Genomic DNA, 45,171 nt, shown 5'->3' with positions numbered 1-45,171 from the left:
GCCTGCCTCTTCACTTTCGGCATCCTGGTGGTGGGGGGGGGGGGCGGGGTACCCTCTCCTCGGCCCGGGGGTGGGCGCGCGCTTCCCTCGTGGAGTTCCACGAGGGAAGCGACGCCTCACCGAGGCACCCTTCGACAAGCTCAGGACACCGCCTCGGTTGATGGTCAGTACTTGCGGTCGGGCAGCGCCTCAGCGGCCTGCTCCGGGGTGAAGGTGGTCTCCTCGGTGACGATGCGATCGGGGACCTCCTCGCCGGCGACGACCTTCTCGGCGACGTCCATCAGCTGCGGCCCGAGCAACGGGCTGCACTCGACGATGAAGTTGATCTCGCCGGCGGCCAGCGCGGTCATGCCGTCCTTGACCGCGTCGACGGTGATGATCTTGATGTCGGTGCCGGGCTTCTTGCCGGCTGCCTTGATCGCCTCGATCGCACCCAGGCCCATGTCGTCGTTGTGGGCGTAGACGACGTCGATCTTCGGGTTAGACTGCAAGAAGGCCTCCATGACCTGCTTGCCGCCGTCACGGGTGAAGTCACCGGTCTGGGACTCGGTGATCTTGATCTTGGAGTCCGCGGAGATCTTGTCCTCGAACCCCTTCTTGCGGTCGATCGCCGGAGCCGATCCGGTGGTGCCCTGAAGCTCGACGACGTTGACCGCGCCGTCCTTGTCGACGTCGGACGCGTCTGCGTTGTCGACCAGCCACTGGCCAGCCTTCTCACCCTCCTCGACGAAGTCGGAGCCGATGAAGGTGACGTAGAGCGAGGTGTCTTCGGTGTCCACGGCCCGGTCGGTCAGCACGACGGGGATCTTGGCGCGCTTGGCCTCCTGGAGCACCGCGTCCCAGCCGGTCTCGACGACCGGGCTGAACGCGATGACGTCCACCTTCTGCTGGATGTAGGACCGGATCGACTTGATCTGGTTCTCCTGCTTCTGCTGAGCGTCGGAGAACTTCAGGTCGATGCCGGCCTCCTCGGCCGAGTCCTGGATCGATGTGGTGTTCGCGGTGCGCCAGCCACTCTCGGCGCCGACTTGGGCGAACCCCATGGTGATCGAGCCGTCGTCGGCGGCTTCGCTGCCGCCGCACGCGCTGAGCGACATCCCGCCCAAGGCGAGCGCACACAGCCCGATGAGGGTCTTCTTCACTGTCGTCCTCCAGTGTTTTTACTGCGGCGGCCAGTGTGACCGTCGTCACGATGCGACCCAGTGTGAGCGTTAACATCCGCGCGGTCAAGCGGAATGGGAAGATCGGTTCGAATCGGCAGCAGGTCGTCCGGAACTCCCCATACTGTGTGGACCATGACGCTCACCCTGACCCCGGAACAGGCGCGCCGGATCGCCGTCCGCGCCCAACTCCTCGATGCGCGTCGGCCGGTCTCGCTGGTGGAGACGGTGGACCAGCTGACCCTCCTGCAGATCGACCCGACCAGGGCGATCGCGCCGAGCGCGGATCTGGTGGCGTGGTCGCGGTTGGGGGATGCGTACGACCATTCGGATCTGACCTTCGCCCTCGAGCAGGAGCGCTCGCTGGTGGAGTTCTCCAGCTTCATCTTCCCCATGGACGAGATCGAGACGGTTCTCGCCCTGTCTCCGGGGCGGATCCACCCGACGGCGGTCGAGTGGGTGGACGCCAACAAGAGATTCCGTACGCAGGTCCTGGATCGCCTTCGAGCCGACGGCCCCCTCGTGGCCGGCGAGATCGAGGACACCGCCGAGGTGCCCTGGGCCTCGACCGGCTGGACCAACGACAAGAACGTCCTGCGGATGATCGAGCTGCTCAACCGGATGGGCGAGGTCGCCATCGCCGGCCGCCGCGGCAAGCTGCGCACCTGGGACCTCGCCGAGCGCGTCTACCCGTCCGACCTGCGACTTCCGCCGACCGAGGACGCCCTCAGGGTGGAGACGGTGCGCCGGCTGGCATCGCTCGGGATCGCCCGCCCCGGGCGGAAGGACTCCTCCGGCGGCGAGGTGCTCGGCGCCGGGGACGCGGGCGTCCCGTGCGCCGTGGCCGGCGTCGACGGCGAGTGGCGGGTCGACCCCGAGGCGCTGGCCGCCCTCGAGGACGGGTTCGCGCCACGGGCTGCCCTGCTCTCCCCCTTCGACCGCCTCGTCTACGACCGCGACCGGGCGCTGGACCTGTTCGGGTTCGAGTACGTCCTGGAGATGTACAAGCCGGCCGCCAAGCGCCGCTGGGGCTACTTCGCCCTCCCGATCCTGTACGGCGAGCGGCTCGTCGGGAAGCTCGACGCGAAGGTGGACCACAAGAAGGCGCTGATGAACGTCTTCGCCGTCCATGAGGACTTCGGGTGGACCGCCGAGATCGGTGACGCGGTAGAGGCCGAGATCGAGGCGCTGGCCGAGTGGCTGGGCGTCGGGATCGTCCGCCCTTGACGATGAACCCGAAAACAGGGCAAACCGACGCGAATTGCCCTTCTCCACCTCCTTCGGCGCGCCTACTGTGAGCGAACGGGGTCGGAAATCGATCAAAGGAGACGATCCGAATGGCAACGCTCAACCCCTACATCAGCTTCAAGTCCGAGGCCGCTGAGGCGCTCGAGTTCTACCGGTCGGTGCTCGGCGGCACCGTCGAGACGATGACCTTCGACTCCATGGGCGACGCGATGGGTCCGATGCCGCCGGAGGCGAAGGGCCTGGTCATGCACGGCTCGCTGACCCTCGACGACGGCCTCGTCCTGATGGCCGCCGACACGCCTTCGGGGATGGGCATGGAGTACGTCGCCCCGACCGCCGGCGTCACCGTCGCGATGACCAGCGCCGACCCCGCCGACCACCCGCGCTTCGCCGACTACTACGCCAAGCTCTCCGAGGGCGGTACGCCCGGGATGCCGTTCGCGCAGGCTCCCTGGGGCGATTACTTCGGCCAGTTCGACGACAAGTTCGGCGTGAGCTGGATGTTCGACGTCGCCGGCCCCGAGTCCGCACAGGCCTAGACGAAGGTCCGAGCAAAGATCCGTCTTTCGTAGGAGGCGCCGGGCTGCGAGTCGTTTTACCGTCGATACATGCTGATCGCGGAAGACCTGCTGCTGCTCGTGCTCGACGACGAGAAGGGCACGCTCGCCTCGTCCTGGGTCCAGCAGGCGCTGGGCGGAGCGATCCTGACCGAGCTCGTCATGGCGGGCTCGGTCCAGGTCGTCCCGAAGTCCGGGCTCACCCCGGCCAAGGCCGTGGCGGTGCCGGGCCGGCGGCCGGACGAGCCGATCCTGGCCGCTGCGTACGACGTCTTGGCGGCCAAGCCGCTGGCGGCCAAGAACGCCGTCACCAACCTCGGCAAGGGCCTGCACGAGGCCCTCGCCGCGCGGCTGAGCGACCGCAACATCCTCAGGCGCCGCGACGAGAAGATCCTCGGCCTCTTCCCGCGCACCACCTGGCCGGCCGCGGACTCGACCCACGAGAACGCCGTACGCGGCCACCTGGTCGCCGTGCTCATCCAGGGCGCCGTACCGGACGCACGGACCGGCCCGCTCATCGCCCTCCTCTCCTCCATCGACCTCGCCCACAAGGTGGTCGACACGAGGGCCGTCGGCGCCGGAGCGGTCAAGAAGCGGGCGAAGGAGATCGCCCGGGGTGACTGGGCGGCCAAGGGCGTCAAGGACGCGATGGACGAGGTCACTGCGGTCATGACCGCGGTGATGGTCGCCACCACCGTCACCACGACGACCACCTGACAAAACCCGAGGATCGCAGCCGCGGAGGGGCTGCGATCCTCGGGTTCGTGCGAGGCGGTCAGGCGAAGAACGCCCGCAGGTCGGCGGCGACGTCCTCGGGACGCTCCATGGCCGCGTAGTGGCCGCCCTCGGAGAACTCCGACCAGTGCTGGATGTTGGCGTTGTCCCGCTCGGCCAGCGACCTGATGGTCTGGAAGTCGTCCTTGAAGACTGCGACACCGATCCGGCCCTGGGAGACCTCCGGCTCGCGCTCGGCGTGCCCCTCCTCGTAGTGGTAGCGCGCCACCGAGGCGTAGGAGTTGGTGAGCCAGTAGTAGGTCGCCTGCTCGATGACCTGCTCAGGGGTGACCAGGGAGGTGCCGTTGCCGAAGGACTCGAAGAGCTCGCTGTAGGCCAGCGTCCCGACCGGCGAGTCGGCCAGCGCCGCGCCGATGGTCTGCGGCCGGGAGCCGTTCATGGCGTTGTAGCCGCCGACCGACTGGAACCACTGCATGTGCTCGAGCGCGGCGTACTCCTTCGGTCCGAAGCCCTCGAACTCGCTCGGGTCTCCCGACGGGAACGAGAAGAGCTGCAGCACGTGCGCGCCGAGGAAGCCCTCCGGGTTCAGCAGAGCCAGCTCGCGACCGACCATCGCACCGCCGTCGCTGCCGTGCACCCCGTAGGAGTCGTAGCCGAGCCGGCGCATGAGCACGTCGTACGCCTCGGCCGCCCGCTTCATCGTCCAACCGGTGTCGACCACCGGCGTCGAGAGCCCGAAGCCCGGCAGCTCCGGGATCACCAGGTGGAACTCGTCCGTCAGGAACTCGACCATCGGCAGGAACTCCAGGAACGAGCCCGGGTAGGTGTGGGCGAGCAGGAGCGCCTTGGCGTCCGGGTTCGAGGACGGTACGTGGACGAAGTGGATGACCTGGCCGTCGATCTCGGTCAGGTGGTTGGGCACGGCGTTGATGCGCGCCTCGACCGCACGCCAGTCGAAGCCCTTCCAGCGCTCGACCATGTCGGCGAGGTAGGCCGTCGGGGTGCCGTAGTCCCAGGAGTCACCGGGGACGCTGGGCGCGAACCGGGTGCGCTCCAGACGGGAGCGGAGGTCGTCGAGATCCGCCTGCGGGAACTCGACGGTGACGGTGCTGATCTCGGTGTTGACCTGCGTGTTCATGACTTCTCCTTGGTTGTTTCCGACCTTGTGAGACCTACGTTATGAAGGGTTCCGGCAAGCCTGATTCCGGAATTCCACTGGCCCGTGAATCTTTTTTCCCGCACTCTGAGCCTGTGCTGGAAACCTCTGCGCGACTGCTCGCGCTCCTCGGTCTGCTGCAGTCCTCGGCCGGCTGGACCGGCGCCGACCTGGCCACCCGGCTCGACGTCTCCGAGCGCACCGTGCGCAACGACATGACCAAGCTGCGCGAGCTCGGCTATCCGGTGGAGTCGGTCCGCGGCCCGGGTGGGCGCTACCGGCTCGGTGACGGCGGGAAGCTTCCGCCGCTGCTGCTGGATGACGAGGAGGCGCTCGCGGTCGCCGTCGGGCTGCGTGCCGCGACAGGCATCACCGGTGTCGCGGAAACCAGTGCCAGGGCGCTGGGCAAGCTCGAGCAGGTGCTGCCCGACCACCTGCGTCGCAAGCTCGCCGCGGTGGTCGATGCGATGGACGCCGGCCCGGTCAACACCGACAGCAACGTCCCCGACCCGGACGTCGACGCCGGCACCCTGCAGGCGCTGGCCACCGCCATCCGGGACCATGTCGGCGTACGCGCCGACTACCGCGACGAACCCATCGAGGTCGAGCCCTACCGGCTGATCGCCTGGCAGCGCCGCTGGTACCTCGTCGCCCGCGACCCCCGCGCCGAAACCTGGCTGCCGCTGCGCGTCGACTGGCTGCGTCTCAAGATCCCCGGCGGGCGCCCCTTCCGTCCGAGCGACCCCTCCTTCGACCTCACCGAGTTCGTCGTACGCGAGGTCGCCCGCACCGGCTGGGCCGTCCACGCCCGCCTGATCATCGCCGCCTCCGCCGCAGAGGTCCTCTCCCGGATCAACCCCGCCGTCGGCACCGTCGAGCCGATCTCCCCCGACCGCAGCGTCCTGGTCACCGGCGGAGACAGCCTCGAGGTCGTGGCCGTCTGGATCGGCATGCTCGGCCTCGACTTCACCGTCGAGTCACCCCCAGAGCTCCGCGACCACCTCAAGATCCTCGCGACCCGGTACGCCGCCGCCGTCGACCTCCCGAACCTGACCAGGTAGGTGCATCCGGCGCGGCTCAGCCGCGGACAGCCTCGACGAACGCGCGCACGAGGGGATGGACCGGGGCTCCAGCAAGGGCGCCGATGTGGGGCTGGAACATGCTGGTGACGTAGAACGGATGGTTCGGGAACTCCAGGACCTCCGCGCCGGCGTCGTCCGCGGTCGCGCCGACGACGACACCGATCTTCTCCAGCGTCGCTACCGCCTCTGCTGTGGGCGCGTAGTTGCAGAAGTGCATGCCGACGAACGGCTCCGGCTGCCAGCCCGCGAAGCGGGTGCCGGGGACCGGGGTCACCAGCCGCTCCTCGCCGTAGAGCGAACAGGCCAACGCGGCAACCGCGTTGTCATCCCCCGCGCCGTCGGACTCGGCATGGGTCGCCGCGGAACCGAGCACGTTGCGGGTCCACTCCAGCACCGCGTACTGCATGCCTCCGCACGACCCGAGGAACGGGATCCCCCGCTCGCGGACGACCGTGAGCGCAGCGATAACCGCGGCGTCATCGGCATAGGGCGAGCCAGGAACCAGCCAGACCCCGTCGTAGCTCGAGATCTCGAACCCCGAGTCGGTCGGCACCCACTCCGTCTCGACCCCGAGCTCGGCCAGCCGCGGCCGAAGCGCGTTGAGCTCCTGATGGCTGCGGTGTCCCCGGTCGTCGCCGAGCAGTGCGATCATGCGCCGAATCGTCCCAGCCATGCCGGGCTCGATCCAACCGATTACGGCAGCCGCTACTCCGGCTTGATGCCCAGGCGGTCGAGCTCCTCGTCGATGATCGCGGTGTCCAGCTTCTGGAAGACCGGGGTGGGCTTGGCGACCGGAGTGCCGACGACGATCTCGTGGCGCTCCCAGGTGGGCGCGCCGGAGTAGTCGCCGGTGATGATCGGGTAGGGCTTGCCGTCGTCGAGGTCCTCGACCTCCTCGATGCGGGGCATCGGGGCGACCTCGCCCTTGCCGCCCAGCGCCTTGTCGATCTCGTTGGCGGAGAACGGCAGGAACGGGGACAGGATCAGGTTGAGGTCGGCGACGCACTGCGCCATCACGTGCAGCACGGTGCCGAGGCGCTCGCGGTCCTCGGGAGCCTTGGCCAGCTTCCACGGCTCGAGGTCGGTGACGTACTTGTTGACCTCGCCGACCGCGCGCATCGCCTCACCGATCGCCTGCTTCTGCCGGTGACGACCGATCAGGTCGCCGACGGTGCCGAACGCGGCGCCGACGGTGTCGAGGATCGCCTGGTCCGCCTCGGTCAGCGCCCCGGCGGGGGGCAGCTCGCCGAAGTTCTTCGCGATCAGGGTGGCGGTGCGGTTGACCAGGTTGCCCCAGCCGGCGACGAGCTCGTCGTTCGTACGCCGCACGAACTCCGCCCAGGTGAAGTCGGAGTCGTTCGACTCGGGGCCGGCGGCGGCCACGAAGTAGCGGAACGCGTCGGGCTGGTAGCGCGAGAGGAGGTCGCGTACGTAGATCACGATCTTCTTCGAGGAGGAGAACTTCTTGCCCTCCATCGTCAGATACTCGCTGGAGACGACCTCGGTCGGCAGGTTCAGCACGTCGAAGGAACCGGGCTGACCACCCTTCGACCCCTGACCGTTGTAGGCGATCAGCTCGGCCGGCCAGATCTGGGAGTGGAAGACGATGTTGTCCTTGCCCATGAAGTAGTACGACAGCGCCTCCGGGGCGTTCCACCAGTCGCGCCACGCCTCGGGGTCACCCGAGCGTCGGGCCCACTCGATCGAGGCGGACAGGTAGCCGATGACCGCGTCGAACCAGACGTACATCCGCTTGGTCGGGTTCTCGCGCCAGCCGTCGAGCGGGACCTTGATGCCCCAGTCGATGTCGCGCGTCATCGCGCGCGGGCGGATCTCCTTGAGGATGTTCTGGCTGAACCGGATGACGTTGGGACGCCACAGGCCGGTCTGCTCGCGGTCGTCGAGGAACGCGTGCAGCGCATCGGCCAGGGCGGGCAGGTCGAGGAAGAAGTGCTGGGTCTCGACGAACTCCGGGGTCTCGCCGTTGATCTTGGAGACCGGGTTGATCAGCTGGTCCGGGTCGAGCTGGTTGCCACAGTTGTCGCACTGGTCACCGCGTGCCCCGTCGGCCCCACAGATCGGGCAGGTGCCCTCGATATAGCGGTCCGGCAGCGTCCTGCCGGTCGACGGCGAGATCGCGCCCTTGGAGGTCTGCTCGACGAAGTAGCCGTTGTTCCACACCCCGAGGAACAGCTCCTGCACCACCGAGTGGTGGTTGGCCGAGGTGGTGCGGGTGTAGAGGTCGTACGTCAGGCCGAGCGAGACCAGATCCTCGACGATGATCCGGTGGTTCTTGTCGACGAGCTCCTGGGGAGTCACGCCGGCCTCGTCGGCGGCGATCAGGATCGGGGTTCCGTGCTCGTCGGAGCCGGAGACCATGAGCACGTCGTGGCCCGCCATCCGCATGTACCGACTGAAGACGTCGGAGGGCACGCCGAAACCGGCCACGTGGCCGATGTGGCGCGGGCCGTTTGCGTACGGCCAGGCGACTGCGGACAGAACGTTGCTCATGGCCCCATCCTAGGGAGAGGGCGCCATCAGTTTTCTATCGACATGGCTATCGATGCGGGCAACCCGGATCACGGGTTGAACATCTGGTCCCGCTGGTAGGCGTACTTCCGGATCCACGGCAGCCACTTGGCGAGCTGGGCGCCCGGGCAGGAGGTCTCGTTGGTGTGGAAGTGGCCGTCGATGACCCAGACCCGCACCCGCCGGCCGGCCGGGAACCGGTCGCTGCCCTTCGAGATCGTCTCGAGAGTGCCGCGCTCGTCGCGGCCGGCCATGTCGAGCTTCCAGGCCGCCATCCGCTCGGTCTTGATGAGGGCGTCGTCGGAAGGACGTACGTTCTCGAAGTTGCCGATCAGGGCGATGCCCATCGACTGGTGGTTGAAGCCACGCGTGTGCGCGCCCTTGACGAGCCGGTCGATGCCGCCGGAGCGGCCCTCCCAAGCACGGCCGTACTTGTCGATGAGGAAGTTGTAGGCGATGTCGAACCACCCCAGTGACCTGGTGTGATAGCTGTAGATGCCGCGGATGATCCCCGGCACGTCGCCCTTGGAGTAGTTGTTGCTCGTCGCGGTGTGGTGGATGTGGACCTGCTTGAGCGAGCTGTTGTACTCCGGCCGGCCGTTGCGCCAGGAGTTGTTGGCACCCCACTGCGACCGGGTGAAGATCACCGGTTTCGGCGCCCACTTCGGTCGCGACCGCGCGACCCGGCCGTTGGCGCTGCCGTTCGAAGCGCTGCCGTAGCCCAGGTCGTCGGCCTCCCGCTTCGGCGCCTTGACGTCCTCCTGCGGCCCGGTGTTGATCAGGGTCAGCTTCAGGTCCTTGGGCTGCGCACCCTCGACCCGCACCTGTACGCCGCTGGCCCGGCCGGTCCACACCGGCTGGGTGCCTCGGCGCTCGACCTTGCCGCGCGCGGCGACGTCCCCTTCGCCGCCGTCAGGCAGGTCCTCCTGCAGCGGCAGCTCCTGCCACTCTCGCCACTGGTCCGACTTGCTCACCCGCACCTCGACCTGGGGAATCTGCGCTCCGGTCCAGGAAACCCCGACCATCGAGAAGGTCGTCGTACGCAGCTTCTCCGTCGAGGCCGCGGCGGCGGACCGCTCGTTCAGCCGCGGCGGCAGCTTCACGTCACGGGTGGCGATGCCGTCCTCGAGACGGGGCAGCTTGATCAGCTGACCCTCCTCGGCGGCAGCCGGATCGATCGCCGAACCGATGGCAGGCACGAGCATCGACGCGCCGACAACGACAGCGGTCAGGGTCACGGTGATGACGCGGGGGAAGCGGGCCATACCCTTGATTTTGAAGAGTCGAGCGCCCGACATGCCGCAAACGCATGTGTTCGGTGTGTCGTTTGGGACTTCTGTGACTAAAGCGACGGTGCCGGCGCGAACGGCACCGGCCTCCCGGCGTACGCAGCCAGGTGCTCGTAAGCACCCGATCCCTCGGGCGCCGAGAGCGCGTTGGCGAAGGCCCGCCCCTTGCGCTCCGGCCCAAGGATGCGGTCCATCGCGACGACCGCCCGCTGGGCGACCGCCTCGTCGAGGCCGTCGGTCGGGCGGCCGAGCGCCGCGCACACGTCCCAGGTGTGGACCGCGATCTCGGCGGACTGCCAATCGGGGTCGATCATCACCATGTCGTCGGGGCCGACCTCGCGCCACAGGTTGATCAGCGCGTTGCCCCTGGTGCGGAGCTCCTCGCCCAGGTTGACCGCGTAGTCCTCGCGCCCGTCCCATCCCGGCGGCGAGCCCTGGAGCATCGTCACGAAGACTCGGGGCTGGGCGATCATGTGGTTGGCCAGCTTGCGCAGGTCCCACTCGGGACACGGCGTCGGCCGGGTCAGGTCGTCCGCCGTGACGGTGTCGAGAAGCTCTGCTGCCTGCGTCAGTGCCCGCTGCAGCGCGAACACTCCCATCTGGTCAACCACACGACCATGGTCTCAGGCGAGCCTGCGTCCCGCGAAAGCAGCCAGCCGCTCGTACGCCCCGGCGCCCTCGGGCGCCGCCACCTCGGCGTCGAACGCACCCGTGCGCATCTCCGGCTTCAGGGTCGCCTTCATGAAGGCCAGCCCGACCTCGGCCAGCTCCGGGTCGAGCTCGGAGGTCGGGACGTCGAGCGCCTGCGCGAGATCCCACGAGTGGGTCGCGTACTCGGCGACGAGCAGGCCGACCGGCACCACCGCGCCGCCCTCCCAGCCGTCGGTGCCGGCGCCCTGGTCCCACGCGTGCAGCACGTCGTCGGCACCGACCTTGAACGCCGGTCCCCAACTCTCGCTGACGTGCGGCGCCGGCGCACCCCAGTCGGGCTCCCCACCACGAAGCATCGTGACGAAGTTGGTGCCGTCCGCGATCACGTGGTCGGCCAGCGTGCCGACGTCCCACTGCCGGCACGGCGTCGGCCGCGAGACGGTCTCGGCGTGCACCCGGTCGAGCAAGTCGCCGGTCTGGTCCAGCGCCCGCGAGAGAATTCCTGCCTCGTCTGTTGTAGTCACCCAGCCAACGTACGACTGGTTGACCTCGGCGTCACCGCCAAATTCAGCTGAAGTCGAGGTCGTGGACCCGCGCGCGCTTGAGCTCGTAGACGTAGGGGTAGGCGGTGATCAGCTGGAACCCGTCCCAGAGCTTGCCGGCCTCCTCGCCGTTGGGCGCCTTGGAGATGACCGGCCCGAAGAAGGCCGAGCCGTTCATCGCGATCGTCGGGGTGCCGACGTCGTTGCCGACCTGGTCCATGCCCTCGTGGTGGGACTTGGCGATGTCCTCGTCGAACGAGGAGTCATCCATCGCGTCGGCGAGCTCGACGGGCAGGTCGACCGAGGCCAGCGCGTCCTCGATGACCTCGCGGGTGAAGTCCTTCTTCTCCACGTGGCGCCGGGTGCCGAGCGCGGTGTAGATCTCGGCGAGCTTCTCCTGGCCGTACTCGTTCTGCACCGCCATGCAGACCCGCACCGGGCCCCATGCGGTCTTCAGCATCTCCCGGTAGTCGTCCGGGATGTCCTTGTCCTGGTTCAGGTACGCCAGGCTCATGATGTGCCAGGTCACCTCGACGTCACGCACCTTCTCGACCTCGAGGATCCAGCGCGAGGTGATCCAGGCGAACGGACAGGCGGGGTCGAACCAGAAGTCGGCAGAGGTCTTCTCGAGGGTCTTCTCGGACGGCGCAGCGGGGGTGGTCTGTGTCATATGACACTGAACCACCCCCGCTGCGGATCTGTTCCGGCCGTCAGTTGACGGTGGTGAAGTCACCCCCGCTGGCCCAGTAGGCGACCTCGTCGCCGCTGTAGGCAGCAGTCACTGCGTACTCGCCCGCGGGGAGCTTGACGAAGGTGACTCCGGCCGAGCTACCACTGAGCGTCTTGGTGACCGTACGTCCGCCGTTGGTCGTGATCTTGACCGTCCCGGTAGGCAGGTAGCCCGGCGCGGTGACCTGGACGGCCACCTTCGCCTCCCGGGAGCCGCCGGTCGCGGTGACCTTGACGCTCGGCTTGACGCGGACCCGGCCACTGGGGCCGTACGTCTTGGTCAGCGTCCCGCTGCTGGAGCGGGCGACCACGGTGACGCTGAGGCGGCGACCGACGTCGGCCTCGGTCGGACGGTACTTCTCGGTCGTGGCGCCGGAGATCGGCGTGCCTTCACGCGTCCACTGGTAGGAGAGGTCGACCGCCTCGCTGAAGCCGCCCGGGTCGACCTGCATCAGGCCACCGAGACGAGTGCCGCCCTTCACGAAGCCGGCCTCGGTCTGCGCCAGCTCGCCGCCGCTGGGCGGCTCCGCCGGCTGCTGCGGCGCCTTGCCACCGCCGACGAGCGTGCCGGCGAAGGCGTACGAATTCTTCGAACGGTAGCCCTCCTGGACACCGACGACCACCGCGCCGATCCTCTTCCCGGAGGCCGCTGCGGGCACCTTCAGGAAGCGGGACTTGGTGCGCGTGATCAGCTGCTTGTCGGCGTACCACCTGACCTCGCCGATCTTGGCCGACGGCTCGTAGTCCGCCCCACCGACGGAGACCGTCGAGCCGACCTTCTGGGTGCCGGTGATCTTCGGCTGCGCCAGGACCTTGAACGTGCCCTGCTTGATCGGGGGCAGGATCTGGCTCATCGTCTTGGCCTCGCTGTAGTCCCGGCGGGTGCCGGTGAGCACCGCCGCGATCTGCTTGCCGGCGAGGTGGCCGGGGATGCGGAAGGTCTTGTTGGTCGCACCCGGGATCGGCTTCTTGTCGACGATCCACTGGTAGCGGATCTTGTTGGGGTTCGGGCTCCACGAGCCGGTGTTGACAGTGACCGCCTTGCCGACCTGTGCGGTGCCCTCGACCGTGGGCCGCTTGGTGACCGAGAGGCGCTGGTCGTTGAAGTGGATGAACCCGGTCGGGTAGTTCACCGAGTCCCTCCCGATCCGGCGCCAGCTGATGTCGCTGCCGTAGTTGGACTCCGAGATCGTGATCGTGTCCGCGCCGACCTTCTCGACGATCGCGACGTGCCCGAAGCGGCTCGCGCTCGGGTGCGAGGAGTGCCACCAGGCGACCGAGCCGACGGTCGGCGTCCTGTTCGTCAGCCTGCTCAGCGCAACGCCCCAGTTGGTGGCGTTGCCCTCGCCCGACCAGGGACGAGCGTTCGGCAGGCCGGTCTGGATCAGCTTGTACGCGACGTAGTTGGTGCAGTTGCGACCGGCGTACATCCGCCAGTACATGCTCCCCCACGCACTCTCGTAGCCGCCGGTGGAGTAGCCCTTGCTGCGGCAGTCCGAGAAGCCGGAGCAGAGCGTGATGGAGCCCGCGTGCGCCGGTGATGCCAACTTGGGGATGACTTGCACACCGAGGCCGACGAGCAGCAGAACCGCACCGGTGACCAAAGCCCGGCGCAGCGCCCCGCCAGGCTTCCCCACCTGGCGCGACTCCTGTGAATACTGATGTTCCTGTGACTTGAGGGGCACATGAGCACCCTAGAGAAAGTTGTCAACCATTGATACCGGTGTGTCGGAATTACAACACTGTATTTTTACTTTTCACGCTCGGCGACTCCCAAGAACCGGCAACAAGCGCTATATAAATGTCTCGAATTCCGGGCACAGTGAGAGGATCCAGCCATGCCTGGAACCAATCTGACGCGCGCCGAAGCCACCGCTAGGGCCGCACTACTCGACGTCCTGTCGTACGACATCGATCTCGACCTCACCACGGGTGCTGAGACCTTCGGTTCGACGACGACGATCACCTTCACCTCCACCGAGGCCGGCGCCTCGACCTTCGCCGATCTGGTCGGCGCGACGGTCCACGAGATCACGCTCAACGGCGTGGCGCTCGACCCCGCGGTGGCTTACCAGGACTCTCGGATTCAGCTCGACGGCCTCGCCGCCGAGAACGTGCTCGTCGTCAAGGCCGACTGCGTCTACTCCCACACCGGCGAGGGGCTGCACCGCTTCGTCGACCCCGCCGACGACCGCGTCTACCTCTACTCCCAGTTCGAGGTCCCCGACGCGCGCCGCGTCTACACCACCTTCGAGCAGCCCGACCTCAAGTCCGTCTTCACCTTCCACGTGACCGCTCCCGAGGGCTGGAAGGTCGTCTCCAACGCGGTCACGCCCGAGCCGAAGCCGCTCGGCGACGGTCGTGCGACCTGGGACTTCGAGCCCACCAAGAAGATGTCGACCTACATCACCGCGCTGATCGCCGGTGAGTACCACGAGGTCCAGGACGTCTACGAGGGCAAGTTCGGCACCATCCCGCTGGGTCACTACTGCCGCCAGTCGCTGGTCCCCCACCTCGACCGCGACGAGGTCGTGAAGATCACCAAGCAGGGCTTCGAGTTCTTCGAGGACGCATTCGACTTCCCCTACCCCTTCGGGAAGTACGACCAGCTCTACGTGCCCGAGTACAACATGGGCGCGATGGAGAACGCCGGCGCCGTGACGCTGCGCGACGAGTACCTGCCGCGCTCCAAGCAGCCGCGCTCCTTCTACGACTTCCGCGCCTCGGTGATCCTGCACGAGATGGCGCACATGTGGTTCGGCGACCTGGTCACCATGAAGTGGTGGGACGACCTCTGGCTCAACGAGTCCTTCGCCGAGTGGGCCTGCTACCACGCCCAGGCCAACGCGACCGAGTTCACCGACGCCTGGACCGGCTTCACCAACGCGCGCAAGCAGACCGGCTACCGCCAGGACCAGCTGCCCACGACGCACCCGATCGCCGCGGACAACTACGACCTGCAGGCCGTCGAGGTCAACTTCGACATGATTACCTACGCCAAGGGCGCCTCCGTCCTGAAGCAGCTCGTGGCGTGGGTCGGGCTCGAGCCGTTCCTGGAGGGGCTGAAGGCCTACTTCAAGGAGTTCGCCTACGGAAACTCCGAGTTCAAGGACCTGCTGCGCCACCTCGAGGCCGCCTCCGGGCGTGAGCTCCAGGGCTGGGCCCAGGAGTGGCTGCAGACCGCCGGCGTCAACACCCTCGCGCCCGAGTTCACCCTCACCGAGGAGGGTTCCTACGCCTCCTTCGCCGTGCGCCAGTCGGCTGCCGCCGACTACCCGACGCTCCGTCGCCACCGCATCGGCCTCGGCCTCTACGACCTGGTCGACGGCTCGCTCGTGCGCCGCGACGCGTTCGAGATCGACGTCACCGGTGAGCTGACCTCCGTTCCCCAGCTCGAAGGCGTCAAGCAGCCCGACCTGCTGCTGCTGAACGAGGGCGACCTGACGTACGCCAAGATCCGGCTCGACGAGCGCTCGCTGGCCACCGCGCTGTCGTCGCTGTCCGTGCTGGGCGACTCGCTCTCGCGCGCGCTGATCTGGGGTGCGGCCTGGGACATGACCCGCGACGCGGAGATGCGGGCGAGCGACTTCGTCGAGCTCGTACTCGCCAACATCGGCCAGGAGACCGACGCCTGGGGCGTCACCCGGATCCCGGTCTTCGCCGCCCAGGCGGTGGGCTCGTTCTCGGCTCCGGCCAACCGCGACGCCCTCAAGGCGCGCTGGGAGACCGGTCTCCGGGAGCTGCTGGTGGCCGCCGCGCCGAGCAGCGACCACCAGCTGACCTTCGCCCGGACGTACGCCGCGGCAGCCCGCTCCGAGGCTGCGATCGCCGACCTCAAGGGTCTGCTCTCCGGCGACCTGGTCTTCGAAGGTCTCGACATCGACCAGGACCTGCGCTGGGCGCTCGTCACCGGCCTGGCCGCCTCGGGCACCTTCGGCGAGGCCGAGATCGCCGCCGAGCTCGAGCGCGACAACACCATCTCCGGCCAGGAGAAGGCAGCCGCCGCCCGCGCCGCGCAGCCGACGGCCGAGGCCAAGGAAGCCGCCTGGGAGTCCGTCGTCGTCCGCACCGACGTGGCCAACGAGACCGCCCGCTCGATCGTGCTCTCGTTCCAGCGTGGCGGGCAGGACGAGGTGCTGGCGCCCTTCGTCGACCGCTACTTCGAGGCCGCCGACACCCTCTGGGACCACCTCGGCACCCACCGCGCCTCGACGGTGCTGGAGTTCATCTTCCCCAAGCCGGCCGCCTCCCCCGAGCTCCTGGAGAAGGCCGACAAGTGGCTCGAGACCTCCCCCGCCGAGCCCGCCGCCAAGCGGTACGTCCGCGAGGGACGTGACGAGGTCGCCCGCGCCCTCGCCGCCCAGGAGCGCGACGCGCAGTAGCACCACACGCGAAGGGCCCCGGAAGCACCTGCTTCCGGGGCCCTTCGCATCTGCTCGAAAACCAAGAATGGAAGGGAGATCTCCCCTTCCACTAACAACTTTATAGCGCATATAGGGGCTTGCCGCAAGACCCCCGGATTGGGGCAGAATCTCGTCCTCGAACAGGTAAAACACCTGATCAGACAGGGGATTCAACGTTGCAAGCATTCGATCTCGCGGGCCGTCACGACGCCAAGGCGGACCCGGCATTGATCGCCGAGGACGAGCAGCACTTCGCTGCCATCGCGGAGAGTCTCGAGGAGCAGATCTCCGAGCTGAACGAACGGCTGGATGACGTACGCCGCCGCCCGGGCGGGCACGGGCAGGAGGCGATGGATCGCGATCTGGAGGTGCACCGGATCGGTGGGCAGCTGCGGATGCTGCGCAGGTTCAGTCTGGACCTGTGCCTGGGGCGGATCGTCACGGAGTCGGGCAGCACCATCTACATCGGGCGGCTCGGGCTGACCGCCAGCGACGGCCGGCGGCTGCTGGTCGACTGGCGCTCGCCGGCAGCGGAGCCGTTCTTCGCGGCCACGCACGCCGACCCGCGCGGGCTGCTGAGCCGGCGCCGCTACCGCTGGACCAACGGGCGGATCACCGACTACTGGGACGAGGTCTTCACCGCCGAAGGGCTCGAGGGGCACGCCGCCCTCGATGACCAGTCGGCCTTCATCGCCACACTCGGCAGCAGCCGCTCGCCGCGGATGCGCGACGTGCTCGGCACCATCCAGGCCGACCAGGACGCCATCGTCCGAGCGTCCTCGCGGGGCGCCTCGGTCGTCGACGGCGGTCCGGGGACTGGCAAGACCGTGGTGGCGCTGCACCGCACGGCGTACCTCCTCTACTCCGACCCGCGCCTGGGCGAGGGCAAGGGCGGGGTGCTGTTCGTGGGGCCGCACGAGCCCTACCTTTCCTATGTCGCGGACGTGCTGCCGAGCCTGGGCGAGGAGGGCGTACGCACCACCACGCTGCGCCGGATGGTGCCCGAGGGTGCCTCGCTGGTCCCGGAGCAGGACAAGGAGGTCGCCCGACTCAAGGCCGACGCCCGGATGGTCGCGGCGATCGAGCCTGCGGTGGCGCTCTACGAGAAGCCTCCGTCGAAGCCGACCCTGGTCGAGACGCCTTACGGCGACGCGGTGATCAGCACCGGCGACTGGGCCGAGGCGATCGCCGCGGCCGAGCAGGGTACGCCGCACAACGACGCCCGCGACCAGGTCTGGGAGGCGCTGCTGAGGATCGTGACCGAGAGGATCCAAGAGAACACCGGCGCCGACCCCGACCGCGACTACGACGCCGATATCGACGACTGGGGCGACGAGGACCAGGAGGAGGACGAGTTCGACGCGTACGGCCTCGTCGACGAGGACTCGACCGACGCCCTGCGCGCCTCGCTGGAGACCAACGCCGGACTGCTCGACGTCTTCGGCGAGGTCTGGCCGCGGCTGCGCCCGGCCGACATCGTCGGGGACCTGTGGGAGGTGCCCGCGTTCCTGCGGATGTGCGCGCCCTGGCTCACTCCCGACGAGATCAAGACGCTGCAGCGTGACCGGGTTCTCCAGGCCGGCAAAGCCTGGACCGAGGCGGACCTGCCGCTGCTCGACGCCGCCCACCGCCGGCTCGGCGACCCCGACGCCTCGCGGCGCCGGAGCGCCCAGAAGGCAGCGGCGGCCGCCGACCGGAAGGCGAAGGCAGCTGTCGTCTCGGACCTGATCAGCCACGACGACTCCGACATGAAGGTGATGTCGATGCTGCGCGGCCAGGACCTGCGCACCGCGCTCCTCGACGACTCGGTGCGGGAATCGGAGGAGCTCGATCCCTACGCCGGCCCGTTCGCGCACATCGTCGTCGACGAGGCGCAGGAGCTGACCGACGCGGAGTGGCAGATGCTGATCAGCCGCTGCCCCTCGCGCAGCTTCACGATCGTCGGCGACCGCGCCCAGGCGCGGCACGGGTTCACCGAGTCGTGGCAGGAGCGGCTCGAGCGTGTCGGCCTGGACCGGATCGAGATGGCCGGCCTGAGCATCAACTACCGCACGCCCGAGGAGGTGATGACCGAGGCCGAGCCGGTCATCCGCGCAGCACTTCCCGACGCCAACGTGCCCACGTCGATCCGTGCCTCCGGCATCCCGGTCGTCCACGGATCCGTCGCGGATCTCGACGTGATCCTGGACACCTGGCTCGCCGAGAAGGAGGAGGGTGTCGTCTGTGTGATCGCCGCCGGCTCGAAGGACGTCAACGAAGGCCGCGTACGCCGCCTGTCCCCCGTGCACGCCAAGGGGCTCGAGTTCGACCTGGTCGTCCTCATCGCCCCCGAGACGTACGGGACCGGGATCGAGGGTGCCGTGGACCGCTACGTCGCGATGACGCGGGCGACCCAGCAGTTGGCCATTCTCAGCTAACCGACCCGAAGGGTCAGTGCGTCGCGGCGGGGAGGTTGTCGTCGTCTGCCTTGTGGGGCTTGGGCAGCAGCCCCTCGCCGCGGAACACACCCGGCAGGAGCACGAGGAGGGAGATGACCACCATCAGGATCACCGGGATGAGCAGGATGAGCAGGAGCAGACCGGAGGCGGTCATGTCCTCGGCGACCGGCCAGCCGTTGGGAACCTCGGCGCTGGCGGGGCCGGCGGTAGCAACAGAGGCGACGACGGCGGCGGAGGCGGAGGCGCCGAGGAGGCCGGCGCGGCGCAGGATCTGGTTGCTCACGGGTCAGATACTAACGGCGTAGGTCCCGTAGTACGGACTCGGTGCGGGCATTGGCACGCGCACGATGCTCCATACCGTCAATGGCATGTCGACGAGACGAGCCGCAGTTGCAGTTGCAGTCGCAGGATTGCTCCTCAGCCTCACGGGCTGTTCCTCGGCCACACCTGAGAGTGATTCGCGTGACGTCCGCGCCGAGGATCGCGCCGAGGGTGCAGCTGAGGGCGAGTTCGGCGTTTCTCGAGAACCGTGGCAGGTGGTGCTGAGCGCTCCGCGGGCCAAGGGCATGTGGTCCGCGGAGTTCACCACCGACTACGTCGCGGTGTGGGATGACAGGGAGGATGTCGGCCAGCGGCAGAAGCTCTCCGTCTCCGACAAGGCGCATGACGAAGTCCTGGAGTGGACGTCACGCGGTGGCGACTGGATCCTCCAGGACGTCTGGCTGACACGCCACTTCCTCGTCGTCGAGGAGATCAACGAGACGGCCAAGAGGATCGAGCTGAGGGCCTGGGATCTCTCCACGGGCGAAGAGATCGAGATCCCCCTGCAGCCCAGCCAACCCGAGATGGCGGCCGACTTCGGCCGTGTGGCCTTCATGACTGGGCGAGCAACCACCAGCATCTGTCAGCAGAGTCTGGATCTTGCCACCGCGGAGCTCGCCACACCGCGCTGTGCCCGGCCGGGCGCCGTTCTCGGAGACCTCGCGCTCGGCCAGAAGGAGACCACGTACTCCGAGGTTGTTGCCCCAGGAACCGACGATCGCTGCAAGAGTCTCCTCGTCGACGGATCGAACCCGACGCGCGAAGTACCCATCACGAAGCGCTGCCTGGGCTGGAGCTCGGCGATCGCCGATGGCCTGGTCGCTTGGGACGAGACGGATCCGGCGAGTGAGAGCTTCCCGACCTCTCTCGGCTACGTCCTCGCCGGCGACCGCAGGAGTGCGCTGGGTCCGATGGTGACCGACACACTTGTCGGCTGCGGGTCGAGCTTCTACTGGATCGAGGTCGACGGGCTCGGCCACCGGATCGAGCGCTGGACGCGCGGGTCCGGCGTGCAGACCGTATGGGGTCCGCAGGACGAACGACTACCAGGCGAGCTGCAGTGCGCCGACGGACGTTGGCTGTCGACACGTGTCGATGACATCGACGGGCACGAGGAGTCGCTGACCTTCGCGGTCCTCGACTCGGCGTGAGCACCGACAGCGCTTGCTGCGCTGCATCAACGTCCCGGGGACCATCCGGACTCGGGCGAAAGCAATGTCGAACAGGAAGGAAGCTCATGAATATCCCCCAAGCGGTCGCAAGTATGACCGCACTGATGAGCCTCGGCGCACTCGCGTCGACGGCCCCGGCGCATGCGACGGATGTCGGCACCCTCGACACCTCGGCCATCGCGGCGGAGGTCGCGGCGACCTCGCCGAGCAGCGCGGAACTGGCCGAGCTCTCCACGCTCGACCAGGTCACCAAGCTCAACCGGTGTGTGGACCTGGCGACCGAGCGCTACTGCATCGGGCTCGGGTTCGTCGACGTCGACCCGAGCTACGAGCGACTCGCCAACGCTGCGAACGCCGCGCCGGTGTCGGATCCGACCGGCGCCATGTCGACGGCGGACTGGGTACGGACCCGGCTGGAGATGTCCGATGCGGAGCGGATCAAGGCTGAGCAGGACGAGATCGACGTCGCCCTTGCCGGCGTCGAGAAGGCCCGCACCGAGCGTCTTCGGACCGAACTCACGCAGTCCGGCGACTTCGGCCAGGCCGACGTCGGGACGCAGGCAGCTGTGGGTGGGCCGTACACGATCATGACCGGGTACCAGACCAAGCAGGGGAAGACCTACTACTGCGGGCCTGCCACGATGCAGTCGATCGATTGGGGCGACCCGGGCGACGACGGCGTGAAGGACACCCAGAACGTGTGGGCAGACATCCTGGGCACGACGGCAGGATCAGGCACCGGAATCTCGGCGTTGGTGTCGACGACCAACTCAAGCACGACATGGGACAACTACGTCAACTCCTACATCGTCGGCTCCGTCAGCTCGTGGAACACGGCGACCTGGTACGACAAGCACTGGAACCACTTCGGCGGCAATCCGAACGCTCGCTCGCGCAAGGCCCCGATCATCGAGCACGTGATGCTCAAGAAGGCGTACTTCCCGTACTTGAAGTACGACCACGGCGGCCACTTCCAGGTCGGACGCGGGGCGAAGTGGGCCTCCGAGACCGACCCCAAGACCATCTACTACTTCGAGGTCTACAACGAGAACGACTGGTACAGCTCCGTGACCACCGATACGTGGGGTCCGAGAACGATCGCGTCCAGCACCTACCTCAACGCGACCAAGGCCCACGCCCAGCAGAACATCGGCTACTGATCCGGGAACATTCACCCGGGCCTGCCGATCCTCCCGAGGATCGGCAGGCCCCTCGGCATCTGCGAAGCGCCGTCGGCCCGGACCGGCCGCCGCTATGATTCGCGCGTGGATCGGGCTTCCGACGGTGGGCCACCACCATCACTCAAACGTCCCTCGTCACGGGACTTCAGTGGTTTGCTGCGGTTCCATCGCGAGTCCGGTGGCCTGACCCAGGACGAGCTCGCACACCAGGCGGGCGTCAGCGTCGCTGCGATCCGTGACGTCGAACAGGGCCGCACCAGGCGACCCCGACCCGCGACGGTCACCCGGATCGCGGCGGCCTTGGGTGTGACCGAGGATGAGCTGCTGCGGTTCGGCGGCGGGGCTGAAGCCACACCCGGTTCCACGCCGACCAGACCTCGCGCCGACGGCCGCGTCACGATCAACGTGCTCGGGCCGTTGGAGGCCAACCGCGGCCGGAGTCCTGTGCTGCTGACGTCGAGGAAACAGCGACTGCTGCTCGCCCGCCTCGCCCTGACCCCTGGCCAGCCGGTCGAGAGACACGAACTCATCGACCTGATGTGGGGTGACGCACCGCCAGCAGCGGCACCCGCACGGCTGAGCAGCCACATCACACGTCTACGCCACCAGATCGAGCTGCCCGGAGAGCGACTCATCTTCCCTATCGCAGCCGGCTACCGACTCGAGATCGATCGCGACCGGCTCGACATCACCCGCTTTCGGCACTTGGTCGCCACCGCCACCACGCAGAGCCCGGAAAGCTCGTTGGCGGCCCTGGGCGACGCCCTGCGACTGTGGCGTGGGCACCTTGATCTCGAGGAACTACGTCAGAGTCCGCTCGCTGCGGCTCTCGACAATGAGCATCTCCAAACGATTCACGCGTACGCGTCCGCCGCCGTTCGTCACGGAACCCCGGAGCTGGCGTTGCCCGAGCTGCGGTCGGCGGCTGCACATCACGAGCTGGATGAGGGTCTACACGCCCGGCTGATCGCTGTCTTGGGATCGGCCGGGCGACGCGCCGAGGGGCTGGCGCGGTACGACTCCATTCGCCGCCGACTCGACGACGAGCTGGGAGTGCGCCCCGGCTCCGCTCTTCAGGACGCCCTCGCAAGCGTTCTCCGGAACGAGATGGAACCGGCGACGCCGCGGACCAGTGTCCGCGAGAAGCCCCAGCAGCTGCCAGCACGTCCGCTGACCCTCGTAGGACGTGACACCGAGGCGAGTCGAGTCGAACGTGCCTTGTCCGAACCCGAACGGCGTCGCACCCCGGTGGTCGCGCTCATCGTCGGACCAGCCGGCGTCGGGAAGACGGCGCTCGCACTCACGCTCGGCCACCGCCTGGCCCATCGGTATCCCGACGGACATCTGTACGCCGACCTGCGGGGCGATGCCGGAGCGACCGTGCCACCGCGGATGGTCCTGGCCAGGTTCCTCAGGGCACTTGGGGTGCCTCAGCGCCGGATCGGTCGTGACGAGGTGGAAATGGCTGCCCTGTTCCGCAGCGAGCTGGCCGATCGCTCGATGCTCATCGTGCTTGACAACGTCGTCGACGGAGCGCAGCTGATGCCGCTGCTTCCTGGCGTCAGCGGCTGCAACGTGATCGCCACGAGCCGGCGACGGCTCCCGCAGATCCACGCCACCGTCACCCAGGAGCTGACCCCGCTCTCACCGGGCGACGCATGTGCCTTGATCGCCGCAGCTGCGGGCTCCGCGCGAGCAGCGGCAGAGCCGGGCGACACCGAAAGGCTGGCCGCTGCCTGCGGATATCTTCCACTTGCGCTACGGATCGCCGGTGCGCGGCTGGCGAGTCGCCCCACGTGGACCATCGCGCACATGGCCGGCCGCCTCCGTGACGAGAGCCAGCGGCTTCAGGAGCTGGCCGCAGGCGACGTGAGCGTACTGGCGACCTTCCAGGCCGGTTATGCGGACCTCAGTGCACGAGCGAGAGATGTCTTCAGGCTCTGCGCCGTCCATCCGGGTCCTGACGTGGATGCGGAAGCAGTCGCCGTCCTGCTCGGCTGTGACCCGGCCGAGGCCGAACTGGGCCTCGAAGAACTGCTCGACGCCAGCATGATGATGCAGTACGTGCCGGATCGCTACCAGGCCCACGACCTGTTGCGTCTCTATGCGCGCAGGCTCTTGGAGACGAGCGACGACGAACTCGATGCCCGTGCCCGCCTCCTGCGGTGGTACGTCGATCGCGTCACGGCCGCGATCGATCTGACGTATCCGAGGTCGGTGCGGCTGCGGGGGCACCTGGATGACCCCGGCCCGTTCCAGGACGAACACAGCGCGATGGCATGGCTCGAGCGAGAAGTCGGAGCGATGGTGATCCTGGCCGAGCGGGCCGTCCAGCGCCCAGCGACGCGGTATGCAGCGTGGGCCATGGCAGATCAGCTTCGGTCGTACTTCGTCATGCGTGGCGGCGTCGATTGGTGGGACCGGATCACGAGCGCCGGGCTCGAGGCCGCCCGCGCAGCTCAGGACAAGGACGCCGAGGCAATGATGCTGCTGTGCCGCTGCCAGGCCGCGGAAGCCTTAGGTCGTGAGAAGGAGTTCTTGGCCGACTCTGCCGAGTGCACACGGTTGGCACGGGCGAACGGCCAGTGGGAGATTGCTGCGTACGCGTCCTACGTCGTGGGGTGGTACCAGTTCGAGCGCGGGTCGTTCGGGGAGGCAGAGTCTTGGCTGGCCGATGCGGCGGCAGCGGCCGAGGGAGAGATGAGCGGTGTCAGAGCCACCATCCTCAATGGCTTGGGCATGCTCGCGCTCGAGCGCGCCGACTTCGAGGACTCTGCCGACTACTTCCGCGGCGCGATCGACATCAATCGCGCCATCGGCCGACGTCACACGGTACTGACCAACCGGGGGAACTTGGCCAGCGCAATCAGGCTGATGGGTCACGCCACCGGCGCCGAGGCCGAGCTGACCGATGTCCTTCGTGAGTTCGTGGCTCTCGGCGACCGGCGGGGCGAGCTGTCGACACTGGACGAGTTGAGTCGTCTGGAGCTGGATCGTGGAGACTCTCGCGAAGCCGTACGGCTTGCGACGCGTGCCCACACCCTTGCCTCGGCCCTCCACGACCCGAGGGCGACAACGATGACCGCGTGCACCCTGTCGATCGCCTCCAGCGCGGCGGGCTCGCACGAGCACGCGGCCCAACTCGCTCGTGCATCCATCGGACTTGCCGTTCGCCATGGCTACCGGTTCCACGAGGCCCGCGCCCGGGTTGCACTCACCGACGCACTTGCCCACCTTGGAGAGTGGGGAGAGACCCACTCGGAGCTCCAGCGATCCTCCGACCTCGTACGTAGCCACGATTATCGCGCGATCGAGGAAGCGTGCGTTCGACTTGCCGCAATCCTCGAAGAGGAGCAGCCGCCGTGATGACCGTCGCGTCGCGCCCGATGCCCGCCCGGGGATTGGCCGTCGACCTTGAACGGCTTGGATACTGGAACCCATGTCCATCCCCCCGAACCCCCCACTGATCTCGGTCTCCTGGTCGACGCTCGGCAATTGGGTGATCGGCATCCCCTTGCGTATCGCCGGCCTGATCCTGCTGGCGATCGTGCTCCGCTGGATCCTGCACCGGGTGATCGACAAGGTCGTCGTCCGCGCTGTGGAGGCCCCCGGGCTGAGCGGCAAGATCACCAAGATGGCCGACGGAGGCGAGGCCAGCGTCGCGTCATCGCGCCGCAGTCAGCGCGCCCAGGCGATCGGCTCCCTGTTCAAGAGCGTCGTCACCGGCGTCATGGTCGCGATCTTCGCCACCATGATCCTGGACCAGCTCGGCATCAACATCGCCCCGATCATCGCCTCGGCCGGGATCGTCGGTCTGGCGCTCGGTTTCGGCGCCCAGTCGCTGGTGCGGGACTACCTGTCCGGCATCTTCATGATCATCGAGGACCAGTACGGCGTCGGTGACAGCATCGAGGTCAACAACATCAGCGGCACCGTCGAGGCCGTGACGCTGCGGATCACCCGGCTGCGCTCGCTCGACGGCACGGTCTGGTACATCCCCAACGGCGAGATCCTCACCGTCGGCAACCACAGCCAGAACTGGGCCCGCGCGGTCATCGACGTCGGCGTCGGCTACAACGAGGACCTCAACAAGGTGCAGCGCGTGCTGCGCGAGGTCTCCCACGACCTGTGGGTCGACGAGGACTTCAAGGGCCAGATCATCGAGGAGCCCGAGGTCACCGGCGTCGAGGCGCTGGCCGCCGACGCCATCACCGTGCGGGTGCTCATCAAGACCCTGCCGCTCAAGCAGTGGGCGATCGCGCGCGAGATGCGCCAGCGGATCAAGGCCCGCCTCGACTACGAGGGCATCGAGATGCCCTTCCCGCAGCGGGTCATCTGGCACCGTGACGAGAAGGCGGCCGCTTCCGAGGAGGAGACGGCCAAAGCCTGACGTACGCCGCCAGTGATGCCCCGGCCGAGGTCGGGGCATCACCACATTTCAGGCGAGGGCGGCGTCGAGAGTGATGGTGGTGCCGGCGAGAGCCTGGCTGACCGGGCAGCCGGCCTTGGCCGCCTCGGCGAGGCGGACGAAGGTGTCGTTGTCGAGGCCCTCGACCACACCACGCGTGGTCAGCTTGATGCCGGTGATGCCCTTGCCGGGGGTGAACTCGACGTCGGCGCTGGTCTGCAGGCTGGTCGGCGGGGTGCCGTTGTCGGCCAGGCCGTTGGAGAAGGCCATCGAGAAGCAGGAGGAGTGGGCGGCGGCGATGAGCTCCTCGGGGCTGGTCTTGCCGCTGGGCTCCTGCGAGCGGGCCACCCAGGTGACGTCGTAGGTCCCCAGGCCGGAGGAGTCCAGCGTCACCTTGCCGGCGCCCTCGAAGAGCGAGCCCTCCCAGACGGTGGTGGCGGTGCGGGTGGTGGCCATCGTTATCTCCCAAAGTTCGTGTGAATGCGTACGCCCCCGATCCTGCCACGGCAGGCGAGCGCGGACCCGCGTGGAAGAATGGCTCAGTGACGTTTTATGAGGAGATCGGCGGGATGGACACCATCCGCACGATCGTGGCCAAGTTCTACGAGGGCGTGGCGACCGACGAGCTGATGCGGCCGATGTATCCCGAGGAGGATCTCGGTCCGGCGCAGGAGCGGCTGACGCTCTTCCTGGCTCAGTACTGGGGCGGCCCGACGACCTACTCCGAGCAGCGCGGCCACCCGCGGCTGCGGATGCGTCACGCCCCGTTCGAGGTCACCTCGGAGGCTCGTGACCGCTGGCTCCAGCACTTCCGCGAGGGCCTCGACGCCGCCGGCCTGACCCCGGAGCAGGACGCGCAGTTCTGGGCGTACGCCGAGCATGCCGCCAACTTCATGATCAACACCCCGAGCTGAACCCCGGGCCGATCCGTCAGCCCACGTGCACGTGCGGCCGCCGGCTCCGGTCCGGCTCGGCGCGCCGCAGAATCTCTCGGGTGGTCGGGGCGACCTCGCCGACCCCGATGAACAGGAACCGCAGCAGGTTGGTGACCGGGTTGCCCTCGGTCCACTCGAAGTAGATGTGCGGCACCACGCCGGTGACGTCGCGGACGTGGAGAAGGACGGCGGCCAGCGCGTTGGGCACCGCCGGTGCCTCCAGCCGCAGCACCCGTCGGCGTCCGGTGACCTCGCCGCGTACCTTCAGGGTGCCTTCGAAGTCGGACGGGTCGGTCACGAGCACCTCGACGAAGATGGTGTCCCCGTCGTCGGCCAGGTCGTTGTCGAGGACCATCTGGCGCAGCTTGTCCTCGTACTCCTCCGGCCCCTCGGTGCCCTCGTGCTCGTTGGCGATCAGCCGGATCTTGCGGCGCGCGCACTCGCGCAGGAACGTCTCGGCCTTCTTGTCCAGCTCGACGCCGGTCACCCGCAGCTCGAAGGAGCGCATGATCCGGGAGACCAAGGAGACCCCGATGATCGCGGCGATGAAGCAGGCGGCGATCTTGACCCCGTCGGGACGCTCGATCACGTTGGAGACCGTGGTGTAGGCGAACACGGCCGCGATCAGGCCGAACAGGACCGTCCGGACCCGCTGACCGGCCTTGTGCGCGGCCAGCGTCACCGCCACCGCGGCGGAGAGCATCAGAACCAGCACACCCGTCGCGTACGCCCCGCCCTGGGCGTCCACGTCGGCGTCGAAGATCCAGGTGATCAGGAAGGCTGCGGCCGAGATGGTCACCACCAGCGGCCGGGTCGCTGCCGCCCACTCCGGTGACATCCCGTAGCGCGGCAGGTAGCGCGGGATCAGGTTGAGCAGGCCGGCCATCGCAGAGGCGCCGGCGAACCACAGGATGAGGATGGTGGAGACGTCGTACGCCGTCCCGAACGCGCTGCCGAGGTAGTCGTGCGCGAGGTAGGCCAGTGCCCGGCCGTTGGCCTCGCCGCCCTCCTCGAACGCCTCGGCCGGGATCAGCAGGGTGGTCACCCAGGAGGAGGCGATCAGGAAGACGCTCATCGTCAGCGCGGCCGTGGTGAGGAGCTTCTTGGTGCCCCGGATCCGTCCGGCGGGGCGCTCCTCGGTGTCGCTCTCTTCGCCTCTGACCTGCGGCATCACGGCGACGCCGGTCTCGAAGCCACTCATCCCGAGGGCGAGCTTGGGGAAGACGAGCAGCGAGACGGCGATCATCGTGGTGATGTTGCCGTGCTCGACGAAGAGGGCGTCGTTCCAGCTGGTGAAGACGCTGGGGTTGCTGAACACGTGCACCAGACCGACGGCGATGACGATCGCGTTGAGTACGAGGAAGGTGGCCACCAGGCCGACGGCGATGCCGATCGCCTCCTTGAAGCCCTTGAGGAAGACGGCCCCGAGTGCCGCCAGCAGCACCAGGGTGATCAGCATGTTGTGCCCGTGCCAGGCGGACGGGAAGAGCGGGTTCTCGACCATGTGAGCGGCACCGTCGGCGGCGGAGAGGGTCATCGTGATGATGAAGTCGGTGGCCGCGAAGCCGAGCAGGGCGAGCACGAACGCCTTGCCGCCCCAGCGGGACAGCAGCCGCTCCAGCATCGCGATCGAGCCCTGACCATGCGGGCTCTCGGCCGCGACGCGGCGGTAGACCGGGAGCGCACCGAGCAGGGTCAGCCCGACCAGGACCAGCGTCGCGATCGGCGAGAGCAGGCCGGCGGCGAGGGCCGCGATGCCCGGCTGATAGCCCAGGGTCGAGAAGTAGTCGACACCGGTCAGGCACATCACCTGCCACCACGAGTGCTTCTTCTCGTGGGTCTCGGTGGGCTCTGCCGCGCCGGGGGCGCTGCTCGCCGTGGTCACTGCGGTCACCCGATCAATTCTTCAGGCCGGGCGGCCCGGATGCGGCATCCCAGCCCCACAGGAAGGCGTAAGGATTCCGTCAAGATTCCGCGAGGCGGGTGTCAGAGGAGCGTCCATACCGCCACCGGGGCCCGATCACGGGCGCACGCTGGGGATATGGAGCTGCTGGAGAAGGTCACGGCTGTACGCGCCGGAGCGGCCGCCGCCACGCTGCTGGTGGCCACGGCCGTCCTCACCGTCGCCGGCGTCGGCTTCTCGGCCTGGCTGATTACCATGGTCGCACTGAGCACCGGGGCCGCGCTGACGCTGACCATGCCGTACGCCCTGCTGCTGGCGCTGACCGGTTGGGGGCTGGTCACCGGATTCGCGGTCAACACCGGCGGTCAGCTGACCTTCACCGCCAGCGACCTGCGCCACCTGGCGCTGCTCCTGGCCCTGGGGGTCGTGGCCTCGCTCTACTCCCCCGGGTCGAGGGTGTAGCCGACCCCCGAGGTGGTGACCAGGTAGCGCGGATGCGAAGGGTCGTCCTCGAGCTTGCGGCGCAGCTGGGCGGCGTAGACGCGCAGGTAGTGGGTCTCGCGCGCATAGGCGGGACCCCAGACCTCCTTGAGGATCTGTTCGCGCGGAACCAGTCGGCCCACGTTGCGGGCGAGCAGCTCCAGGAAGGACCACTCGGTCGGGGTGAGGCGTACGTCGTCCCCGGCCTTGTGCACCCGCTTGCGGGCGAAGTCGATCTCCAGGTCACCGATTGCGAGCGTGGTCGCGGCTGGGGGCGCGGACTCCTGGGAGCGGCGTACGGCGGCTCGCAGCCGCGCCATCAGCTCGTTCATCGCGAACGGCTTGGTGACGTAGTCGTCGGCGCCGAGGTCGAGCGCCTCGACCTTGTCGTCGCCGTGCTGACGGGCGGAGAGCACGACCACCGGCACCTGGGTCCAGCCCCGCAGCCCCTCGATCACCTCGGTGCCGTCCAGGTCCGGGAGCCCGAGGTCGAGAAGGACGACGTCGGGGTGGGTCGCCGCGGCGGCGGCTAGCGCCGAGCGGCCGTCCGTCGCCGTCTCGACCTCCCAGCCGGCGGCGCGCAGGTTGATGGCGAGCGCCCGCAGCAGGGCGGGCTCGTCGTCCACCACGAGTACGCGACTCATCGCACACTCCTCGCGCGCGGCACCGCGACGACCATGGTCAGGCCGCCGCCGGGGGTGTCGTCGGCCGACAGCCGGATGCCCAGTGCCTCGCTCAGGCCCCTGGCCACGGCCAGACCGAGCCCCAGCCCGCCGGCCGAGGTGTCGTCGAGACGCTGGAACGGCTCGAACATCCGCTCCCGCTGGTCCTCGGGAACCCCAGGTCCACGATCGACGATCATCACCTCCACAGTCTCCGGTGTCTCGTGCGCCAGGACGCGCACCGGCTCGCCGGCGTTGGGCCCCTGCCTGCTGACCCGGACCGCGTTGCTGACCAGGTTGGCGACGATGCGCTCGAGCAAGCCTGAGTCGGTGCGTACGAGCGGGGTGTCCTCGCCCACCTCGAAGGCGATCGATCCGGGAGGCAGGCCGGCGACCGCCATCGGCAGCGACTCCTCCAGGCTGACGTCCCGCATCGCGGGATGCACCAGACCTGCCTCGACCCGGGAGAGGTCGAGCAGGTTGTCGATGAGCGCCTCGAGCTGGTCGGCTGAGGTCGCCGCCGACTCGACGAGCTCCTTGCGGTCCTCCTCCGGCACCCTGCCCACGAGCAGGCCGTCGAGGGCGGCACGCATCGTGGCCAGCGGCGTGCGCAGGTCGTGGGAGACCGCGCGAAGCAAAGCGGTCGAGGTCTGCTCCGCCCGCTCCAGGGCGAGGGCGCGGTCGGCCTGGTCGCGCAGTCGCCGATGCTCCAGCACCAGCGACGTCTGGACCGCGAAAGCCTCCAGGACCCGTCGATCGCTCGCCCGCAGCGGGGTGCCACGAAGGACGATCACGTGGGTGTCGTCGACGGCGACCTGGGCGTCACCCTGGTCCGGGTCTGCCGGATAGCCGATCCCGGCACCGGCCAGCCGCACCCACCCCTGGGGTGTCTCCTCCAGCAGGACCACCGCCTGCTGGGCGAAGGTCTCACGCACCCGGCTCACGATCGCCTCGGCGGTGTCCTGGCCGGTGAGCACCGAACGGGACAGTGCACCCATCGTCGCCGCCTCTCCCCTGGCCTGGCGTGCTTCGGCAGCTCGCCGCGAGGCACGGTCGACGACGGTGGCGACGCCGACCGCGACCGCGACGAAGATCACCAACATCACCAGGTTGCGTGGCTCGGCGATGGTGAAGCGGCGTACGGGCTGGGTGAACCACCAGTTCAGGTGGAGGAACCCGGCCAGGGCGGCGACCACCGCCGGCCAGCGCCCACCCACGAGCGCGACCAGGACGGTGGCGGCGAGCAGCAGCATGCTGGCCAGCGGGAGCTGGTTGGAGATGTCGCCCTCGATGCCGTCGTTGTGGAGCAGCCAGACCAGGGCCGAGGGCACCAGGAGCGCGCTGATCCACCCCAGGGTCTGCCGGGTGCGGCTGAGCGGTGACCCGAGGCCGCCTCGGACCCGCGAGCCGCGGGCGATCTCGTCGTGGGTGACGAGGTGTACGTCGATCGAGCCGGCCGCGGCCGCGATCCGGTCTCCGGTGGTGCCGGTGAAGAGCCTTCGCAACCGCCCGTGACGGGAGACGCCGACGATGATCATGGTGGCGTTGGCGCCGGTCGCGAAGTCGACGACGGCGGTCGCCGCGTCCTCGCCGATCACGCTGTGGAAGGTGCCGTCCAACGACGCCGTCAGCGCCTGGACGCGCTCGATCGACCCGGCCTCCGGCCTGGCCAGCCCATCGGCGGTGACGACGTGTACTGCCAGCAGCTCGGACCCCTTCGCCCTCTGGCACAGCCGAGCCGCTCGCCGCAGCAGCGTCTCCGACTCCGGGCCACCGGTGACCGCGACCACGATTCGCTCCTTGGTCGGCCAGGGGTGCTCGATCCGGTGCTCGCGGCGGTAGTCGCCGAGCGCATCGTCGACCCGGTCGGCGAGCCACAGCAGCGCCAGCTCGCGCAGCGCGGTCAGGTTGCCGACCCGGAAGTAGGAGGTCAGGCTCGCGTCGATGTTCTCGGGCTTGTAGATGTTGCCGTGGGCCATCCGCCGCCGCAGCGCGTCGGGCGCCATGTCGACGAGCTGGATCTGGTCGGCGGTGCGGACCGCCTCGTCGGGCACGGTCTCCCGCTGGCGTACGCCGGTGATCCGCTCGACCTCGTCGTTGAGCGACTCCAGGTGCTGGATGTTGACGGTGGTGATCACGTCGATCCCGGCCGCACGGATCTGCTCGACGTCCTGGGCTCGTTTGGTGTGCCGGCTGCCGGGCACGTTGGTGTGCGCGAGCTCGTCGACGCAGACCACCTTCGGGTCGCGGGCGATCACCGCCTCCACGTCGAGCTCGGTGAAGGTCGCCCCGCGATAGTCGATCTCCCGGCGCGGGATCACCTCGAGTCCTTCGATCTGGCGCGCGGTGTTGCTGCGGTCGTGGGTCTCGACGAACCCGACCACCACATCGGTCCCCCGCGCCTGGCGCCGCTGCGCCTCGCCGAGCATGGCGTACGTCTTGCCGACGCCTGGCGCGGCTCCGAGATAGACGGTCAGGCGGCCCCGCTTTCGCGGGGACCGCCCGTCCGTTGACGTGGTCTGCACGTCCCTATTCAACCCTCTCCGCGCGCACCGCGATGTTGAGCTCGAGCACATTGACCCGCGACTCGCCGAGGAACCCGAAGGTACGGCCGTCGGTGTTCTCGGTCACGAGCGACTTCACCTGCTCCTCCGAGAGCCCGTTGGCCCGGGCGACCCGGGACACCTGGATGGCTGCGTAAGCCGGCGAGATGTCTGGGTCGATGCCGGATGCGGAGGTGGTGACGGCGTCGGCGGGGACCTGGTCGACCGAGACGCCTTCACGCGCGGCGATCTCGCGCTGGCGCTCCGTGATCGCCTTGACCAGGTCCGGGTCCTCCGGCCCGAGGTTGGAGCCGTAGGTGGACAGCGTGTCCCAGCCGTCGCCGGCCGCGCTGGGACGCGGGTAGAAGAGCCCCTCGTCGTCGTTGCCCTGCCCGATCAGGGCCGAGCCGACCGCCTCGGCGGGGTCGTTGGTGTGCGAGCCGGACTCGGTGACCAGGGAGCCGTCGGCACGCCAGCCGAAGGCGGCCTGGGCGACGCCGGTGACGACCAGCGGGTAGATGATCCCGCACAGCAGGGTCGCGGCGATGAGCACGCGGAGCCCGGCGAGCGAGTGACGTAGCAGTGCAAAGAGATCAGACATGTTCACAGTCCTGGGATGAGGGAGATGACGAGGTCGAGCAGCTTGATCCCGACGAACGGCACGATCAGGCCGCCGACCCCGTAGAGCAGCAGGTTGCGGCGCAGCAGCGCGGAGGCCGAGGACGGCCGGTAGCGGACGCCGCGCAGCGCCAGCGGGATCAGCGCGATGATGATCAGCGCGTTGAAGACCACCGCGGAGACGATGGCCGACTCCGGCGAGGACAGCCGCATGATGTTGAGGACGTCCAGCGCGGGGAAGGCGCCGACGAACATCGCCGGCAGGATCGCGAAGTACTTCGCGACGTCGTTGGCCACCGAGAAGGTGGTCAGTGCGCCCCGGGTGATCAGCAGCTGCTTGCCGATCTCGACCACGTCGATCAGCTTGGTCGGGTCGGAGTCGAGGTCGACCATGTTGCCGGCCTCCTTGGCCGCGGTCGTCCCGGTGTTCATCGCGACACCGACGTCGGCCTGCGCGAGCGCGGGCGCGTCGTTGGTGCCGTCGCCGCACATCGCGACCATCCGTCCCCCGCGCTGCTCCTTGCGGATCAGCGCGAGCTTGTCCTCCGGGGTCGCCTCGGCGAGGAAGTCGTCGACGCCCGCCTCCTTCGCGATGGCCGCGGCGGTGGCCGCGTTGTCGCCGGTGATCATCACCGTCTTGATGCCCATCGCGCGCAGCTCGTCGAACCGCTCGCGGATGCCGTCCTTGACGACGTCCTTGAGATGTACGACGCCCAGCACCCGTGCCGGGTCGCTGTTGCGGTGCTCGGCGACGACGAGCGGCGTGCCACCGGTCTCGGCGATCTCCGAGACGATCACTGCGGTCTCCGGGGGCACCTGGCCGCCGTTCTCCTTGACCCAGGCCGTCACCGCGGAGGCGGCGCCCTTGCGTACGCTCAGGCCGGGGCTGTCCAGGCCGGACATCCGGGTCATGGCGGAGAACTCCACCATGGTGGCCTCTGCCGGCCCACCCATCGAGCGCCCCACCAGTGTCAGGATGCTGCGACCCTCGGGCGTCTGGTCGGAGAGGCTGGCCAGGACGGCCGCGTTCTCGGCCCCGGTCAACGTGGTGCCGGTGACCGGGATGACCTCGTACGCCTGCCGGTTGCCGTACGTGATCGTGCCGGTCTTGTCGAGCAGGAGCACGTCGACGTCACCGGCCGCCTCGACGGCCCTTCCCGACATCGCCAGGACGTTGCGGCGTACGAGCCGGTCCATGCCCGCGATGCCGATCGCGCTCAGCAGCGCGCCGATGGTGGTCGGGATCAGGCAGACCAGCAGCGCGGTCAGGACCAGCCAGGACTGGTGCGCGCCGGAGTAGTCGGCCAGGTAGTAGAGGCTCCAGCAGACGACCACGAAGATGGCGGTCAAACTGGTCAGGAGCACGTTGAGCGCGATCTCGTTCGGCGTACGCTGCCGCTCCGAGCCCTCGACCAGGGCGATCATCCGGTCCACGAAGGAGTGGCCCGGGTCGGAGGTGATCCGGACGACGATCCGGTCCGAGAGGACCAGGGTGCCGCCCGTGACCGCCGACCGGTCGCCGCCGGACTCGCGGATCACCGGAGCGGACTCGCCGGTCACCGCGCTCTCGTCGACGCTCGCGACGCCCTCGATGACGTCGCCGTCACCGGGGATCCGCTCGCCGGCCTCGACCACGACGACGTCGCCGGTGCGCAGGTCGGTGGAGGCGACGAGCTCCTCGGCGCCACCGGCACCCCCACGCAGACGACGGGCGGTGGTCTCGGTCTGGAGCGCGCGGAGCGAGGCCGCCTGCGCCTTGCCGCGGCCCTCGGCGACCGACTCGGCCAGCGAACCGAAGACGACGGTCAGCCACAGCCAGACGGTGACCAGCCAACCCATCACCGACGGGTCGAGGACCGACATGACGGTCGTGGCGGCCGCGCCGATCTCGACCACGAGCATGACGGGGGTCGCCACCAGCTTGCGGGGATCGAGCTTGCGCAACGCACCAGGCACCGCCTCGGCGATCTGCTTGGCCGTGAGCACCGACGGTGCCGCCTCGACACGGGTGGCGTGCTCGGTGTGTTCTTCAGGGGTACGTACTGGGGTCTGGGTCATGACAGGGACTCCACGATCGGGCCCAGCATGAGAGCCGGGACGAAGGTCAGGCCGACGACGACCAGCGCGACGCCGGTCAGCAGGCCTACGAAGAGCGGGCGGTGGGTGGGCAGGGTGCCGGCGTTGTCCGGCAGCCGGTTGGCGGTCGCGAACCGGCCCGCCAGGGCGAGCACGAAGATCATCGGGACGAACCTGCCGAACAGCATCAGCAACCCGAGCAGCGTGTTCCAGAACGGCGTGCCCGAGGTGATCCCGCCGAAGGCGGAGCCGTTGTTGTTGGCGGCGCTGGTGACGGCGTACAACGCCTCGGAGAGGCCGTGCGGACCGTCGGTCGAGAGACCGGCCAGCCCTGCCGGAGCGGTCAGCGCGATCGCGGCGCCGACGAGCACCAGGATCGGGGTGGTCAGGATGTAGACCGCGACCAGCACCATCTCGTCGCGGCTGATCTTCTTGCCGAGGTATTCAGGCGTACGTCCCACCATCAGGCCGCACAGGAACACCGTGACCACGGCGAGCATGAGCATGCCGTAGAGACCGGAGCCGACACCGCCCGGCGCGATCTCGCCGAGCATCATCCCGAACAGCGCGACGCCGCCACCGGGCGCGGTCAGGCTCTCGTGCATGCCGTTGACGGCACCGGTCGAGGTGCCGGTGGTGGCCGCGGCGAAGAGCGCCGTGGCGGCCTCGCCGAAGCGGGTCTCCTTGCCCTCCATCGCGGCTCCGGCGAGCTGCGGGGCGGTGCCGGGGCCGGCCATCTCCGCCCAGGTCAGCAGGGCGATGCCGACGGTGAGCAGCACGGCCATCGTCGACAGGACGGCGCCACCCTGGCGCTTGTCCTTGACGATGAGACCGAACGCCCAGGCCATCGAGAACGGCAGCACGAGGATCGCCCAGATCTCGAGCAGGTTGGTGAACGGGTTGGGGTTCTCGAAGGGGTGTGCGGAGTTGACGTTGTAGAAGCCACCGCCGTTGGTGCCGAGCTCCTTGATCGCCTCCTGGCTGGCGACCGGGCCACCGGTCAGGGGCTGGGTGCCGCCGGTCAGCGTCGTCATCTCGTGCACGGAGTGCAGGTTCTGCACCGCCCCGGCCGCGACCAGCACGATCGCGACCACGAACGCCGCCGGCAGCAGCACCCGGACCGTCGTACGCACCAGATCGACCCAGAAGTTGCCGATCCTTCCCTGGCTGCGGGTGCGGGCCAGCCCGCGCGCGAAGGCGGCGGCGACGGAGAGACCGACCGCGGCGGAGACGAAGTTCTGCACCGCGAGCCCGGCCATCTGGATCAGGTGGCCAGTGGCCGCCTCACCGGAGTACCACTGCCAGTTGGTGTTGGTCACGAACGAGACGGCCGTGTTCCAGGCCCCGTCGCTGGGCAGCGGGTCGAAGCCGCCGTCCAGCGGCAGCCACTGCTGCAGCCGCCCGAAGGCGAACAGGAACAGGATCCCGGCCAGCGAGAAGCCCAGTGCCGACATCGCGTAGGAGCGCCAGTGCTGGTCGGCCTCGGCGTCGACCTTGAGAGCCCGGTAGGCCACCGTCTCGGCGCGCAGATGCTTCGGGCTGGTGTAGATGTGGGCGAGACAGCGGCCCAGGAGCGGGACCGCGAGGGCCAGCGCTGCGATCAGGACGACGATCTGCAGGACGGCGGCGACGACGGGGTTCATCGGCTCACCGCCCGCGGCTCGGTCTCAGTGAGGGTAGCGCCGGTGTCGGTGTCGGAGGGCTCGCTCAACCGCCGGTCGATGAAACCGACCAGCGCGGCGAGCCCTGCGAAGGACACCAGCGTGATGAGGATGTAGACGAGATCTAGCACGGCTCCATTGCATCCCCGCTCGGGCCCTTGGAGTGCCCACCTTGACGGTTCCCTGACGACGTACGCCGTCCGATTGACGCATCCTTGACCTGCTGCCACAGAAATGGCCTCGCGCCGGACATACCCGAGTACGTCCGGCGCTCGTGGCTGGCGCGGTCTAGTAGAGGAGCACCCGCATCAGAACGCTCAAGGCGACGGCAAAGGCGGCCGCGGCGGCGACCACCAGGACCCCGCCGTAGTCAGGCCCCGCCATCACACGGACACCTGCTCGGCCACCGGCGCGGAGCGGCAGACCAGAACGCCCGGCACCCTGCCGAGACGCTCCTCGAGGCGGTCGGCGCTGCCGTCTGAGAGGGCGTGGTCCCACCACGAGTCACGGGCCGGCTCACCGAGCACCAGCAGCACCGGCTGACCCTCGTAGTGACGGTGAATGTAGTCAGCGACCGGCTCGGCGAGATCCCCCATGTCACCGCTCAGCATCACCAGGGGCACCGGTGGCCCCCAGGCGTCCCAGTCGCGGGCGACCTCCTCTGCACCACCCGCGCCGGACAGGTCGCACACATGCACGGCGACGACCTGCTCTCCGGCCAACGACATCGCTGTCGCCAGGCTCCGTCGAGCGATGGCGTCGGCGCCCTTGACCGGCACCACGGCCACGACCGGATGGGCCCGCGGCAACGAGGGACGCCCGGTCGAGGGACGCTCGTCGGAGGCGTACCGTCTCCTGACCGACGCCATCAGCAGCGCCAACGCCACCAGCACGACCACAACCAGCCAGGCCCCGTCGGCCAGCTTCATCGCGGTGGTGACCATCGCGGCGACGGCGGTCGCGACGGCACCCAGCAGGTTCGGCAACGCCGGTCGCCACCAGTCACCCGGCCTCTCGCGACGCCAGTGCACGACCATGCCGACCTGCGCGAGAGTGAAGCCGACGAAGACACCGATGGCGAAAAGTGGAACCAGGGTGTTCATCTGGCCGGCGGCGGCGACCAGCAGCACGGCGGATAGGCCGGCGAGCACCAGCACGCCCCAGCGATGCACGTCGTGGGCGGAGCGATGCGCGAACCGGTGCGGCAGGTAGTGGTCGGCGGCGAGCACCTTGAGCAGCGTGGGCAGCCCGCCGAAGGAGGTGTTGGCAGCCAGGGCGAGCAGCACCACCGTCGCGATCTGCACCAGGTAGTAGCCGAACCCGTCGCCGAGCGTCGCCGAGGTCAGCTGAGAGAGCACGGTGACGCCTTCGCGGGGACGGATGTCGAACTTCTCGATGATCACCGCCAGCCCGATCAGCATCACGCCGAGCACGCCACCCAGGGCGACCTCAGCGGCCTGTGCTCGCCGTACCTTCGGCGCCCGGAAGCTCGGCACCGCGTTGGCGATTGCCTCCACTCCGGTCAGCGCAGCGCAGCCCGAGGAGAATGCCTTGAGCAGAAGGAGTACGCCGACGGTCTGCGTGGAGACGACCGACTCGGATGCGGTGACGGGCTCCAACGGTGTGCTCCGGAACAGGCCGACCACGATCACCGCAAGGATCGACCCGACGAAGAGCACCGTCGGCGCCATGAAGACCCGGGCGCTGTGTGCGATCCCGCCCAGGTTGACGAGTGTGACCAGGGCCAGGACGCCGAGGCAGACCCAGACCGCGTACGGCAGCAGGGCCGGGAACGCCGACGTCAGCGCCGCGACACCGGCTGCCACCGAGACCGCCACGTTGAGCACATAGTCGATGATCAGCGAGGCCGCCGCGACCAGTGCGGCGCGCGATCCGAGATGGCGGCGGGAGACTGCGTAAGCCCCGCCGCCATCCGGGAAGGCCGCGATCACCGACCGGTAGGAGGCCACCAGTAGCGCAAGCAGCACGGCGATCGCGATCGTCACCGGCAGCGTGAGCCCGATGCCCGCGCCCCCAGCCAGTGCCAGCACGAGAACGATCGCCTCAGGCCCGTAGGAGACCGATGCCATCGCGTCGAGCGCGAGCGCGGCCAACCCGCTCCCCGCGGTGAGGCCATCGCGGTCAGGCCTTCCCCTGGGCCGTGAGCGGTAGGTGGGTGCATCGTGGAATGGGACTCGTAGAGACACACCTGCGACGCTAGGCGCCGCCTGCGGGGGGTCCGATCGGTTTGACACATCGCTGACGCCGACGGACCACACCTTGATGAGTTCCTGACGCCCCGCCGACTACCTACGCCGAGCAGGCCCCACGTACGATGTCCCGGTGCGGACGTGGCTCCGCGCGGACATACAGGCAGTCGGTTGCTACCGCGAGCGAGGGAAGAGGAGGTGGCTGAGATGGACGGCCAACCTCCGAGTACCACCTCGCCCTGACCGGTCCGGCCCACCTGAGAGCGTGCCGGGCTGGTGCGTCGCGTTCCCGCGTCGCGATCCCGCTCGCACCATCTGGGAGGCCATCATGTCCGAGCACCCGTTCCTGCGCCCCTTCACCAAGCAGCGCCGTGCCGACCCGCCGGCGACCCTGCCGCTGCATGGCGGAGGCGGTCGGGCCTCGACGCCGACACCCGTGACTCGTGGCAGCGTGATCGACAGCGCCGTCTACGTCGGCGGCGACCGGGTCGACTCGCCCTCGACGCTGGCCGAGACGTACCGCTCGCTCCGCGACCACGACGACGCAATGGCCTGGATCGGTCTCTACCAGCCCAACCAGCACGAGCTGGCCTCGCTGGCCGAGGAGTTCGGTCTGCACGAGCTTGCCGTGGAGGATGCCATCCTGGCTCACCAGCGACCGAAGATCGAGCGCTACGACGAGACGCTGTTCGTGGTGCTGCGGGCAGCCTGGTACGTCGATGAGACCGAGAACATCGACTTCGGTGAGCTGCACCTCTTCGTCGGTCCCGACTTCGTGCTCACCGTCCGCCACGGCACCCAGCCCGACCTCTCCCCGGTGCGCCGCCGGATGGAGAGCAACCCCGATCTGCTCAGGCTCGGCCCGGAGGCGGTGCTGTACGCCATCCTCGACCGCGTCGTCGACGGCTATGCGCCGGTGGTGGCCGGACTCGCCAACGACATCGACGAGATCGAGACCGAGATGTTCCGCGGCGACACCCAGGTGTCCCGTCGCATCTACGAGCTCTCCCGCGAGGTGGTCGAGTTCCAGCGGGCGACCCGACCCCTGCTGGGCGTCGTACGCTCCCTGGCCGCCGGGTTCTCCAAGTACCGCACCGACGAGGAGCTCCAGCGCTACCTGCGCGACGTCGAGGACCACGTGATCGGGACCGTCGAGCAGATCGACGAGTTCCGCAACCTGCTGCGCGACATCCTGACCGTCAACGCCACCCTCGTCGCCCAGCAGCAGAACGAGGAGATGAAGGCGCTCAGCGAGCTCAGCGTGCAGCAGAACGACGAGGTCAAGAAGATCTCCGGCTGGGCGGCGATCCTGTTCGCTCCCACACTGGTGGGCACGGTCTACGGGATGAACTTCGACTTCATGCCCGAGCTGCAGTGGCGCTACGGCTACTTCATGGCGCTCGGGCTGATGCTGACCGTCAACGTCGTCCTCTATATCCTCTTCCGCCGCCGCAACTGGATCTGAGGAGAGGCCCCCACACATGAAGGTCTACGCACTGCGCCCGACCGGGTTCACCGAGCACGTCCCGAAGGAGGTCCCCGATCTGCTCGACGAGCCGGACACCGTGGTGTGGATCGACGTGCCGCAGTGCGACGAAGCGGCATCCGAGCAGCTCGGACAGTGGTTCCCGTTCCACACGCTCGCTCTGGGCGACTGCATGGCCCGCAACCACATCTCCAAGTTCCACTTCTACAGCGACCACGTCTTCACCGTGCTGCACGCCCCGAAGCTGGGGACCGGTGGCCACGTGCACTACGTCGAGCTCGACCAGTTCATCGGCGCGAACTACCTGGTCACCGTGCATGGTCCGGTCAACCCGGTCGTCGCCCCGGAGGTGGCACACATCGACACCGACAACGTGCGTCGGCGGCTCCTGAAGGGCGAGGTCGACCTCCGTACGTCCTGGGACCTGTCCCACGCCATCGCCTCGTCGATGATCCGCCGCGAGACGCAGCTCGTCGCGGACCTCGCCCGCGAGTCCGGACGGATCGAGCAGCAGGTAACCGACGACGACCCCGACGATGATCCGGCAACCCTCTTGGAGGACCTGTTCCAGGTCGGTCACGCGCTGCTGACCGTACGCACCATCGCCACGCACAGCGCGGAGACGTGTCGTGCGGTCGCGCGACGCGGCACCGGGCCGGTCGCGGGCTTGGCGGCGCGAGCGGCCGAGCTGGCCGACCGGTTCGACATGGTGCGCACGATGGCCGACGGGCAGGGCGAGTTCGTCCGTGGAGTGATCGACTTCTACCAGGCTCGCACCAGCACTCACCTGGCCCTGGCCACCGAGGAACTGGCCGCGACCTCGGTGCGACAGAACGACGACATGCGCCGGATCTCGGCGTGGGTCGCCATCATCGCCGCCCCCACCCTGGTCACCGGCTTCTTCGGCCAGAACGTCCCCTACCCCGGGTTCGGTCAGTTCAGCGGCTTCATCGTCTCGAGCGGCATCATCGTGGTCGCCGCGATCGTCCTGTACGTGCTGCTCAAGGCCAGACGCTGGCTGTGACCCGGGCCCTGGGCTCGACGACGTACGCCTGCGCCACAATGTGCCCATGCTGCAGCTGCGGATCACCTCGCCGACGCGCCTGACACCCGCGATCCTCGAGATCCTCACCGCCGACCCCGCCGTCAGCGAGCTCTCGTCCCTACCGGGCGCCTCGCTGCGTCCGGAGGGCGATGTGGTGCTCGCCGCGGTCGCCCGGGAGGCGGCCAACGACATCGTCGACCAGCTCCGCGACCTGGGTGTGCACCATGAGGGCAGCCTCCATGTCGAGCCGGTGCAGACGTGGATGTCCGAGACCGGCCTGGTCGCCGACCACCTCGCCCCGGGCAGCAGCGCCGACTCGGTGGTGTGGGCCGACGTGACCCAGCGGGCCTACGAGGACTCCGAGACCAACTGGACCTTCCTGAGCCTGATCAGCCTGGCCACGATGCTGGCCGGCATCGCGATCGTCCTCGACTCCCAGATCCTGGTCATCGGGGCGATGGTCATCGGACCCGAGTTCGGCGCGATCGCCGCCCTCGGCGTCGCCCTGGTGCGCCGCCGCTTCGGGCTGCTGGGCCAGTCGCTGCGTACGTTGCTGGTGGGGTTCGCGGTCGGCATCGCCATGACCACGCTGGCCGCGCTCGTCGCCCGCGGGCTGGGCTGGATCACGGCCGCGAACGTCACCGCGGAGCGACCGGGCACGGCCTTCATCTACACCCCCGACAAGTGGTCCTTCATCGTCGCGCTGATCGCGGCCGCCGCCGGGGTGCTCGCGGTGACCTCGGCCCGGGCGGGCAACCTGTCCGGCGTTTTCATCTCGGTCACCACCATCCCGGCGGCCGCCAACGTGGCCCTGGGCCTCGCCTTCGGGCTCGGCGAGGAGATCTGGGGCAGCACCCTGCAGCTCGTCGTCAACGTCGCAGGCATGGCACTCGCCGGCTGGCTGACCCTCCTCATCCAGCAGCACGTGTGGCAGCGCGTCTCCGAACGCCGCGCGCTGTTGGCCGCGCGGCTCAGGAAACGCTGACAAAGGTCCCGCTTCTCGACAACTGACGCAAGCACTGGGAGGCTACTGGACTCAAGCAGAACATTTGGTTGACCAGAGCGCTCTCGGAGGACGCATGCGGGCAATTCAGCGGGCTATCGTCGGAGTCGGGCTTGCAGTCGTCGCCCTCGTCGCGATGGCGCTGCTCATCGGAGGGATACGGTCGATCGGACCGGACCAGTCGAGCCGTCCCGCGCACCAGGCGACCGGCCTGCAGACCCGGCTCGCCGATGGCCCAACCGGTCCGCCCGAGCCGGTCGACGCCGCCGAGGACACCTCGGTCGGCACGCTGCCCCCTCCCCCCGACGCCTCGCTCGCCACCCGGCTCGCCTCCCGCGACCTGCTCGCGCCGCCCGACTCGGCGCCGAACGCGAAGCAGCCCACCGAGGCCAGCACGCTGAGCGCCCGGAAGACGCGCGGCCGCGAGAAGTCGGGCGAGACCCCAGGTCAGGTCCCGGCCATGCCCGGGCAGGACTTCACCGCGACCCAGGACGGCTGGGACTGGAGTCAGTGGGCCGACGCGGACGGCTGGTACGGCGACCGCGACAGCGACGACGACTGCCGACGTGAGCACCACGACGAGTACCGCTACGACCGCCGTGACGACTGCGACGATGAGGACCGGCGCGACTGAGCCCGCCTAGAGCACGCTCTCGACGGCCGCACGCACCTCCGGGCTGGGCTCGATGGCCTTGCCGGACTCCAGGTCGTAGAAGACCAGCGTGACCTGCCCGCGGGCGAGCCTGAGATCTCCGTCGGCGATCTCGGACTCGATCGTCATCGACTTGGTGCCCAGCCGGGAGACGTAGCTCCACACGTCGTACGGCTCCGAGCGAGCCAGGACCGGTGCGTGGTAGGTGACGTCGGTCTGCGCGACCACGACGGACGGCCAGCCTTCGATGCCATTGTGCGACCTGAGCCGCATCATCAGCGCCAGTCGCGACTCCTGGAAGTACTCGAAGTACTTCACGTTGTTCACGTGTCCGTAGGCGTCGACGTCGGAGAAGCGGACGAAGAGCGGGAAACGCCCGTCCTCGAGCCGCTTCGGCTCGCCCAGGGCGAGCGGCTTCGGCGACCATCCCTCGGGATGGGTCTCGAGGTACGGCTGGAGGTTGGCCTTCTCCTCGGGCTTGAGCCGGCGCGGCGACTCGGTGGCGAAGACGTACGGCGCCAGGACCGTGCTCGCCCGCACGAAGACCTTGCGGGTGCCGTCGGGCTGGTCCCGGAAGATCTCGTAGGCCATCGTGAAGCTGGCCGCCCGGATGTCGGTCACCCACGACTCGACGTAGACCGGCGTGAAGTCGAAGAGCAGCGGGGCGACGTACGTGACCTGGTGGCTGGCCACCACGACACCCTCGGCCAGGCCCTGGGTCTGCGGGCTCCGGGCGTGCGTGCGCAGCATGTCCACGCGCGCCTCTTGGAGGTAGTCGACGTAGACGACGTTGTTGACGTGGCCGAGCATGTCGAGGTCGGCCCAACGCATGGGGCATTCGTAGAGATGGCGCACGTGGCCGATCCTTCCAGATCATCTTGGGCACTGGGCCTGGCGACCAGACGCCGTCCGGGCGAGTATGGTGTCGACCACAGTTCAACCTACTCATCAGTAACCGGGAGTCTTCATGCCTGAGGCAGTCATCGTCGCCGCCGCCCGCACCCCGATCGGGCGAGCCAACAAGGGATCTCTGAAGGACTTCCGTCCCGACGACCTCGCGGCGCTCATCACCAAGGAAGCCGTCGGTAAGGTCGAGGGTCTCGACCCCAACGACATCGACGACCTGCTGCTCGGCTGTGGTCTGCCGGGCGGCGAGTCGGGCAACAACATGGGCCGCGTGGTCTCCGTGCTGAACGGCTGGGACAAGGTGCCCGGCGCGACCATCACCCGCTACTGCTCCTCCTCGGTGCAGACCTCGCGGATGGCGCTGCACGCGATCAAGGCCGGCGAGGCCGACATCATCGTCTCCGCCGGTGTCGAGACGGTGTCCCGCTTCTTCAAGGGCACCTCCGACCACCTGCCCGACACCGTCAACCACCTCTTCGACGACGCCCAGTCGCGGACCACCGCGACCGCCGCGTCCAACGAGAAGTGGCACGACCCTCGCCAGGACGGCCTGCTGCCGGACGTCTACATCGCGATGGGCCACACCGCTGAGAACCTCGCCACCTCGCGCGGCATCTCGCGCCAGGAGATGGACGAGTTCGGCGTACGCTCGCAGAACCTCGCCGAGAAGGCCATCGCCGACGGCTTCTGGGCCCGCGAGATCACCCCGGTCACCACCCCCGACGGCACCGTCGTCTCGGCTGACGACGGCCCCCGCGCGGGCGTGACCCTGGAGGCCATCTCCGGCCTCAAGCCGGTCTTCCGCGAGGACGGCACCGTCACCGCCGGCAACTGCTGTGCCCTCAACGACGGTGCCGCCGCCGTCGTGGTCATGTCCGACACCAAGGCCGCCGAGCTCGGCGTCACCCCGCTGGCCCGGATCGTGTCCACCGGCGTCTCCGGCCTCTCCCCCGAGATCATGGGCCTCGGCCCGGTCGAGGCGACCCGGAACGCGCTGAAGTACGCCGGCATGTCGATCGGCGACATCGACCTGGTCGAGATCAACGAGGCGTTCGCGGCCCAGGTGATCCCGTCCTACCAGGACCTCGGCATCGACATCGACCGCCTCAACATCAACGGCGGCGCCATCGCCGTCGGTCACCCCTTCGGCATGACCGGCGCGCGCCTGCAGAACACCATGCTCAACAGCCTCGACTGGCACGACAAGACCACCGGTCTGATCACCATGTGCGTCGGCGGTGGCCAGGGCATGGCAATGATCCTCGAGCGCATCTGACACAACTCCCGCCGAGTCGGCCGCGTAATCGCGGTAGCCACCGGCAAAAAGAAGCCCGCCCCCAAAAGGCGGGCTTCCTTTTTGAAGATCGCTCGAAACTCGCAATCAGGAATT

The 45,171-nt window shown here is 68.7% G+C and carries 37 protein-coding genes; 17 read left to right on the top strand and 20 right to left on the bottom strand.

Translation table 11 applies throughout. The features are described 5' to 3' along the window. Positions 1–164 precede the first annotated feature (164 nt). Positions 165–1,142, bottom strand: a complete 978-nt coding sequence (locus ABZU72_RS25460; RefSeq protein WP_355021576.1) for an ABC transporter substrate-binding protein — start codon at positions 1,140–1,142, stop codon at positions 165–167. Between the two features lie 153 nt (positions 1,143–1,295). Between ABZU72_RS25460 and ABZU72_RS25455 the strand changes: the two genes are divergently transcribed. The 3 genes from ABZU72_RS25455 to ABZU72_RS25445 all read left to right on the top strand — a co-directional run bounded on the left by ABZU72_RS25455 (position 1,296) and on the right by ABZU72_RS25445 (position 3,682). Beyond that, complete coding sequence (locus tag ABZU72_RS25455) at positions 1,296–2,387, top strand: crosslink repair DNA glycosylase YcaQ family protein (RefSeq protein ID WP_355021575.1); 1,092 nt, start codon at positions 1,296–1,298, stop codon at positions 2,385–2,387. A 110-nt stretch (positions 2,388–2,497) separates the two neighbouring features. Next, a complete protein-coding gene (locus ABZU72_RS25450; RefSeq protein WP_355021574.1) occupies positions 2,498–2,947 on the top strand; it encodes a VOC family protein in 450 nt (149 codons plus the stop codon). A gap of 69 nt (positions 2,948–3,016) precedes the next feature. Continuing rightward, positions 3,017–3,682 carry a GPP34 family phosphoprotein gene (locus ABZU72_RS25445; RefSeq protein ID WP_355021573.1) on the top strand — a complete coding sequence of 222 codons (666 nt, stop codon included), beginning with the start codon at positions 3,017–3,019 and terminating at the stop codon, positions 3,680–3,682. 58 nt (positions 3,683–3,740) lie between these two features. Here the strand turns inward: ABZU72_RS25445 and ABZU72_RS25440 are convergent, their stop codons facing one another. Next, positions 3,741–4,838 carry an epoxide hydrolase family protein gene (locus tag ABZU72_RS25440; RefSeq protein WP_355021572.1) on the bottom strand — a complete coding sequence of 366 codons (1,098 nt, stop codon included), beginning with the start codon at positions 4,836–4,838 and terminating at the stop codon, positions 3,741–3,743. A gap of 113 nt (positions 4,839–4,951) precedes the next feature. Here ABZU72_RS25440 and ABZU72_RS25435 point away from each other — a divergent pair, with 113 nt between their 5' ends. Continuing rightward, the gene (locus ABZU72_RS25435; RefSeq protein WP_355021571.1) at positions 4,952–5,917 is read left to right on the top strand and encodes a WYL domain-containing protein; all 966 of its coding nucleotides are present in this window, start codon (positions 4,952–4,954) and stop codon (positions 5,915–5,917) included. 16 nt (positions 5,918–5,933) lie between these two features. Here ABZU72_RS25435 and ABZU72_RS25430 read toward each other — a convergent pair whose 3' ends face one another. From ABZU72_RS25430 to ABZU72_RS25400, 7 genes are all read right to left on the bottom strand, one after another. Then, positions 5,934–6,590: a CTP synthase gene (locus ABZU72_RS25430; RefSeq protein WP_355021570.1), complete on the bottom strand. Its 657-nt coding sequence runs from the start codon at positions 6,588–6,590 to the stop codon at positions 5,934–5,936. Positions 6,591–6,643: 53 nt separating this feature from the next. Beyond that, complete coding sequence (gene metG, locus ABZU72_RS25425) at positions 6,644–8,449, bottom strand: methionine--tRNA ligase (RefSeq protein WP_355021569.1); 1,806 nt, start codon at positions 8,447–8,449, stop codon at positions 6,644–6,646. Positions 8,450–8,517: 68 nt separating this feature from the next. Next, a complete protein-coding gene (locus tag ABZU72_RS25420; RefSeq protein ID WP_355021568.1) occupies positions 8,518–9,732 on the bottom strand; it encodes an N-acetylmuramoyl-L-alanine amidase in 1,215 nt (404 codons plus the stop codon). A 77-nt stretch (positions 9,733–9,809) separates the two neighbouring features. Further along, positions 9,810–10,367 carry a maleylpyruvate isomerase family mycothiol-dependent enzyme gene (locus tag ABZU72_RS25415; RefSeq protein ID WP_355021567.1) on the bottom strand — a complete coding sequence of 186 codons (558 nt, stop codon included), beginning with the start codon at positions 10,365–10,367 and terminating at the stop codon, positions 9,810–9,812. A 12-nt stretch (positions 10,368–10,379) separates the two neighbouring features. Next, positions 10,380–10,931 (bottom strand): TIGR03086 family metal-binding protein, encoded by a 552-nt coding sequence (locus ABZU72_RS25410; RefSeq protein WP_355021566.1) that lies wholly within the window; start codon positions 10,929–10,931, stop codon positions 10,380–10,382. A 43-nt stretch (positions 10,932–10,974) separates the two neighbouring features. Then, the gene (locus ABZU72_RS25405; RefSeq protein WP_355021565.1) at positions 10,975–11,619 is read right to left on the bottom strand and encodes a DsbA family protein; all 645 of its coding nucleotides are present in this window, start codon (positions 11,617–11,619) and stop codon (positions 10,975–10,977) included. Between the two features lie 40 nt (positions 11,620–11,659). After that, positions 11,660–13,315, bottom strand: a complete 1,656-nt coding sequence (locus tag ABZU72_RS25400) for a CHAP domain-containing protein (protein ID WP_355021564.1) — start codon at positions 13,313–13,315, stop codon at positions 11,660–11,662. A 201-nt stretch (positions 13,316–13,516) separates the two neighbouring features. On the opposite strand from ABZU72_RS25400, the gene pepN reads away from it, so the two are divergent. Together pepN and helR are read left to right on the top strand one after the other, a co-directional pair. Continuing rightward, entirely contained in the window at positions 13,517–16,060 is a 2,544-nt protein-coding gene (gene pepN / locus ABZU72_RS25395; protein ID WP_355021563.1) for an aminopeptidase N, read from the top strand. A 197-nt stretch (positions 16,061–16,257) separates the two neighbouring features. Then, positions 16,258–18,498 (top strand): RNA polymerase recycling motor ATPase HelR, encoded by a 2,241-nt coding sequence (gene helR / locus ABZU72_RS25390; protein WP_355021562.1) that lies wholly within the window; start codon positions 16,258–16,260, stop codon positions 18,496–18,498. A gap of 13 nt (positions 18,499–18,511) precedes the next feature. On the opposite strand, the gene ABZU72_RS25385 is transcribed toward helR, so the two are convergent. Further along, a complete protein-coding gene (locus tag ABZU72_RS25385) occupies positions 18,512–18,802 on the bottom strand; it encodes a hypothetical protein (RefSeq protein WP_355021561.1) in 291 nt (96 codons plus the stop codon). A gap of 256 nt (positions 18,803–19,058) precedes the next feature. On the opposite strand from ABZU72_RS25385, the gene ABZU72_RS25380 reads away from it, so the two are divergent. The 4 genes from ABZU72_RS25380 (at position 19,059) to ABZU72_RS25365 (ending at position 25,583) form a co-directional block, all read left to right on the top strand. Further along, positions 19,059–19,991: a hypothetical protein gene (locus ABZU72_RS25380; protein ID WP_355021560.1), complete on the top strand. Its 933-nt coding sequence runs from the start codon at positions 19,059–19,061 to the stop codon at positions 19,989–19,991. 113 nt (positions 19,992–20,104) lie between these two features. Then, positions 20,105–21,172 (top strand): hypothetical protein, encoded by a 1,068-nt coding sequence (locus tag ABZU72_RS25375; RefSeq protein ID WP_355021559.1) that lies wholly within the window; start codon positions 20,105–20,107, stop codon positions 21,170–21,172. A 105-nt stretch (positions 21,173–21,277) separates the two neighbouring features. Beyond that, on the top strand, positions 21,278–24,559 hold the full coding sequence (locus ABZU72_RS25370) for a BTAD domain-containing putative transcriptional regulator (RefSeq protein WP_355021558.1): 3,282 nt from the start codon (positions 21,278–21,280) through the stop codon (positions 24,557–24,559). 73 nt (positions 24,560–24,632) lie between these two features. Next, entirely contained in the window at positions 24,633–25,583 is a 951-nt protein-coding gene (locus tag ABZU72_RS25365; RefSeq protein ID WP_355021557.1) for a mechanosensitive ion channel family protein, read from the top strand. A 48-nt stretch (positions 25,584–25,631) separates the two neighbouring features. On the opposite strand, the gene ABZU72_RS25360 is transcribed toward ABZU72_RS25365, so the two are convergent. Beyond that, complete coding sequence (locus tag ABZU72_RS25360; RefSeq protein WP_355021556.1) at positions 25,632–26,057, bottom strand: OsmC family peroxiredoxin; 426 nt, start codon at positions 26,055–26,057, stop codon at positions 25,632–25,634. Positions 26,058–26,143: 86 nt separating this feature from the next. Here ABZU72_RS25360 and ABZU72_RS25355 point away from each other — a divergent pair, with 86 nt between their 5' ends. Further along, the gene (locus ABZU72_RS25355; protein ID WP_160025142.1) at positions 26,144–26,515 is read left to right on the top strand and encodes a globin; all 372 of its coding nucleotides are present in this window, start codon (positions 26,144–26,146) and stop codon (positions 26,513–26,515) included. Positions 26,516–26,531: 16 nt separating this feature from the next. Here ABZU72_RS25355 and ABZU72_RS25350 read toward each other — a convergent pair whose 3' ends face one another. Continuing rightward, positions 26,532–28,430, bottom strand: coding sequence for an amino acid transporter (locus tag ABZU72_RS25350; protein WP_355021555.1), 1,899 nt, complete (start codon positions 28,428–28,430; stop codon positions 26,532–26,534). 147 nt (positions 28,431–28,577) lie between these two features. Between ABZU72_RS25350 and ABZU72_RS25345 the strand changes: the two genes are divergently transcribed. Next, on the top strand, positions 28,578–28,901 hold the full coding sequence (locus ABZU72_RS25345) for a hypothetical protein (RefSeq protein ID WP_355021554.1): 324 nt from the start codon (positions 28,578–28,580) through the stop codon (positions 28,899–28,901). Here ABZU72_RS25345 and ABZU72_RS25340 read toward each other — a convergent pair. From ABZU72_RS25340 to ABZU72_RS25310, 7 genes are all read right to left on the bottom strand, one after another. Continuing rightward, positions 28,877–29,563, bottom strand: a complete 687-nt coding sequence (locus ABZU72_RS25340; protein ID WP_355021553.1) for a response regulator transcription factor — start codon at positions 29,561–29,563, stop codon at positions 28,877–28,879. The two genes, ABZU72_RS25345 and ABZU72_RS25340, sit on opposite strands and share 25 nt — an antisense overlap. Then, positions 29,560–32,106: a DUF4118 domain-containing protein gene (locus ABZU72_RS25335; protein WP_355021552.1), complete on the bottom strand. Its 2,547-nt coding sequence runs from the start codon at positions 32,104–32,106 to the stop codon at positions 29,560–29,562. Before ABZU72_RS25335 ends, ABZU72_RS25340 begins: the two co-directional genes overlap by 4 nt. Positions 32,107–32,110: 4 nt before the next feature. Continuing rightward, positions 32,111–32,725 (bottom strand): potassium-transporting ATPase subunit KdpC, encoded by a 615-nt coding sequence (gene kdpC, locus ABZU72_RS25330; RefSeq protein WP_355021551.1) that lies wholly within the window; start codon positions 32,723–32,725, stop codon positions 32,111–32,113. Between the two features lie 2 nt (positions 32,726–32,727). Further along, a complete protein-coding gene (gene kdpB, locus ABZU72_RS25325; RefSeq protein WP_355021550.1) occupies positions 32,728–34,800 on the bottom strand; it encodes a potassium-transporting ATPase subunit KdpB in 2,073 nt (690 codons plus the stop codon). Further along, complete coding sequence (kdpA, locus tag ABZU72_RS25320) at positions 34,797–36,461, bottom strand: potassium-transporting ATPase subunit KdpA (RefSeq protein WP_355021549.1); 1,665 nt, start codon at positions 36,459–36,461, stop codon at positions 34,797–34,799. The genes kdpB and kdpA overlap by 4 nt, the downstream gene beginning before the upstream one ends. Further along, complete coding sequence (locus ABZU72_RS25315; protein WP_355021548.1) at positions 36,458–36,610, bottom strand: hypothetical protein; 153 nt, start codon at positions 36,608–36,610, stop codon at positions 36,458–36,460. The genes kdpA and ABZU72_RS25315 overlap by 4 nt, the downstream gene beginning before the upstream one ends. Positions 36,611–36,862: 252 nt before the next feature. Next, the gene (locus tag ABZU72_RS25310; protein ID WP_355021547.1) at positions 36,863–38,593 is read right to left on the bottom strand and encodes an APC family permease; all 1,731 of its coding nucleotides are present in this window, start codon (positions 38,591–38,593) and stop codon (positions 36,863–36,865) included. A gap of 424 nt (positions 38,594–39,017) precedes the next feature. Between ABZU72_RS25310 and corA the strand changes: the two genes are divergently transcribed. The 4 genes from corA (at position 39,018) to ABZU72_RS25290 (ending at position 42,857) form a co-directional block, all read left to right on the top strand. Beyond that, entirely contained in the window at positions 39,018–40,154 is a 1,137-nt protein-coding gene (gene corA, locus ABZU72_RS25305) for a magnesium/cobalt transporter CorA (protein WP_355021546.1), read from the top strand. Positions 40,155–40,170: 16 nt separating this feature from the next. Then, positions 40,171–41,199 carry a magnesium transporter CorA family protein gene (locus tag ABZU72_RS25300; protein ID WP_355021545.1) on the top strand — a complete coding sequence of 343 codons (1,029 nt, stop codon included), beginning with the start codon at positions 40,171–40,173 and terminating at the stop codon, positions 41,197–41,199. A gap of 46 nt (positions 41,200–41,245) precedes the next feature. Continuing rightward, positions 41,246–42,205, top strand: coding sequence for a DUF389 domain-containing protein (locus ABZU72_RS25295; protein WP_355021544.1), 960 nt, complete (start codon positions 41,246–41,248; stop codon positions 42,203–42,205). A gap of 94 nt (positions 42,206–42,299) precedes the next feature. After that, entirely contained in the window at positions 42,300–42,857 is a 558-nt protein-coding gene (locus ABZU72_RS25290; protein ID WP_355021543.1) for a hypothetical protein, read from the top strand. Positions 42,858–42,863: 6 nt separating this feature from the next. Here the strand turns inward: ABZU72_RS25290 and ABZU72_RS25285 are convergent, their stop codons facing one another. Then, positions 42,864–43,706 (bottom strand): thioesterase family protein, encoded by an 843-nt coding sequence (locus tag ABZU72_RS25285; protein ID WP_355021542.1) that lies wholly within the window; start codon positions 43,704–43,706, stop codon positions 42,864–42,866. Between the two features lie 136 nt (positions 43,707–43,842). On the opposite strand from ABZU72_RS25285, the gene ABZU72_RS25280 reads away from it, so the two are divergent. Beyond that, on the top strand, positions 43,843–45,057 hold the full coding sequence (locus tag ABZU72_RS25280) for an acetyl-CoA C-acetyltransferase (RefSeq protein ID WP_355021541.1): 1,215 nt from the start codon (positions 43,843–43,845) through the stop codon (positions 45,055–45,057). Positions 45,058–45,171 lie beyond the last annotated feature (114 nt).

This window comes from Nocardioides sp. NPDC004968 (genome assembly GCF_040608935.1).
In the GTDB taxonomy this organism is placed as follows: domain Bacteria; phylum Actinomycetota; class Actinomycetes; order Propionibacteriales; family Nocardioidaceae; genus Nocardioides.
This window is presented reverse-complemented; position numbering and strand designations above follow the sequence as displayed.

What these genes read in the sequence shown, in the direction of transcription:
- ABZU72_RS25450 (WP_355021574.1), top strand. Translation starts at nt 2,498, where the DNA reads ATGGCAACGCTCAACCCCTACATCAGCTTCAAGTCCGAGGCCGCTGAG.
- ABZU72_RS25280 (WP_355021541.1), top strand. Translation starts at nt 43,843, where the DNA reads ATGCCTGAGGCAGTCATCGTCGCCGCCGCCCGCACCCCGATCGGGCGA.
- pepN (WP_355021563.1), top strand. Translation starts at nt 13,517, where the DNA reads ATGCCTGGAACCAATCTGACGCGCGCCGAAGCCACCGCTAGGGCCGCA.
- ABZU72_RS25290 (WP_355021543.1), top strand. Translation starts at nt 42,300, where the DNA reads ATGCGGGCAATTCAGCGGGCTATCGTCGGAGTCGGGCTTGCAGTCGTC.
- ABZU72_RS25430 (WP_355021570.1), bottom strand. Translation starts at nt 6,590, where the DNA reads ATGATCGCACTGCTCGGCGACGACCGGGGACACCGCAGCCATCAGGAG.
- kdpB (WP_355021550.1), bottom strand. Translation starts at nt 34,800, where the DNA reads ATGACCCAGACCCCAGTACGTACCCCTGAAGAACACACCGAGCACGCC.
- corA (WP_355021546.1), top strand. Translation starts at nt 39,018, where the DNA reads ATGTCCGAGCACCCGTTCCTGCGCCCCTTCACCAAGCAGCGCCGTGCC.
- ABZU72_RS25295 (WP_355021544.1), top strand. Translation starts at nt 41,246, where the DNA reads ATGCTGCAGCTGCGGATCACCTCGCCGACGCGCCTGACACCCGCGATC.
- ABZU72_RS25300 (WP_355021545.1), top strand. Translation starts at nt 40,171, where the DNA reads ATGAAGGTCTACGCACTGCGCCCGACCGGGTTCACCGAGCACGTCCCG.
- ABZU72_RS25360 (WP_355021556.1), bottom strand. Translation starts at nt 26,057, where the DNA reads ATGGCCACCACCCGCACCGCCACCACCGTCTGGGAGGGCTCGCTCTTC.
- ABZU72_RS25420 (WP_355021568.1), bottom strand. Translation starts at nt 9,732, where the DNA reads ATGGCCCGCTTCCCCCGCGTCATCACCGTGACCCTGACCGCTGTCGTT.
- ABZU72_RS25445 (WP_355021573.1), top strand. Translation starts at nt 3,017, where the DNA reads ATGCTGATCGCGGAAGACCTGCTGCTGCTCGTGCTCGACGACGAGAAG.
- ABZU72_RS25365 (WP_355021557.1), top strand. Translation starts at nt 24,633, where the DNA reads ATGTCCATCCCCCCGAACCCCCCACTGATCTCGGTCTCCTGGTCGACG.
- ABZU72_RS25375 (WP_355021559.1), top strand. Translation starts at nt 20,105, where the DNA reads ATGACCGCACTGATGAGCCTCGGCGCACTCGCGTCGACGGCCCCGGCG.
- metG (WP_355021569.1), bottom strand. Translation starts at nt 8,449, where the DNA reads ATGAGCAACGTTCTGTCCGCAGTCGCCTGGCCGTACGCAAACGGCCCG.
- ABZU72_RS25340 (WP_355021553.1), bottom strand. Translation starts at nt 29,563, where the DNA reads ATGAGTCGCGTACTCGTGGTGGACGACGAGCCCGCCCTGCTGCGGGCG.
- ABZU72_RS25440 (WP_355021572.1), bottom strand. Translation starts at nt 4,838, where the DNA reads ATGAACACGCAGGTCAACACCGAGATCAGCACCGTCACCGTCGAGTTC.
- ABZU72_RS25455 (WP_355021575.1), top strand. Translation starts at nt 1,296, where the DNA reads ATGACGCTCACCCTGACCCCGGAACAGGCGCGCCGGATCGCCGTCCGC.
- kdpA (WP_355021549.1), bottom strand. Translation starts at nt 36,461, where the DNA reads ATGAACCCCGTCGTCGCCGCCGTCCTGCAGATCGTCGTCCTGATCGCA.
- kdpC (WP_355021551.1), bottom strand. Translation starts at nt 32,725, where the DNA reads ATGTCTGATCTCTTTGCACTGCTACGTCACTCGCTCGCCGGGCTCCGC.
- ABZU72_RS25345 (WP_355021554.1), top strand. Translation starts at nt 28,578, where the DNA reads ATGGAGCTGCTGGAGAAGGTCACGGCTGTACGCGCCGGAGCGGCCGCC.
- ABZU72_RS25285 (WP_355021542.1), bottom strand. Translation starts at nt 43,706, where the DNA reads ATGCGTTGGGCCGACCTCGACATGCTCGGCCACGTCAACAACGTCGTC.
- ABZU72_RS25405 (WP_355021565.1), bottom strand. Translation starts at nt 11,619, where the DNA reads ATGACACAGACCACCCCCGCTGCGCCGTCCGAGAAGACCCTCGAGAAG.